Source organism: Methylibium rhizosphaerae, from assembly GCF_006386545.1.
GTDB lineage: Bacteria > Pseudomonadota > Gammaproteobacteria > Burkholderiales > Burkholderiaceae_C > Pseudorivibacter > Pseudorivibacter rhizosphaerae.
Map to the genome: position 1 here is coordinate 1 of NZ_SWAR01000009.1, position 57,399 is coordinate 57,399.

Annotated in this window: 48 protein-coding genes (1 of these 48 only partly in view); 21 read left to right on the forward strand and 27 right to left on the reverse strand. The window is 69.1% G+C overall.

Annotation, left to right across the window (positions count from 1 at the left end; translation table 11 throughout):
- Positions 1–246 precede the first annotated feature (246 nt).
- From E8D38_RS08855 to E8D38_RS08885, 7 genes are all read right to left on the reverse strand, one after another.
- A complete protein-coding gene (locus E8D38_RS08855; RefSeq protein ID WP_140628052.1) occupies positions 247–1,368 on the reverse strand; it encodes an HD-GYP domain-containing protein in 1,122 nt (373 codons plus the stop codon).
- Positions 1,369–1,530: 162 nt separating this feature from the next.
- Entirely contained in the window at positions 1,531–2,274 is a 744-nt protein-coding gene (locus E8D38_RS08860) for a lysophospholipid acyltransferase family protein (RefSeq protein WP_140628054.1), read from the reverse strand.
- Positions 2,271–3,578: a dihydroorotase gene (locus E8D38_RS08865; protein ID WP_140628056.1), complete on the reverse strand. Its 1,308-nt coding sequence runs from the start codon at positions 3,576–3,578 to the stop codon at positions 2,271–2,273. The genes E8D38_RS08860 and E8D38_RS08865 overlap by 4 nt, the downstream gene beginning before the upstream one ends.
- A gap of 2 nt (positions 3,579–3,580) precedes the next feature.
- Entirely contained in the window at positions 3,581–4,543 is a 963-nt protein-coding gene (locus tag E8D38_RS08870) for an aspartate carbamoyltransferase catalytic subunit (RefSeq protein ID WP_140628058.1), read from the reverse strand.
- 16 nt (positions 4,544–4,559) lie between these two features.
- On the reverse strand, positions 4,560–5,054 hold the full coding sequence (gene pyrR / locus E8D38_RS08875; protein ID WP_140628061.1) for a bifunctional pyr operon transcriptional regulator/uracil phosphoribosyltransferase PyrR: 495 nt from the start codon (positions 5,052–5,054) through the stop codon (positions 4,560–4,562).
- Entirely contained in the window at positions 5,051–5,464 is a 414-nt protein-coding gene (gene ruvX, locus E8D38_RS08880; RefSeq protein ID WP_140628064.1) for a Holliday junction resolvase RuvX, read from the reverse strand. Before ruvX ends, pyrR begins: the two co-directional genes overlap by 4 nt.
- A complete protein-coding gene (locus E8D38_RS08885) occupies positions 5,461–6,072 on the reverse strand; it encodes a YqgE/AlgH family protein (RefSeq protein WP_140628067.1) in 612 nt (203 codons plus the stop codon). Before E8D38_RS08885 ends, ruvX begins: the two co-directional genes overlap by 4 nt.
- Positions 6,073–6,127: 55 nt before the next feature.
- Here E8D38_RS08885 and E8D38_RS08890 point away from each other — a divergent pair, with 55 nt between their 5' ends.
- The gene (locus E8D38_RS08890) at positions 6,128–7,612 is read left to right on the forward strand and encodes a cryptochrome/photolyase family protein (RefSeq protein ID WP_140628070.1); all 1,485 of its coding nucleotides are present in this window, start codon (positions 6,128–6,130) and stop codon (positions 7,610–7,612) included.
- 22 nt (positions 7,613–7,634) lie between these two features.
- On the opposite strand, the gene E8D38_RS08895 is transcribed toward E8D38_RS08890, so the two are convergent.
- From E8D38_RS08895 to E8D38_RS08945, 11 genes are all read right to left on the reverse strand, one after another.
- A complete protein-coding gene (locus E8D38_RS08895) occupies positions 7,635–10,784 on the reverse strand; it encodes an efflux RND transporter permease subunit (protein ID WP_140628073.1) in 3,150 nt (1,049 codons plus the stop codon).
- Positions 10,785–10,817: 33 nt separating this feature from the next.
- Positions 10,818–12,026 carry an efflux RND transporter periplasmic adaptor subunit gene (locus tag E8D38_RS08900; protein WP_140628076.1) on the reverse strand — a complete coding sequence of 403 codons (1,209 nt, stop codon included), beginning with the start codon at positions 12,024–12,026 and terminating at the stop codon, positions 10,818–10,820.
- An 11-nt stretch (positions 12,027–12,037) separates the two neighbouring features.
- On the reverse strand, positions 12,038–13,546 hold the full coding sequence (locus E8D38_RS08905) for an efflux transporter outer membrane subunit (RefSeq protein ID WP_140628078.1): 1,509 nt from the start codon (positions 13,544–13,546) through the stop codon (positions 12,038–12,040).
- A gap of 66 nt (positions 13,547–13,612) precedes the next feature.
- Positions 13,613–14,323 carry a CerR family C-terminal domain-containing protein gene (locus E8D38_RS08910; protein ID WP_140628081.1) on the reverse strand — a complete coding sequence of 237 codons (711 nt, stop codon included), beginning with the start codon at positions 14,321–14,323 and terminating at the stop codon, positions 13,613–13,615.
- Between the two features lie 137 nt (positions 14,324–14,460).
- On the reverse strand, positions 14,461–15,510 hold the full coding sequence (locus E8D38_RS08915) for a GGDEF domain-containing protein (protein WP_140628084.1): 1,050 nt from the start codon (positions 15,508–15,510) through the stop codon (positions 14,461–14,463).
- Positions 15,511–15,545: 35 nt separating this feature from the next.
- Positions 15,546–21,923 carry an Hpt domain-containing protein gene (locus E8D38_RS08920; protein WP_140628087.1) on the reverse strand — a complete coding sequence of 2,126 codons (6,378 nt, stop codon included), beginning with the start codon at positions 21,921–21,923 and terminating at the stop codon, positions 15,546–15,548.
- Positions 21,924–22,002: 79 nt separating this feature from the next.
- The gene (locus tag E8D38_RS08925; protein ID WP_140628090.1) at positions 22,003–24,315 is read right to left on the reverse strand and encodes a methyl-accepting chemotaxis protein; all 2,313 of its coding nucleotides are present in this window, start codon (positions 24,313–24,315) and stop codon (positions 22,003–22,005) included.
- Positions 24,316–24,374: 59 nt separating this feature from the next.
- The gene (locus tag E8D38_RS08930; RefSeq protein WP_140628092.1) at positions 24,375–24,902 is read right to left on the reverse strand and encodes a chemotaxis protein CheW; all 528 of its coding nucleotides are present in this window, start codon (positions 24,900–24,902) and stop codon (positions 24,375–24,377) included.
- Positions 24,903–24,930: 28 nt separating this feature from the next.
- Positions 24,931–25,296 (reverse strand): response regulator, encoded by a 366-nt coding sequence (locus tag E8D38_RS08935; RefSeq protein WP_140628095.1) that lies wholly within the window; start codon positions 25,294–25,296, stop codon positions 24,931–24,933.
- Positions 25,297–25,403: 107 nt separating this feature from the next.
- The gene (locus tag E8D38_RS08940) at positions 25,404–25,805 is read right to left on the reverse strand and encodes a response regulator (RefSeq protein WP_140628098.1); all 402 of its coding nucleotides are present in this window, start codon (positions 25,803–25,805) and stop codon (positions 25,404–25,406) included.
- Positions 25,806–25,868: 63 nt separating this feature from the next.
- A complete protein-coding gene (locus tag E8D38_RS08945; RefSeq protein ID WP_084382701.1) occupies positions 25,869–26,021 on the reverse strand; it encodes a rubredoxin in 153 nt (50 codons plus the stop codon).
- 176 nt (positions 26,022–26,197) lie between these two features.
- Between E8D38_RS08945 and thiD the strand changes: the two genes are divergently transcribed.
- Positions 26,198–27,142, forward strand: a complete 945-nt coding sequence (thiD, locus tag E8D38_RS08950; RefSeq protein WP_246099411.1) for a bifunctional hydroxymethylpyrimidine kinase/phosphomethylpyrimidine kinase — start codon at positions 26,198–26,200, stop codon at positions 27,140–27,142.
- Positions 27,143–27,155: 13 nt separating this feature from the next.
- The gene (gene hemL, locus E8D38_RS08955) at positions 27,156–28,442 is read left to right on the forward strand and encodes a glutamate-1-semialdehyde 2,1-aminomutase (protein ID WP_140628101.1); all 1,287 of its coding nucleotides are present in this window, start codon (positions 27,156–27,158) and stop codon (positions 28,440–28,442) included.
- Between the two features lie 24 nt (positions 28,443–28,466).
- On the opposite strand, the gene E8D38_RS08960 is transcribed toward hemL, so the two are convergent.
- On the reverse strand, positions 28,467–30,527 hold the full coding sequence (locus E8D38_RS08960) for a M3 family metallopeptidase (RefSeq protein ID WP_140628105.1): 2,061 nt from the start codon (positions 30,525–30,527) through the stop codon (positions 28,467–28,469).
- Between the two features lie 114 nt (positions 30,528–30,641).
- On the opposite strand from E8D38_RS08960, the gene mpl reads away from it, so the two are divergent.
- From mpl to E8D38_RS09050, 18 genes are all read left to right on the forward strand, one after another.
- Positions 30,642–32,000 (forward strand): UDP-N-acetylmuramate:L-alanyl-gamma-D-glutamyl-meso-diaminopimelate ligase, encoded by a 1,359-nt coding sequence (gene mpl, locus E8D38_RS08965; protein WP_140628108.1) that lies wholly within the window; start codon positions 30,642–30,644, stop codon positions 31,998–32,000.
- Positions 32,001–32,006: 6 nt separating this feature from the next.
- On the forward strand, positions 32,007–32,360 hold the full coding sequence (locus E8D38_RS08970; RefSeq protein ID WP_140628111.1) for a YbaN family protein: 354 nt from the start codon (positions 32,007–32,009) through the stop codon (positions 32,358–32,360).
- Positions 32,357–32,962 carry a YqiA/YcfP family alpha/beta fold hydrolase gene (locus tag E8D38_RS08975; protein WP_140628114.1) on the forward strand — a complete coding sequence of 202 codons (606 nt, stop codon included), beginning with the start codon at positions 32,357–32,359 and terminating at the stop codon, positions 32,960–32,962. Before E8D38_RS08970 ends, E8D38_RS08975 begins: the two co-directional genes overlap by 4 nt.
- Positions 32,963–32,972: 10 nt before the next feature.
- Positions 32,973–33,668, forward strand: coding sequence for a riboflavin synthase subunit alpha (locus E8D38_RS08980; RefSeq protein WP_140628119.1), 696 nt, complete (start codon positions 32,973–32,975; stop codon positions 33,666–33,668).
- A 66-nt stretch (positions 33,669–33,734) separates the two neighbouring features.
- Entirely contained in the window at positions 33,735–35,135 is a 1,401-nt protein-coding gene (locus E8D38_RS08985; RefSeq protein WP_140628122.1) for a class II fumarate hydratase, read from the forward strand.
- A gap of 29 nt (positions 35,136–35,164) precedes the next feature.
- On the forward strand, positions 35,165–37,234 hold the full coding sequence (locus tag E8D38_RS08990) for a ribonuclease catalytic domain-containing protein (protein WP_140628124.1): 2,070 nt from the start codon (positions 35,165–35,167) through the stop codon (positions 37,232–37,234).
- A 27-nt stretch (positions 37,235–37,261) separates the two neighbouring features.
- Positions 37,262–38,119 (forward strand): energy transducer TonB, encoded by an 858-nt coding sequence (locus tag E8D38_RS08995; protein WP_140628127.1) that lies wholly within the window; start codon positions 37,262–37,264, stop codon positions 38,117–38,119.
- Between the two features lie 25 nt (positions 38,120–38,144).
- Entirely contained in the window at positions 38,145–38,984 is an 840-nt protein-coding gene (aroE, locus tag E8D38_RS09000; RefSeq protein WP_140628130.1) for a shikimate dehydrogenase, read from the forward strand.
- Complete coding sequence (locus tag E8D38_RS09005; RefSeq protein ID WP_181179004.1) at positions 38,981–39,790, forward strand: transglycosylase domain-containing protein; 810 nt, start codon at positions 38,981–38,983, stop codon at positions 39,788–39,790. Before aroE ends, E8D38_RS09005 begins: the two co-directional genes overlap by 4 nt.
- Positions 39,791–39,800: 10 nt before the next feature.
- Positions 39,801–40,418 (forward strand): hypothetical protein, encoded by a 618-nt coding sequence (locus tag E8D38_RS09010; protein WP_140628134.1) that lies wholly within the window; start codon positions 39,801–39,803, stop codon positions 40,416–40,418.
- Positions 40,418–40,999 (forward strand): TlpA family protein disulfide reductase, encoded by a 582-nt coding sequence (locus E8D38_RS09015; RefSeq protein WP_140628138.1) that lies wholly within the window; start codon positions 40,418–40,420, stop codon positions 40,997–40,999. The genes E8D38_RS09010 and E8D38_RS09015 overlap by 1 nt, the downstream gene beginning before the upstream one ends.
- 115 nt (positions 41,000–41,114) lie before the next feature.
- Complete coding sequence (gene aroQ, locus E8D38_RS09020) at positions 41,115–41,561, forward strand: type II 3-dehydroquinate dehydratase (protein ID WP_140628141.1); 447 nt, start codon at positions 41,115–41,117, stop codon at positions 41,559–41,561.
- A gap of 88 nt (positions 41,562–41,649) precedes the next feature.
- The gene (gene accB, locus E8D38_RS09025; protein WP_140628144.1) at positions 41,650–42,123 is read left to right on the forward strand and encodes an acetyl-CoA carboxylase biotin carboxyl carrier protein; all 474 of its coding nucleotides are present in this window, start codon (positions 41,650–41,652) and stop codon (positions 42,121–42,123) included.
- Positions 42,124–42,134: 11 nt separating this feature from the next.
- Entirely contained in the window at positions 42,135–43,484 is a 1,350-nt protein-coding gene (accC, locus tag E8D38_RS09030) for an acetyl-CoA carboxylase biotin carboxylase subunit (protein WP_140628147.1), read from the forward strand.
- A gap of 17 nt (positions 43,485–43,501) precedes the next feature.
- Complete coding sequence (gene prmA / locus E8D38_RS09035) at positions 43,502–44,413, forward strand: 50S ribosomal protein L11 methyltransferase (protein WP_140628150.1); 912 nt, start codon at positions 43,502–43,504, stop codon at positions 44,411–44,413.
- Complete coding sequence (locus E8D38_RS09040; RefSeq protein WP_140628452.1) at positions 44,410–45,468, forward strand: zinc-ribbon and DUF3426 domain-containing protein; 1,059 nt, start codon at positions 44,410–44,412, stop codon at positions 45,466–45,468. The genes prmA and E8D38_RS09040 overlap by 4 nt, the downstream gene beginning before the upstream one ends.
- A 21-nt stretch (positions 45,469–45,489) precedes the next feature.
- Positions 45,490–46,398, forward strand: coding sequence for a carbohydrate kinase family protein (locus tag E8D38_RS09045; protein ID WP_140628153.1), 909 nt, complete (start codon positions 45,490–45,492; stop codon positions 46,396–46,398).
- Positions 46,399–46,552: 154 nt separating this feature from the next.
- A complete protein-coding gene (locus tag E8D38_RS09050; RefSeq protein WP_140628158.1) occupies positions 46,553–46,867 on the forward strand; it encodes a hypothetical protein in 315 nt (104 codons plus the stop codon).
- Between the two features lie 27 nt (positions 46,868–46,894).
- Here E8D38_RS09050 and E8D38_RS09055 read toward each other — a convergent pair whose 3' ends face one another.
- The 8 genes from E8D38_RS09055 to E8D38_RS09090 all read right to left on the reverse strand — a co-directional run.
- Positions 46,895–47,371 (reverse strand): hypothetical protein, encoded by a 477-nt coding sequence (locus E8D38_RS09055; protein WP_140628161.1) that lies wholly within the window; start codon positions 47,369–47,371, stop codon positions 46,895–46,897.
- A 97-nt stretch (positions 47,372–47,468) separates the two neighbouring features.
- Entirely contained in the window at positions 47,469–47,789 is a 321-nt protein-coding gene (locus E8D38_RS09060; RefSeq protein WP_140628165.1) for a DUF167 domain-containing protein, read from the reverse strand.
- Positions 47,790–47,870: 81 nt separating this feature from the next.
- A complete protein-coding gene (locus tag E8D38_RS09065) occupies positions 47,871–48,338 on the reverse strand; it encodes a histone H1-like DNA-binding protein (protein ID WP_140628169.1) in 468 nt (155 codons plus the stop codon).
- A gap of 207 nt (positions 48,339–48,545) precedes the next feature.
- On the reverse strand, positions 48,546–49,724 hold the full coding sequence (locus E8D38_RS09070; protein WP_140628172.1) for a ribonucleotide-diphosphate reductase subunit beta: 1,179 nt from the start codon (positions 49,722–49,724) through the stop codon (positions 48,546–48,548).
- Between the two features lie 224 nt (positions 49,725–49,948).
- Entirely contained in the window at positions 49,949–52,882 is a 2,934-nt protein-coding gene (locus E8D38_RS09075; protein WP_140628175.1) for a ribonucleoside-diphosphate reductase subunit alpha, read from the reverse strand.
- A gap of 454 nt (positions 52,883–53,336) precedes the next feature.
- Positions 53,337–53,930, reverse strand: coding sequence for a 1,6-anhydro-N-acetylmuramyl-L-alanine amidase AmpD (ampD, locus tag E8D38_RS09080; protein ID WP_140628178.1), 594 nt, complete (start codon positions 53,928–53,930; stop codon positions 53,337–53,339).
- On the reverse strand, positions 53,927–55,555 hold the full coding sequence (locus tag E8D38_RS09085; protein WP_140628181.1) for a sigma-54-dependent transcriptional regulator: 1,629 nt from the start codon (positions 55,553–55,555) through the stop codon (positions 53,927–53,929). Before E8D38_RS09085 ends, ampD begins: the two co-directional genes overlap by 4 nt.
- A protein-coding gene (locus E8D38_RS09090) for a two-component system sensor histidine kinase NtrB (protein ID WP_140628184.1) crosses the window boundary here: on the reverse strand, positions 55,552–57,399 show its 3' portion. Its footprint extends 90 nt past the window's final position; 1,848 of the gene's 1,938 nt are visible here — the last part of the coding sequence; its start codon lies off the right edge, out of view; it ends in the stop codon at positions 55,552–55,554. Before E8D38_RS09090 ends, E8D38_RS09085 begins: the two co-directional genes overlap by 4 nt.

Sequence of the window (57,399 nt, forward strand, 5' to 3'; positions counted from 1 at the left end):
CTTGCCTTGGAGGACTGCCTGAGTCGACTTCATTTCCGAACCTCCTTTGCACAGAGAACAGGAAATTCCCGTTGTAGACCAACGCGGCTGACGCGGGTGGTCCTCCATAGGATCTCGGGGGAGCGTCCGGCGTACCCGCCGGACGAGGGGCCGACATCCCACGGGCCGCCGCGCCGGGCCGCCCCAAGCAAGGCCCGCCTCCCCTCGGGGGAGCGTCCGGCGTACCCGCCGGACGAGGGGCCAACATCACTCCGGCAGGCCATAGAGCCGCTCGGGCGGCATTCTCAGCACCAGCGACTTGTCGTTGATCGCGCCGGTGATGGCGAACTCGGGCCGCGACGTGTCCCGCTGCACCGTGTTCACCGTGGGCATGCCGTCGCGGTTGGTGATGCTGGCTGCCAGCGGCGTGCGCGCGTCGGCGCCCCGGCGCACCACCACCGCGCACTCGCCCGACTTCAGCTTCACGAAGTCGCCCGGCGGATAGATCCCGAGCTCCTTGATGAGCGCCGAGGCGACCCGGCTGCCCTGCCCTTGGGCAAACAGCTCGCGGGCCGCCTGCTGCGTGGGCAGGGCCGCGCGCAGCGCTCGCGGGCTGATCTTGGCCATGAACACGTCGGCATGGCCGAGCGCCACCGCCATCTCGTCGAGCTCGGTCAGCCCTTGCGGGTAGCCGCTGCCGTCAAGGCGCTCGTGGTGCTGCTCCACCGCCAGCAGGACGGCCGCGTCGGTCACGCCGGCGGCCCGCAGCATCGCGGCGCTCCTGTGCGGGTGCTCGCGAAGCACGGCCTTCTGCGGCTCGGTGGGCGGCACGCCTTGCGCGCACAGCCGGCCCTGCAGGTCGAGCACCGACACGTTCATCACCAGCGCCGCCTGGATGAGCGCATGCACACGCTGCGCGGGCCAGCCGATGCGCCGCGTCATCAGCAGGCAGATGGTCGCGGTGTGGATCGCGTGGGTGAGGCCGTAGAGCGGGAAGCGCTTCTGGTCCTGGCGCACCGCGAGGTAGATCGCGATGTCGGCATCGCGGTCCACCAGCTTCGCCAGATCGAGCGCCAGCTGGTCGAGGTCGCCGGTGAAGTCGGCTTCCTGGCCGATGTGGCGCAGCAGCTTGTCGAGCCGCCACAGCAGCCGCTCCCATTGGCCGAACAGGTTGGGCGCACGAGCGGCAGCCTCTTCCGCCGCCCGCCTGGCCGCCCTCACCTCTTCGATGTCGACATACACGCCGCGGTCGAGCAGGGCTTCGAGCTGCTGCTGGCCATGCAGCACGAAACCCTTGGCCAACAGCAGCTGGCCCGAGGCGTCACGGATGTTCCAGGGCAAAGGCTCGTCGACCCGAACCTGGTTCTGGACCAGCTTCAGCAACTGCATGGCGCTCCTTGAACGGTGCCATCGGGTTGCCCCCTCTTGAGCGGCCGGGTGCCCCTTGCTCGCAAGGGGCCGGGGCTCTTGTGCTGTGGGCCAGACTACTGCAAGGCGTCTACCGTGTGGCGCCTATTTCGCCGGCACTTGCGCCAGCGCATGCGGCATATTTCACGCGGCAGCGGCCAGCGAGGCGGCGATCTGCACCTGCAGCTGCTCGGCCAGGGCCCGCCGCTCGGTGCCCACGGCGATGGGCAGCGCCGGCAGCAGCGTCACATGGACCTGCAGGCCGTCGGCGCACACCACCCACCACAGCGACTGCAGCAGCGAGGTGTCGCCCACATAGGCCACCGCCGGGCTGAAGGCATGGCGAGGGTCGGCAAAGCGCAGCACCACAGGCTGCACCGGGGTGCCGGTGGCTATGGCAGCCTGCAGCAGGTTGGCGTGGAAGGGCAGCAGGCGCGGACCTTCGCCGGTGGTGCCCTCCGGGAAGACGGCCAGCGTGTCGCCCTGCTGCAGGGCCTCGGCCATCACGTGCACCACCCGCAGCGCGTCGCGCCGTCGCTCGCGCTCGAGGTAGAGCGTGCCGGCGGCGTCGACCAGCGTACGCAGCAGCGGCCAGTGCCGCACCTGGGCCTTCGAGATGAATCGCGTCTGCGGACACAGCGCATGGATCGCGACGATGTCGAGCCAGGACACGTGGTTGGCCGCCAGCAGCACCGGCCCCGGCTGCGCCTGCCCACGGGTGTGCAGGCTCGCGCCCAGCACGGCCAGCAGCTTGCCGGCCCACCATTGCACCCGCTGGCGGCGTGCGGCCAGGTCGAGCCCGCCGAAGCTCGACCACACGATGGCCAGCCCGTGCGCGATGTGCAGCAGCACCCGCACCAGGCGCCACAGCGCCCGCAGCGTCTTCACAGGGCCTCGTGCGCCACGTGTCCGGCCACCATGGTGAGCTTCACGCGGCCCGGCAGCTCGAAGCCGCTGGCCTCGAAGGCGAACGGCGTGTGCTTGCCCTGGCTGAGCAGTGCACCCGGGCGCACCGCCCAATGGGCCTCGGCATCGAACACGCAGACGTCGGCCACGCCGCCTTCGATCAGGCGGCCGGCGCTCGAAGCCAGCGAGCCCAGCGACTCGCCCAGCACCCGCACCGGTTCGCTGGTGATGCGCGCCAGCGCCGCCGGCAGCGCGAGGCCGCTGTCGGTGCCCCACTTGAGCGTGAGGCTCAACAGCAGCTCCAGGCCGGTGGCGCCCGGCGTGGCCTCGGCGAACGGCAGGTTCTTCTCGTCTTCGTCCACCGGCATGTGGTCGGACACCAGGGCGTCGATGGTGCCGTCGGCCAGTCCGGCGCGCAGCGCGTCGCGGTCGCGCTGCTGGCGCAGCGGCGGCGTGAGGCGCATGGCCGCGTTGAAGTAGCCGATGTCCACGTCGGTCAGGTGCAGGGAGTTGATGCTCACGTCGGCCGAGACCGGCAGCCCCTCGGCCTTGGCAGCGCGCACCAGCGCCACGCCGGCGGCGCTGGACAGGCGGCACAGGTGCACCCTCGCGCCGGTGGTGCGCACGAGCTCGAAGATGGTGTGCAGCGCGATCGTCTCGGCGGTGACCGGCACGCCCGACAGGCCCAGGCGCGTGGCGATCGCCCCGCTGGCCGCCACGCCCTTGCCCAGCCACGGGTCCTGCGGCCGCAGCCACACCGTGTAGCCGAAGGTGGCTGCGTACTGCAGCGCGCGGGTGAGCACCAGGGTATCGGCGATGGCCACCTCGGCCTGCGAGAAGCCGACGCAGCCGGCCTCGGTGAGCTCGGCCATCTCGGTGAGCACTTCGCCGGCCAGGTTGCGGGTGAGCGCGCCCAGCGGGAACAGGCGGCACAGGCTCAGCTTGCGCGCGCGGAACTTGAGCATCTCGACCAGGCCCGGCTCGTCGAGGGCCGGGTCGGTGTCGGGCGGGCAGACCAGGCTGGTCACGCCGCCGGCGGCGGCCGCGTTGAGCTCGCTTTCGAGCATGCCTTCGTGTTCATGGCCCGGCTCGCGCAGGCGCGCGGCGAGGTCCACCAGGCCGGGAGCGACGACGAGGCCCGAGGCATCGATGGTGCGGTTGGGCTGGAAGTCGGCCGGGACCTTGCCCACCGCGACGATGCGGCCGGCGGCGATGGCGAGGTCGCCGGTCTGGTCGCGGCCGGAGGCCGGGTCGACGATGCGTCCGTTGCTGATCAGGATCTTCATTCTTATGCCTCGTTGCCCGCGATGATCGACATCACCGCCATGCGCACCGCGATGCCGAAGGTGACCTGCGGCAGGATCACGCTCTGCGAGCCGTCGGCCACCGCCGAGTCGATCTCGACGCCGCGGTTGATCGGCCCCGGGTGCATGACGATCGCATCGGGCTTGGCCAGCGCGAGCTTCTCTTGGGTGAGGCCGAAGTTCTTGAAGAACTCGCCGGCGCTGGGCAGCATGGCGCCGCTCATGCGTTCGTTCTGCAGGCGCAGCATGATGATCACGTCGGCGCCGGCGATGCCCTCTTCCAGGCTGTGGCACACGCGCACGCCCATGTCCTTCAGGTCGCCGGGCACCAGCGTGCGCGGCCCCACCGCGCGCACCTCGGGCACGCCCAGCGTGGTGAGCGCATGGATGTCGGAGCGCGCCACGCGCGAATGCACGATGTCGCCGACGATCGCCACCGTGAGGTTGGTGAAGTCGCGCTTGTAGTGGCGGATCGTGTACATGTCGAGCAGGCCCTGCGTCGGGTGCGCATGGCGGCCGTCGCCGGCATTCACCACATGCACGTGCGGCGCGCAGTGCTGCGCAATCAGGTAGGGCGCGCCCGACTCGCTGTGCCGCACCACGAACATGTCGGCATGCATGGCCGACAGGTTGGCGATGGTGTCGAGCAGGCTCTCGCCCTTGGCGGTGGACGAGCGTGCGATGTCGAGGTTGATGACGTCGGCCGACAGGCGCTTGGCAGCGATCTCGAAGGTGGTGCGGGTGCGGGTGCTGTTCTCGAAGAACAGGTTGAACACGCTCTTGCCGCGAAGCAGCGGCACCTTCTTCACCTCGCGGTCGTTCACCGACAGGAAGGTCTCGGCGGTGTCGAGGATGTGGTGGATCACCGCGCGCGGCAGGCCCTCGATGGACAGCAGGTGGATCAGCTCGCCGTGGGCATTGAGCTGGGGGTTGCGTTTGTGCAGCATCGCTCGCTGTCTCTCGCTATTCGATGTTGAAGCTGAACCGGCCGTCGGCATCGCGTGCCAGCGAAAGCCGCTCGCCTTGCGGCAGCGTGATGCGGGCGGCGGAATACGACGGCTGGATGGGAAGCTGGCGCCCGCCGCGGTCGACCAGCACCGCCAACGTGACGCTGGCCGGGCGGCCGAAGTCGTAGAGCTCGTTGATGACCGCGCGCACCGTGCGGCCGGTGTAGAGCACGTCATCGACGAGCAGGATGTGCCGGCCCTCCACCTCGAACGGCAGGTGGGTGGCGTCTGCCGAGGCAGACAGGCCGCGCGAGCCGAAGTCGTCACGGTGCAGGGTGCTCGAGATGACGCCATGTTCGCCGGCCAGGCCCAGGTCGCGCTGCAGCCGCTCGGCCAGCCAGGCACCGCCCGACCAGATGCCGACCAGCACGCCGCCCGGCTTGATGAGCGGGCGCACGCCGGCGGCCAGGTCGGCGTACAGCGCTTCGGCATCGAGGTGCAAGGTACTCATGAGTGCTCCCGGAAATACTGCTCGAGGATCAGCGCGGCGGCCGCGGCATCTGCATCGCGTGCGCCGGCACTGTGGGCCTCGGTGGTGGTGTAGCGCTCGTCCACCTCGTGCACCGGCAGGCGGAAGCGGCCGTGCAGCTGGCGGGCGAAGCGCCGCGCGCGGCGGGTATTGTCGTGCTCCGCGCCGTCGGGGTGGAAAGGCACGCCCACCACCAGCGCGGCCGGCTGCCACTCGGCAATGAGCCGGGCGCAGGCCTCGAAGCGGGCGTCGCCGGCGGCGGCGATGGTCTTCAGCGGCTGGGCCTGGCGCAGCAGCGTGTTGCCGGTGGCCACGCCGACCCGCCTGGTGCCGAAATCGAAAGCAAGGAGGGTTTGGGGGGGTGAGGCTGGCGCAGGAGCAGAAAAGCTCATGCGTGCCCGGCCCCGGACGACAGCATCGCCGGGTCGATGCCCAGCAGCGACAGCGCCCGCTCGTAGCGCTTCTCGATCGGCGTGTCGAAGATGATCGAAGGCTCGGCGTTCACGGTGAGCCAGCCGTTGCGGCCGATCTCTTCCTCGAGCTGGCCGGCGCTCCAGCCGGAATAGCCCAGCGTGACCAGCACCTTGCGGGGGCCGGCCCCGTTGGACAGCGCCTCGAGCACGTCCTTGCTGGTGGTCATCTCGAGGCCGCCGGGGATGCTGAGGGTGGAGTTGTAGTGGGCGCCCTCTTCGCCGCCCAGCGGCTCGTGCAGCACGAAGCCGCGTTCGGTCTGCACCGGCCCGCCGAAGTACACCGGGGCATTGGCCAGGTCTTCCCGGTCGAGGGTGAGGTCCACCTTCTCGAACAGGTTGCGCAGCTTGATGTCGATCGGCTTGTTGATCACCAGCCCCAGCGCACCGCGTTCGGTGTGCTCGCACATGTACACCACCGAACCTGCGAAGTTGTCGTCGCCCATGCCGGGCATGGCGATGAGGAACTGGTTCGTCAGGTTGATGGTGGTGCCGGGGGCGGAGGGAGCGGTGGGCTCGGGGGACGACATGGCGCGAATTTTAGGGCCGTTGACAGCCTCCGGCCGTGCACGACACTCCGGGCTCATGGAAAAAAGCCTGGACAGCGCGCTGGTCTGGTTTCGGCGTGACCTGCGGGTGCACGACCATGCCGCGCTGTACCACGCGCTCAGGGCGGCCCGGCGGGTGTGGTGCGCCTTCGTGTTCGACACCCCCCTGCTCGATGCCCTGCCGCGGGCCGACCGCCGGGTGGAGTTCATCCGCGACAGCGTGGCCGAGCTCGACGGCGCCCTGCGCGCGCTCGCGGCGCTGCAGGGCACGCAGGGCGCCGGGCTGATCGTGCGGCACGGGCCGGCCGCCGAGGAGATCACCCGGCTGGCGCGCGAACTGCAGGTGCAGGCGGTGTATGCCAACCACGACTACGAACCGGCGGCACGGGCACGCGACGCGCGCGTGCGGGGCCTGCTGGCCGATGCGGGTGTGGTGCTGCACACCTCGAAGGACCAGGTCGTCTTCGAGGGCGACGAGCTGCGCACCGGGGCGGCCCAGCCCTATGGCGTGTACACGCCCTACAAGAACGCCTGGATGAAGAAGCTCGAGCCGTTCTACCTGGGCGCCTACCCGGTGGAGCGCCATGCGACCGCGCTGGCGCCGCTGCCGCCCGGCCTGCGGCACGAGGTGCCCAGCCTGCAGGCGCTGCGCTTCGAGCCGACCAACCTGGCCGCGCTGAAGATCCCCACCGGCGCTTCAGGCGCTGCCGCGCTGCTCGACGACTTCCTGCAGCGGGTGGACCGCTATCACGAGACGCGCGACTTTCCCTCGGTGAAGGGACCGAGCTACCTGGGCGTTCACCTGCGCTTCGGCACGGTGTCGATCCGCGAGGTGGCCCGGCTGGCCTGGGAACGCATGCGCGGCGGCTCGCGCGGCGCCGAGACCTGGCTGTCCGAATTCATCTGGCGCGACTTCTTCTTCCAGGTGCTCTTGTTCCACCCGCACGTGGTGGACAAGGCCTTCCGGCGCGAATACGACCGCATCAAATGGGAGCACGGCAAACATGCCGAAGACGACTTCGCCGCCTGGTGCGAGGGCCGCACCGGCTACCCGCTGGTGGACGCGGCGATGGCGCAGCTCAACCAGACCGGCTACATGCACAACCGGCTGCGCATGGTGGCCGCGAGCTTCCTGGTGAAGGACCTCGGCATCGACTGGCGGTGGGGCGAGCGCTACTTCGCCGAGAAGCTGAACGACTTCGACCTCGCCGCCAACAACGGCAACTGGCAGTGGGCTGCCTCCACCGGCTGCGACGCGCAGCCCTGGTTCCGGATCTTCAACCCGGTGACGCAGAGCCGGAAGTTCGACCCCGAAGGCCGGTTCATCCGGCGCTACCTGCCGCAGCTCGCCAGGCTGCCCGACGACGCCCTCCACGCACCCTGGCTGGCGCGGCCCGCGGACCTCGAGGCGGCGGGCGTGGTGCTGGGGCGCGACTACCCGAAGCCGCGGGTCCAGCATGACGCGGCCCGCGAGAAGACCCTGGCCCGCTATGCCGTGGTCAAGGAGCGGGCCGCGAAGTAGCGGCCCGCGCCGGCCGTGCCGCTCAGTGGGTTTCGCGCACCGGCTGCGATGCCGCCGTCGAAGCGCCGCCCGGAGCGTGCGGGTGGTGGGAATGGTGGTGATGCAGGCGGCCGAAGGTGTTGCGCTTGAGCCAGCTCACCACGTCGTCCACGTAGGTGAACACCACCGGGATCACCAGCAGGCTCAGGAAGGTCGACGTGATCAGGCCGCCGATCACCACGATCGCCATCGGCGCGCGAAAGCTCGGGTCCACCCCCAGCCCGATCGCGATCGGCAGCATGCCCGCGCCCATGGCCACCGTCGTCATGACGATCGGCCGGGCCCGCTTGCTGCAGGCGTCGAGCAGGGCATCCCAGCGCGTCAGGCCGCGGTCGCGGCGCGCCACGATCGCGTATTCGACCAGCAGGATGGAGTTCTTGGTGGCCACGCCCATCAGCATGATCAGGCCGATCATCGAAGGCATCGACACCGCGGTGTTGGTGATGAACAGCGCCAGGAACGCACCCGGGATCGACAGCACCAGCGCCGCGAGGATCGTCACCGGCTGCACGAAGTCGTGGAACAGCAGCACCAGCACGATGTAGATGCACAGCACGCCGGTCAGCATGGCCAGGCCGAAGCTCGAGAACAGTTCGGCCATCGCCTCGGCGTCGCCCACGGTGGTCTGCGTCACGCCGGGCGGCAGGTTCTTCAGGCTGGGCAGCGCCAGCGCCTGCGCCTCCACCGCGCCCAGCGGCTGCTGGTTCAGTTCGATCTCGAAGTTGATGTTGCGCAGGCGGTCGTAGCGGTCGATCTGCGCCGGGCCGCTGTCGATGGCGAGGCTGGCCACGTTGCCCAGCATCACCGGGCCGTGCGCGCCGGGGATCGGCAGCCGCGACAGCAGGTCGAGGTCCTGCCTCGCGTCGGCCTTGAGCTTCACCACCACCGGCACCTGGCGCTGCGAAAGGTTCAGCTTGGCCAGGCTCTGGTCGTAGTCGCCGGCGGTGGCGATGCGCAGCGTGTCGGCAATGGCCGCCGAGGTCACGCCCAGGTCGGCCGCCTTGGCGAAGTCGGGCCGCACGATCAGCTCCGGCCGGGTGAGGCTCGAGGTGGAGGTGACGTTGCCGATGCCGGGAATCGTGCGCAGCTCGCGGCCCACCTGCAGCGCATGCTGCGCCAGCGCCTCGCCGTCCTCCCCGGCCAGCACCAGCACGTACTTCTCGCTGGAGCCGCCGAAGCCCACCTTCAGACGGGCACCCGGCAGCACGTCGAGCGCGGTGCGCAGCTGCGTCTCGATGTCCTGCTTCGACACGCCCGGTCGGTCCTGCCGCGGCGTGAGGTTGAGGGTCAGCGTGGCCTTGCGGGCCTCGGCCGCGCCCGCCAGCGCGAACGGGTCACCGCCCGCGTTGCCGCCGCCCACCGCGGTGTAGATCAGCTTGACGTGCTCGTTGCGCTGCACGATCTCGCGCGCCTGCTCGGCGGCCGCCAGCGTCTGCTTGAAGGTGCTGCCCGGCGGCAGCTCGATGTTCACCTGCGTCTGCGACAGGTCGTCCGGCGGGATGAAGCCACTGGGCAGCAGGCCCATCGCCACCGGGGCGAACGACACCACCACGAACACCACCGTGGCCACCATCGTGAGCACCCGGTGCTTCAGGCACCACTGCGCCCAGTGCAGGTAGAGCTGCATGACGCGGCCGTCCTTCTGCTCGTGGTTGTCGGGCTTGAGCAGGTAGGCGGCCATCATCGGCGTCAGCATGCGCGCCACCACCAGCGAGGCGAACACCGCCAGCGAGGCGGTCCAGCCGAACTGCACGAAGAACTTGCCCGGCACGCCGGCCATGAAGGCGGTCGGCAGGAACACGGCAACGAGCGTGAAGGTCGTCGCGATCACCGCCAGGCCGATTTCGTCGGCCGCCTCCATCGCCGCCTGGTACGGCGTCTTGCCCATGCGCAGGTGGCGCATGATGTTCTCGATCTCGACGATGGCGTCGTCGACCAGGATGCCCACCACCAGCGACAGGCTCAGCAGCGTGACGACGTTGATGGTGAAGCCGAGCAGGTACATGCCGGCGAAGGCCGGGATGATGGACAGGGGCAGCGCGGTGGCCGCCACGAAGGTGGCCCGCCAGTTGCGCAGGAACAGCCACACCACCACCACCGCGAGGAAGGCGCCCTCGTACAGCAGCTTCATCGAGCCTTCGTAGTTCTCGACCACCGGGTCGACGAAGTTGAAGGCCTCGGTGATGGTGATCTCGGGGTGCGCGGCCTTGAGCTTCTCGAGCTGTGCGCGCACGCCCTCGGCCACGTCGACCTCGCCGGCGCCGCGGCTGCGGGTGATCTCGAAGCCGACCACCGGCTTGCCGTTGAGCAGCGCGGCGGAGCGCTGCTCGGCCACGGTGTCCTGCACGGTGGCCACCTGGTCGAGGCGGATGCGCCGGCCGTCGGACAGCGTGATCTCCATGCGCGCCAGCTCGTCGGCCGACTGCACCGTGGCGATGGTGCGAACCGACTGCTCGGTGCCGCCCACGTCGGCGCGGCCGCCCGAGGCTTCCTGCTGGACCTGGCGCAGCTGCCGCGAGATGTCGGCGGCGCTGGCGTTGAGCGCGAGCAGCCGGGCCGGGTCGACCTCGACACGCACCTCGCGGCTCACGCCGCCCACACGACCGACCGCGCCCACGCCCTTCACGCTCAGCATCGCCTTGGCGATGTTGTTGTCGACGAACCAGGACAGCGCCTCGTCGTCCATGCGCTCGGACGCCACCGTGTAGGTGAGGATGGGCATGCCCGACAGGTCCATCTTGGAGATGATCGGGTCGCGCAGGTCGCCGGGCAGGTCGGAGCGCACGCGCGACACCGCGTCGCGCACGTCGTCCACCGCTTCCTGCGTGGGCTTCTCGAGCCGGAATTCGGCCGTCACCGTGGCCGTGCCGTCCTGCACCTTGGTGTAGATGTGCTTGATGCCCTGGAGCGTGGCGACCGAGTTCTCGATCTTGCGCGCCACCTCGGTCTCGAGCTGCGCCGGCGATGCGCCCGGCAGCGACGCGGTGACGGTGACGGTGGGCAGGTCGATGTCGGGGAAGTTCTGGATCTTCATCGAGCTGAACGAGTACAGCCCGACCAGCGTGAGCAGGATGAAGAACAGCAGCGAGGGAATGGGGTTGCGGATCGACGCCGCCGAGACGTTGAATTGCATGGCGTGGCCTCTGGTTCGCTCGGGTGCGGTGCGTCAGCGCGTGGTGGTGGCCGAAGCCGGCTGGCCCTGCGCGACCGCGGAGGCGCCTGCCGACACGACGCGCACGAAGTCGCCGTCGGCCAGGAAGCCGGCGCCGGAAGCCACCACCGGCTCGCCGGGCTTCAGGCCACCCAGCACCTCGATGCGGTCGCCGACGCGGCGGCCGGTGGTGATCTTGGCCTGTGTGACGCGCGAGTCGGGTCCCACCCGCAGCGCGTAGCTGAAGCCGTCGCGCAGCAGCACGGCCGCCTGCGGCAGCGTCATGGCCTTCGAGCGGCCGAGCTCGAACTCGCCGCGGGCGAACATGCCGGCACGCGCTTCGCCGCCGCCGGCCGGCGGCAGGTCCACGTAGACGATGCCGTTGCGCGTCTGCGGGTCGATGGTGGGCGCCACCATGCGCACCTTGCCGGCGAGCCGGGAGCCGTCGGCCTGCAGCAGGTGGGCCGGCATTCCCGGCTTGATGCGCGACAGCTCCGACGCGGTGACTTCGGCACGCCATTCGAGCCGGCCGCCGCGGATCAGGCGGAACAGCTCCGCCCCCGGCTGCGCCACCGACCCCACCGTGGCCGCGCGGGCGGAAATGACGCCGTCGTCGGGCGCCAGCACCCGGGTCTGCGACAGCCGCAGCTCCTCGGTCTTGAGCCGGGCCACCTGGGCCTGCACGCGGGCCTTGGCGGTCTGCTCGGCAGTGAGGTACTGGTTGATCTGCTGCGCGCTGATGGCGCCGGTGGTCTGCAGCTGGCGGGCCCTTTCGGCATTCGCCTCGGCCTCGGCCTGCATGGCCTGCGCTTCGGCGAGCGCGGCGCGGGTCTGCGCCAGGTCGGCCTGCACCGTATCGCTCGACATGCGGGCCAGCACCTGGCCGCGCCTGACACGGTCGCCCACGTTGACCAGCACTTCAGTGAGGCGCAGCCCGCCGATCTCGGCACCCACCGCCGCCTCCTGCCAGGCGGCGACGTTGCCGTTGGCCTGCAGCGTCTGCGCCCATTCGGCCGGCGTGGCGGTGGTGGTGGTCACGCTCAGGGCCGGCTTGACGGCCGATGCGGCCGGCGCCGCGGCGGCGGCCTTGTCGGCGTTCGCGCCGGCGGCCCTGTCGTCGGTCTTGCCGTTCGACGAGGTGACCCACACCGCGATCCCGCCCAGGGCCAGCACGGCCACCACGGCCGCGGGTTTCACTGCTTGCTTGTTGTTGAAGAGTCGCATCGGGTGTGTCCTCACCTGTTCGTGTTCGGATTCGGGTTGCCTTGGGTGTCGGCCGGAGCCAGCGCGGCGGTGGTGGCCGTGCCGGCCGCATCGCGGGACCAGCCCCCGCCCATGGCCTTGTAGAGGGCGAGCCAGGCGGCCACGCGCTCGCGTTGCACCTGCAGCAGGCCGGCGCGGGCCGCCAGGGCGCTGCGCCGCGCCTGCTCCAGGTCGAGCAGGCTGCCGGTGCCCACGCGCCATTGCGTTTCCGCGGCTGCCAGGAATTCGGCGTACCCCTGGGCGGCACGCTCGGCATCGGCCTCGCGCTTTTCGGCAGCGTCGAGCCGCACCAGCGATTCCTCGACCTCGCGCACCGCGGCCAGCGCGCGCTCGCGGTAGGCGGCCACGGCTTCGTCGTAGCGGGCTTCGGCAGCATCGACCGCGGCGCGGCGGCGGCCGGCGTCGAACAGCGGCGCCAGCAGGCTCGGCCCGATGGACCAGGTGTTGCCGCTCACCGTGTCCCCCGCCACCCGCACGCCGGCCCGGCCGATGGAGCCGGCGAGGCTCAGGCGCGGGAAGCGGTCGGCCCGGGCCGCGCCCACGTCGGACGAGGCGGCGGCGATCTCGCGTTCGCTGGCGGCCAGGTCGGGCCGCTGCGACAGCAACTCGGCCGGCACGCTGGCCACCGACAAGGCGCCGGGTCTGGGCAGCAGGGCGCGGCGCGCCGCAAGCTGCTCGCGCAGCCCCGCCTCCGGCAACGCGGTCAGCTGCACCAGCTGCTTCACCGCCACGTCGCAGTCGGCGCGCTGGGCCACCACCCGGTTGGCCGCTTCGGCCGCGCTCGCATTGGCCAGGGCCAGGTTGGCCGGCGCGTCGAAGCCGGCCTTCACCTTCTGCTGGGTGAGGCCGGCTGTATTGGCCAGAGAAGCGGCGTCCTGCTCATAGACGGCCAGCACGGCCTCGCAGGTGCGCAGGCCCACATAGGCGTTGGCCACTTCGGCGGCCAGGCTCACCCGGGCGTTGTGCCACTGGGCCAGGCTGCCGGCGGCACGCGCTTCGGCCGCTGCCACGCCGTGGCGCACGCTGCCGAAGAGATCGATCTCCCAGAGCGCGTCGAGGCTCACGCTGCCGCTGGTCTGCACCCCAGGCGATGGCGGCAGCTCGGTGCTGCTGCGGCTGACGCCGGCCCGGGCGTCGAGACTGGGCCAGCGGGCCGCGCCGCTGGCCTGCGCGGCTGCTCGGGCCTGGCGGATGCGGGCGGTCGCCTGCGCGAGCGTGGGGTTCTGGCGCTGCGCGGTGTCGATCAGCCGGGTCAGCAGCGGGTCGTCGAACTGCGACCACCAGTCGGCCATCCGGGCGGCCTGGCCGCCGTGGGGCAGCGGCGCCTGCCAGCCGGCAGGCAGCACGTCGGCGGGTGGCTCGCTTGGCGGAGTGGCACACCCCACGAGCAGCGCCGCCAGGCCCACGGGGAGCAGCCAGCGCGGCGCACCTCGGGCGATCGGCGACGAAACGATGGGCTCTGGGGTCGGTTGTGCAGCCATGGGAAGTCCGGTGGATGGGGGGTGCGAAGGCGCGCGCGAATGTATGAGGCGGTTGTTAAGCGCGGGTTAGCGCGAAGGGGGTGGCAGCGGGGGGACCTGACGGCGCTCGGCCTCGTAGCGGACCAGCGCGCAGGCATAGCCCACCAGCGCATCGAGCGCGCGGTCGAGCGCATCGGGACCTTCGAGCAGCCCGGGCGCCAGCACCTCCATCCATTCGCGCGACATGCAGTAGTCGTTGACGAAGGCCGTCACCGCAAAGGCCAGGCGGTGCAGGTCGTCGTCGGGCTCGGCCACGCCCACATGCCGGGCCAGCAGCGCCACCAGGTCGCGGTAGTGAGGCAGCACGTTGGCCTCGATCACGTCCTTCAGCATCGAGGTCGGCTCGACCATCTCTCGCAGGTGGATCCGCATGAGCCACTGCATGTCGCCGCCTTCGACCAGCGGGGTCAGGAAGGCGCCCAGCAGCCGCCGCATCGACTGCTCGATCGGCGCATCGGCATCCTCGGGCTGCGAGAAGGCGCCGGTGATGCGGGCGATGGGTTCGAGCAGCACGGCGCGGTAGAGCGCGGCCTTGTCGCCGAAGTAGTAGTGGATCGCGGCGACGTTCGCGCCGGCCGCCTGGCAGATCTCACGGGTGGACGCGCGCGCGAATCCCTTCTCCGCGAAGATGCGGGTCGCCTCCCAGAGCAAGCGCTCACGCGCCTGCAGCGACTTGCTGTCCTGGGGGTCGATGGCAGGGGCAGGGGCAGCCGAAGGCTGGTCAGGCAGGGCACTCACGGCAGCGGGGATGGTTTCGGTGGTGGACGAGGCAGGCGGCGCAGTGTATCCGCAGCCTCAAGCAAGCGCTTGATTCACACCCTTGCGCAACAAGGGGCTTGCCGCCGGCCCTGCCGGGCGCGCCATGTCACCGGGGATCAGAAGAGCTCGACGTCGCCGATCTTGGTGGCGTCCTTCAGGACGCCGCGGCGCACCAGCTCGGCATGGCCGCAGACCTGGTTGCGGCCATGCTGCTTGGCGTAGTAGACCGCCTGGTCGGCGCGTTCGAAGGCGCCGCTCGGGGTGTCGCCCGGCAGCACCGCGGTGTAGCCCACGCTGGCCGTCACCTGCCCCACCTGCGGGAACTGGTAGGCCTCCATGTTGGCGCGCATGCGCTCGAAGGCCTGGTGGGCGTCGGACTCGCCGGCACAACGCAGCAGCACGACGAATTCTTCGCCGCCGAAACGGTAGAGCCGGTCCTGGAAGCGGAAGGTGCTGCGCAGGATGCGCGCCACCAGCAGCAGCACTTCGTCGCCGATGAGGTGGCCGAAGCGGTCGTTGACGCTCTTGAAGTGGTCGATGTCGACCACGCCCAGCCAGTACTGCGTGAGCGGCGCGTCGTGGCGCCGGTCGTCATCGCCGGCGGCGGCGCCTTGAGCGAGCGGGTGGGCCGCCGTGTGGGTGGTCTTGAGGAAGGCCTCGTCGAAGGTCTTGCGGTTGAGCAGGCCGGTCAGCGTGTCGCGCTCGGAATAGTCGAGCAGGCCGTGGAAGTTGCGGTAGATGCGCAGGATGCTCGAGACGGTGCGCTGCGACGCAGGCGACATCGGCCCGCCCGACAGCACCTCGATGACCCCCGCGTCGGCCCCTTCGGCCAGCATCGGGAAGATGGTGAGCGCCTCGCCGCGCGGCGTCTGCGAACGCAGCACCTGCTCGCTCTCGAGCGCTTCGACCCGCAAGGGAAAGGCCTGCTTGGCAGGCAGGCCGTCGAAGTCGATCCAGGGCGGGTCCGAGGCGGCCGTCACCTGCCCCGAGGCCAGGCGGGCACGCAGGAACCAGCGCTGCGTGCTCTGGCTGTCGCCCACCAGCTTGTGGATGGCCACCGAGCTGGGATGGAGCAGGTCCATCAGCGCGTGCGCCAGCGTGACGTCCAGCAGATCCCGGTCGCGGAAGCCGGTCAGTGCTGCGAGGTGATCTATGGCCTTCGTCATCGTCCGCTGGAGCGCGCGCTCATTGGCGCGCCATGTTAGGCGGTTGCGGCCTCACTGGTGTAACGGCCGATCAGCGCCAGCAGCTCTTCTTCGCTGTACGGCTTGCCGAGGTAGTGGTTCACGCCCAGCTCGGCAGCGTAGTCGCGATGCTTCTGCGCGATGCGCGAGGTGATCATGATCACCGGCAGGTCGGCCAGCTTGCGGTCGCTGCGGATGTTGCGCACCAGGTCGAAACCGTCCATGCGCGGCATCTCGATGTCCGACAGCACGATGGCCGGCCGCTCCTCGGCCAGGCGCTCCAGCGCCTCGAGGCCGTCCTTGGCCAGCGTGACGCGATAGCCTTCGCGCGCCAGCAGGCGCTGCGTGACGCGGCGCACCGTGAGCGAATCGTCGACCACCAGCACCAGCGGCACCGCCGGCGCCGCGTTGACCTGCACCTCGGGCTCGGCGGCCAGTTCTTCCACCGGCGCATGCAGCGCCGCGGTCGTGTAGGCCCGCGCGGTTTCGCCGTACACCGTGGCCAGGGCCACCGGGTTGTAGATCAGCGACACGGCACCGGAGGCCAGCAGCGTCATGCCCGCCAAGCCCGGCAGGCGCGACAGCTGCGGCCCGAGGTTCTTCACCACCACTTCCTGGTTGCCCAGCACTTCGTCGACGTGCATCGCGATGCGCTGCTGCGCCGACTTGATGACCACCACCGGCATCGAGCGACCGGCGGTCTGCCCGCGCGGGCTGATCTGCAGCAGGGACCCCAGCCAGAAGAACGGCAGGGTGTGGTCGCCATAGTGGTAGCCGCCGCGGGTGTAAGCCGCGTCGATCTCGGCGGCCGTGGCACGGCGCACGATCTCAATGAGGTTGGACGGCACGGCCACGATCGCGTCGCCGCAGCGCAGCATCACCACCTGCGTCACCGCTGTGGTCAGCGGCAGCACGAGCTTGAAGCTGGTGCCCTGGTCCGGCGCGGTGGCGGTCTCGATGCGACCGCCCATCGCGTTGATCTCGGAACGCACCACGTCCATGCCGATGCCCCGGCCAGCCAGCTCGGTCACGCTGTCGGCGGTGGAGAAGCCCGGAGTGAAGATCAGGTTGGCGAGTTCGGCGTCGGTGTGCTGCGAACCGGGCGCCAGGAGGCCCATGGCCTCGCCCTTCTGGCGGATGCGTGCCAGGTTGAGGCCGGCGCCGTCGTCGCGGAATTCGACGCTGACTTCGTTGCCTTCCTGGTGCAGCACCACGTAGATGGAGCCGGTGGCTTCCTTGCCCTTGGCCTGGCGGGCTTCAGGCGTTTCGATGCCGTGGCTCACGCAGTTGCGCAGCAGGTGCTCGAAGGCACCGGTCATGCGCTCCAGCACGCCGCGGTCGACTTCGATCGAGCCGCCCACGATGTCCAGGCGCACTTGCTTGCCGGTTTCCTTGGCGGCCAGCCGCACCACGCGGTACAGACGGTCGGACAGGCTTTCGAACTCGACCATGCGCGTACGCAGCAGGTCGTCCTGCAGGTCGCGCGTGAGGCGCGCCTGCGCGGCGAGTTCGTCTTCTGCCGTTTCCAGCGTGCGCTGGAGCGTGCGCTGCACCGTGGCCACGTCGTTCACCGACTCGGCCATCATGCGGGTCAGTTCCTGGAAGCGCGTGAAGCGGTCGAACTCGAGCGGGTCGAACTGCTGCGACATCTGCTTGGCGGCTTCCAGTCGCGAGCTCATCTGCGTCTCGGCCTGCAGCTCGATGTCGCGCAGCTGCTGGCGCAGGCGCTCCAGGTTGTCGGTCAGGTCGCCGAGCGTGCCCTTGATGTTGCCGACCTCCGACTCCAGGCGCGCACGGGTGATGCTCACCTCGCCGGCCTGGTTGACCAGACGGTCGAGCAGCTGGGCACGCACCCGCACCGCGTGGGTGGACGATGCCACCGCCCGCTCGCTGCGAGCCGCCAGGCGGGTGGTCGGCGCATCGCTGATGAAACGCGACCAGTCGATCTCGACGGACGGCGCTGCCGGCTGGCTTGGGGCCGGCGCCGGCGCCTGCACGTCGATGGCTTCGGGCAGCAAGGGCTCCAGCGCCGGCGGCGTAGGCAGCGGCAGCTCCAGGGCGACGGGCAGCGGCGGCAATTCCGGCGGCAGCTCGGCCACCGGCTCGCGCACCGCCGGCGCGGCTGGCACCGGCTCGGCCTGCACCGGTACCGGCACCGACGGACGCGGCTCCTCGTCCAGGTCGCCATGCAGGGACTGCGCGGCTTCGACCGCTGCGGCAGCGGCCTCTTCGTAGGCCTGGGCATCACGCGAACGCAGCGCCTCGAACACCGTAGCGAGGCCGTCCACGCGGGACTGGAGGGCTTCGACGTCGTCGGGCGTGACCTCCTCGCGGGCGAGCAGGTGCTCGATGGCGGTTTCGAGGCGGTGGGCCATTTCGCCCAGGCGCATCGCGCCGGCCAGGCGTGCACCGCCCTTGAGGGTGTGCAGCGTGCGCATGCAGGCGGTGGCCCCGCCCATGTCGGCCGGGCGGCGCTGCCAGTCGCGCATCTGCGACGCGAGCTGCGGCAGCAGGTCCTCGGCCTCTTCCTCGAAGATCGGGAACAGGTCGGCGTCGACCGCGTCCACCGCGTCGATTTCGTCGTCGTAGTCGGTGCCGTGGCCGCGCACCGGCGTGGAATGCACCACGTCCTGCGGCTTGAGCGGCGCCAGCTCCTTGAGCTCGGCCTGGCCCAGTTCGGCAAAGTTGGTCTGCTCGGCGACCGGCGCGGGTTCGGGCTCGGGTGCCGCCTGCGGCACGGCGGCCACTGGTGCTGCGACCGGCTCGGGCTCGGGCTCGGGCTCGGGCTGCGGCACCGCCAACGGCTCCGGCGCCACGTCGAGCGACAGCGGCTCCAGCACTTCGTCGGGCGCCATGTCGAGCGGCACGACCTCCGACACCGGCTGCTGGAGCTCGGCGGCGGCACTCTGGGCCTCGAGACGGCGACCGGCGTCCACCTCGTGTTCGGCCAGGCGCTGCAGCAGCTCCGGCGGCGGCGCCTTCAGGAAGCCAGCCGCGAACTGGTGCAGCAGGCGGCGCACTTCATCGGCCGAGTCGACGAACAGGCTCGCCTCCTGCGGCGTGCCGTGGCCGATGGCCTGCGAGCGCATCAGGGCATGCTCGAGCTGGCGCGCCAGGTGCGACAGGTCGGCGAAGCCCACGGTCGCCGAGCTGCCGGCCAGCGAGTGCGCCATGGCGATGGCCATCTCGCCCACCGGACGGTGCAGCTCGAGCGCCCATTCGGCCAGCTCGGTGGAGAGCCGGCGCGAACGCTCGTCGGCTTCGTTGAGATAGATGTTGAACAGCGGGATGCTGATGCGCAGCGGGCCGACGATCTTGACCTGGTCGTTGACCGGCTCGGCTTCGGCCTCGGGCGCCACCTCGAGCGCGTCGTTCGAGGCCACCGCCTCCGGGCTTGCCACCGGGGCGAGGTCGATCGGCTCCAGCGGCAGGTCCGCGTGCGGCGCGGCTGCACCGAAATCTGCGTCCAGCGGCAGCTCGAGATCGGTGATCTCGAGCGTTTCGATGGTCTCGGGCGCCTCGATGGTTTCGGACTCGGCGGGTGTCTCGATGCGTACGGGCTGGGTGACCTCGGGGTTCCACTGGGGTGCGGCCACCGGCTGGGCCGGCGCAGCCGCAGGCGCGCTGTCGAAGCTGGAGAGGTCGAGGGTGAAGTCGATGACCGGCATGGCCGGCTCGGCCGGCACCACCGGCGCAGCTTCGGCCGGCAGGTCGAACGAGAAGTCCTCGACAGGAGCCGGCGCGGGCGCCTGTACAGGCACCTGCGCGGGTGCAACCACCGGCGCAGCGACGGCCGGCGCGGCCATCGCCGGCGCAGCCCCTGCGCCCACAGACTGCAGGCGCCCCTCGAGGCGCAGCGTGTCGGCGGCGGTGCGCACCGGCGCGGCGGCGTGGCCACCGCTGCGGCGGGCCGCAATCTCCTCGACCCAGGCGCCCAGGTAGCCCAGCACGTCGCGGGTGAGGGCCAGCAGTTCGTCGCTGGCGGGCTTCTGTTCGGCCAGCCAGGCGTTGTAGAGCTGTTCGCACGACCAGGCGGCTTCACCGAACTCGTTCAGCCCGACCATGCGCGAGCTGCCCTTGAGCGTGTGGAAGGCACGGCGCACGACGGTGATCTGCCCGGCGTCGCCGGGGTTGCGCTCGAGGTCGGCGACCGCGTTGTTCGCATCGACCATCACCTCGCGAGCTTCCTCGAGGAAGATCTCGCGCATCTCGTCGTCTTCTTCGAGGCCGGTGGGGGCCGGCGCCGCCGGCGGCGTGGCAGCCAGCGGCGGCACGGCCGGGGCGGCACTCAGCGGCACGGCCGGTGCTGGCATCTCCAGCATGTCGAGCCCGATCGGCTCGGACGCGCTGACGACGAAGTCGGCCATGGCCTGCACGACCTGCTCGCGAGCCAGCGACACGGTGGCCGGGCCGGCGCCGGCCTGCTCGGCCTGCTGCAGCGCGGCCTGCGCATGCGACACGGTGGCGGCCAGCTCGGGCTGGTCGGCAACGAGCACTTCCTGCGACAGGCGATCGAGCTCGCCGGAGACGGTTTCGAGGGGCACGTCGTCGTTCATGGCGGCAATCGCCAGGGACTGTGCCTGCTCGATCAGCCGCGGCGCGCTCGGCGCTTCGGCGATGACCTCGGGCGCAGCCGCCTGCACCGCCTGGCTGCGGCCCATCACCGGGTACAGCGTGCCGCTGGCGGCGTCGAATGCAAACAGCGACTTCGCCATCTGCGGCTGCACGCTGAGCATGTCGATGAGGAAGCTCAGCGCGCTCAGGTTGCCCGCCAGGCGGTCGAAGGTGCCGGCCGCTGCAGCCTTGGCGGGATCGACCTCGGTGATGATCAGCGCGTCGACGTCGTCGCGCATGCGCAGCACCGCTTGCGATGCCTGCGTCATGTCGAGCACCGACAGCACGCCCCGCATCGCCTGCATCTGGTTGGGCACCGGGATGAGCACGGTGCGGTCCGCCGGATTGCGGAAGAACTGGTCGATCAGCTTTTCGCTTTCGGACAGCGTCGCCCGCAGTTCCTGCACCACGCTGCCCATGGTCTGGCGGTCGGAGACGCGGCGGTAGAGCTCCTCCATCCACGGCTCGAGCGGCTCGGGCGTCCCGCCCGCGTTCACCGCCTCGATGCGCTCGGCCAGGCGCGACACGCGCTTGGCCTGGTCGGCATGGTCGAAGTCGCCGTCTTCGAGCGAGGCTTCGAGATAGAGCACGCTGGTGGCCACTTCCATGGCCAGCGACGGAGCCGGGCTGGCATTGGCCTGCACCGCCTGGCCGATGGCCTTCTGCAGCGCGTCGGCCAGGGACTCACCGGCGGGGTACAGGCGCTTGAGCGAGTCGCCCACCAGCGAGAACTGCTCGTTGAGGCCCGGCAGGCGATGCAGCTCGCCGCCGGCCACGGCCGACCAGGAATCCTTGGCCGTCGAGACGCGCTTGCGCGCCTGGGCGATCCAGGCGGGGTCGAAGCGGCCGAGCATCGGCTCGCGATAGTCGACCGGTGCCTGGCGGTCGAGGTCGTAGGCGCGGCGCACCGCAGCCAGACGCGGCGACGCGGTGGCGCCCTTGGGCATGGCCTGGGCGCAGAAGAACAGCAGGTCCTGCGCGAGGCGCTCGGAGACTTCGGCTTCGCCGCGCTCGAGGGCGCGCAGCTGCGCGAGCAGCCGCGAGGTGACACGCTTGCTGAAGACGTCGGCCTCGAAGAGACCCTTCGACTGCGCCTCGAAGAAGGCGGCGGCGAGACGCCACAGCGTGGCGCCCTGGCCGTCGGCTGCGCCGTTGGCCAGCCCGGCGCACATGTCGCTCATTTGCGCGGCCGACTGCGCCGACGTGCTGCGCATCAGCGTGAGCAGCTGCGATTCAAAACTGGACACCGCCGCGCCGCGCGCGGCAATGGGCGGCGTGGCGTCGCCGGGCACGTCGTGCCAGCTCCAGTCCACCGACCACAGGTCGGCCGGATGCACACGCTCGGCCCCGGCGATCTCCTGCACCGCACGGTACTGCGGGAACAGCGCGACGGACGAAACCTGCTTGCCGGCCAGCAGCCGGCTCACGTAGTCGAGCAGCGCGAACGAGGCGCGCTCGATGGCCTCGACGGCGCCCAGGTCGAGCTTGTGCGGCTTGCTGATGAAACGCTGCACCGCGGCTTCGGAGCCGCGCAGCAGCGCCGCGCCGGCGGGCAGGCCGACCAGCTCGAGGGCGCCCACGCCCTGGTGGATCTGCTGGCGCGCCGTGCGCAGGATGGCCGGGTCCACCGCGTCGACGTCGGAGCTGGCGGCGGCTTCGGCTTCCTTCAGGCAGCGGCGCAGCGCCTTGTGGGCGGCGTCGAGCGACTTGCGCAGTTCCTCGTGCACCCAGGCCAGGGAACTCAAGTCGTCGATCATCTGTGGGTCGCGCTGGGTATCCATCCCATCCCTTGTCTCAAATGTTCAGCACTCTCTTGGCAGTGCGCCGCCCGAGGGCGGCGCAACAGGAGATTCCGCTTGATCAGCCGATCTTGAATCGGGCCACCGACTGCTTCAACTCCTCGGCGGTCTTGGACAGCTCTCGAACCAGCTGAGCGGTCGATCGCGTGCCCTCACCGGTCTGTTCGGTCACTGCGAAGATGTGCTGGATGTTGGCTGCCACCACGTTGGCCGATTCGGCTTCGCGGGAGGCTTGCGACGAAATGCTGGTAATCAGTTCAGCGAGCTGGCGCGACACGCGGTCGATCTCGCCCAGCGCGGTACCTGCGTTGTCGGACAGCTTGGCGCCTTCGACCACACCCTGCGTCGAGCGCTCCATGGCGGCCACGGCGTCGGCGGTGTCGGTCTGAATGGTCTTCACCAGCGCCGCGATCTGGCGCGTGGCGTCGGCGGAGCGTTCGGCCAGTCGCTGCACTTCTTCCGCAACCACCGAGAAGCCGCGACCGGCTTCACCGGCGGAGGCGGCCTGGATGGCTGCGTTCAGGGCCAGCACGTTCGTCTGCTCGGTAATGTCGGAAATCAGTTCGGTGATTTCACCGATCTCCTGCGACGACTCGCCCAGCCGCTTGATCCGCTTGGAGGTTTCCTGGATCTGCTCGCGCAGCGTGTTCATGCCGCCGATGGTGTTCTGCACCGCCTGCAGGCCGGATTCGGCAGCCTGCAGCGACTGGCGCGCCACCTGGGCCGACTGCTGGGCTTGCGCGGACACGTCGTTGATTCGGCCGGCCATCTGGAGCACCGATTCGCCGGTTTCGCGGATCTCGCGCAGCTGCTCGTCGGAAGCGGCCAGCAGTTCGGTCGACGTGGCTTCCACCTGCTGCGTCGTTTCGGTCACGCGGGACACAGTGCCCTGCACCTGCGACACCAGCGTGCGCAGCTCTTCCACGGTGTAGTTCACCGAGTCGGCGATGGCGCCCGTGATGTCCTCGGTCACCGTGGCCTGTTGCGTCAAGTCGCCTTCAGCGACCGTCTGCAGTTCGTTCATCAACCGCAAAATGGCCGCCTGGTTGGCGTCGTTCACCCGCTTGGCTTCCTGCTCCTGGCGCTCGGCTTCCTGGCGCTGCGTTTCGGCGATGGCCGCACGCTGGCGCTGGTCTTGCAGGTAGGCCATCAGCAGGCCGCCGGCGCCGGCCAGGGCCAGCAGCAGCGACAACACGATCAGCACGATGTTCAGCAGCGAGATGCCGGCGCTGTCGGCCAGGCTTTCCTGCACCTGCTCGAGGCCTTTGCGCAGCGGCTCGCTGTCCGCAATGATCGCCGCCTGCGCTTCGCGGGCGGACACCAGGCCCTGCAGGTTGCCCAGAATGGCGCCGGCCTGGGTGCGGGTCTCTTCGTACAGCTTCATCAGCGCCTCGAGGCGCTCCTTGGTCTGCGGGTCCTTGGTGCCGGGCAGGCGCAGCTCGGGGTTGCCGTCGGACAGGCCCTGCGCGATTTCACGGAAGGAGTTCAAGTCCTTGCCCAGCAGGAACACGGCTTCGGGCGACACGCCTTCCATCGTCAGGAATTCGTTGGCCGACTTGCCGATGCGCTGCGTCAGCATCACGAGCTGGCCCACGGCCGAGAGTTCGGCCGGCGAGGCGTCCTGCTGCAGCTTGAGCGAGGACACGGTCTCGGCGATTTCGAGCAGGTCGGACGACTGGCGGTTGATGGCGCGAAGCGCCTGGCCCACCTGGGTCAGGATCTTCTGCTGGCCCAGCACGGTCTGGGCGTTCTTCTCGGCGCGGTCCACCAGGGGCAGCAGGGGCTCGAGCGTCTGCTGTGCTCCCGCAGGAGCCGGCTCGAGGTCGGCACCGCCGTCCTTCAGGCCACGCACGTTGTGCGCCAGCACCTCCATGCTTTCCTGCACTTCAGGGAAGGCCTGGGGGCTGCCGATCAGCGCCTGCGACACCGACTTCGCGAGCCGCTGCGACTGCATCAGCGCCTGACCGCTGGCGCCCACCTGGGCCGCGCCCTTGGTAGCGGCGTTGATCGAGAACACCGCCGAGGCCACCAGACCCAACACGCCCAGCACCAGCATCCCGCCCAGGATGCGCTGCTGCTGCCCGGTGGACATGTGGCCGATCAGCGGCAGCGGCGCACCAACCTCGCCGGCCTCCGCTGCCTGAATGCGGGTCTCGCTGAATTCGCCCGGCAGCTCCGAAGGCGCCGCCTCCGAGATGATGGACGAGTCCGCGCTCGCGGTCTGGATGGTGGTGGGCTCCATGGCGAGCGTGCCGCCCGGCCCCACGGAGATGTCGTTGTCAGCCGGATAGGCTTCGTCGAAGGGCAGGTCGTCCGATGCGTCGGGTTGCGACTTGGGCTTACCGAAACCCTTGATCTTGTTCAGAAAACTCATAGGCCCCTCTTTTCCTGCTTGCGCTTTTATCTCGCTGATCGATCGATACCGGTGGGCGATCAGCCCACGATCTTGAGGAAGGACTCGTCGCCGGCGAGAGCCGCCAGGCGAAGTTCCTGCCACACACGTCCACTGCTGTCGCGATAGCGACCGCCGACGAATCCAGGCTTGGGTCTGCCTTCGTCGGCGTCTTCTTCCAATTGCTCACGGCTGCGCAGGCCCGAGAGCTTGTCCACCAGCATCGCGCAGTTGATCTCGAGCACCGGGTTGAACGCGATCAGCCGCAGCTGCTCGCGCGCGAATTCATTGGCTGCCTGGCTCTTGAGCCCCAGGAAGCCGGCCAGGTCGACCACGCCGTGCAGGCCGCCGCGCAGGTTGGCCACGCCGAGGAACCAGCCGCTCGTGTGCGGCACGGGCACCAGGGCGCCGAACGGAAAGATCTCGCCGGCTTCGCCCAACGGCAGCAGAAAGCCCTGGCCACCGGACTCGACGGCGAGCCAGGTGGCCGTGTTCGCCTGCGTACGCGCGACCTTCAGGCGCTCGGCCAGACGGCTTTGCAGTTCACGCAGTGCTTCTCGTTTAGCCATTCACGCTGCTCGTTGGTGCTTCTTGTTCTTAGCCGAAGGCCTTGATCTTGGCCACCAGCTCGTCGGCATCGACGGGCTTCACGACATAGTCGCGCGCGCCCTGGCGCATGCCCCAGACCTTGTCGGTCTCCTGGTTCTTGCTGGTGCACATGATCACCGGGATGTCGCCGTAGTTCGGGTCGCGGGTGATCGCGCGGGTGAGCTGGAAGCCGTTGAGGCCGGGCATCACCACGTCCATCAGGATGAGGTCGGGCTTGTCTTCGGCCAGGCGGCGCATCGCCTCGTCGCCGTTTTCAGCCGTGCGCACCTGGTAGCCACGCTTGGTCAGGATTTCGGACAAATAGTGGAGCTCGGTCTTGGAGTCGTCCACCAGCAGGATTTTCTGAATCGGCATGGCTCGTTTTCCTCTGTCAACGGCGGCACTGTGCGGTACCGCCGGCTACTGCTACTACTGCTGCCGGGCGCCCCGGACCGTGTTGCGGACCACCCGCACCCACCGTCTCAGGCGGCCCGCTTGTGCTGCTCCACCGCCTGGAGCAGCTGGTCCTTCGTGAAGGGCTTGGTCAGGTAGTCCTCGGAGCCGACCATGCGGCCGCGCGCCTTGTCGAACAGACCGTCCTTCGACGACAGCATGATGACCGGCACGCGCGAGAACTTCGGGTTGCGCTTGATGATGGCGCAGGTCTGGTAGCCGTCGAGCCGGGGCATCAGGATGTCGCAGAAGATCAGATGCGGTTCGCAGTCATTGACTTTGGCCAGCGCATCGAAGCCGTCTTCGGCCAGCACGACCTCGTAGCCGCCCTGCTTGAGAAAGATCTCGGCGCTGCGCCGGATGGTGTTGCTGTCGTCTATCACAAGCACCTTGGTACCAGCCCCCTGGCCGGCCTGCCCTGCTTCGCTCACGGACGAACTCCTAACGACTTGTGACCCCGCGGAAGAGCGTCCGGGGGGGTTGTAGGCATGCGGCTAAATCTGCACCATCTCGAAGTCCTCCTTGCGGGCTCCGCACTCGGGACAGGTCCAGTTCATCGGCACGTCGGCCCACTTGGTGCCGGGCGCAATGCCATGTTCGGGGTCGCCTGCCGCCTCGTCATAGATCCAGCCGCAAATGAGGCACATCCAGGTCTGCGATTCGCTCACTTAGTCTTTTAGCTTCACTACAATGAATAACGATTGTAGCCACGCGAACTCTGAAAAATCCAAGACTTCGTAGGCACATACGCAACATACCTCACACTTTTCTAGAAGGTCGAACGCGGAAGTTCCGCAGCCCGGCCCACCCCCCAAAGCGCCTGATGACCACCGCCCCCATCGCCCCTTCCGACACCAACCCCGAGGTCCTGCAGGAGCCGCCCGCGCCCGCCTGCGTGATGAGCTTCAACGCCAGCGACCCGAGCGGCGCCGGCGGGCTGGCCGGCGACGTGACCACGATCGCCGCCATGGGCGCCCATGCGCTGCCGGTGGTGACCTCGATCGTGCTGCGCGACACCGCCGAGGTGTTCGAGGCCTCCGAGATCGAGCCCGACACCATCGTCGAGCAGGCCCGCAGCATCCTGGAAGACGTGACCATCTCGGCCTGGAAGGTCGGCTTCCTGGGCAGTGCCGAGGGGGTGAGCGCCGTGGCGGAGGTGTTGTCCGACTATGCCGATGTGCCGCTGGTCGCCTACCTGCCCAACCTTTCCTGGATGGACGAGGACCCGCTGGCCGGCTACCTCGACGCCTTCCGCGAGCTGGTGCTGCCGCAGACCGAGGTGCTGGTGGGCAACCACAAGACGCTCACCGACTTCCTGCTGCCCGAGTGGGAGGCCGAGCGTCCGCCGTCGGCGCGCGAGTTGGCCGTGGCGGCCAGCGAACATGGCGCCCGCTACGTGCTGGTCACCGGCGTGCAGCTTCCCGATCAGTTCATCGACAACGTGCTGGCGTCGGCGCAGGGCGCCATCACCGGCGAGAAGTTCGAGCGTTTCGAGACCAGCTTCGTGGGCGCCGGCGAAACGCTGTCGGCTGCGCTTGCGGCGCTCGTGGCCAGCGGCCAGGAGCTGCACGTGGCGGTCTCCGAGGCGCTGAGCTTCCTCGACCAGTCGCTCGACGCCGGCTTCCGGCCCGGCATGGGCAATGTGGTGCCCGACCGCTTCTTCTGGGCCCTGCCACCGGCCGAAGAAGGCGCGGAAGGCGAGGAACCGCAGGGCGGCCCCGGCGGCAGCGACCCCGACAAGCCGGCCCCCGGCCGCAGCATCCACTGACTTCCCTGCCCCGATGAGCGCAAACGCAAAGCTGTTCGAGCGTGCCCAGCACGTCATCCCGGGTGGCGTGAACTCGCCGGTGCGCGCCTTCCGCGCGGTCGGCGGCACGCCGCGGTTCATCACGCGGGCGCAGGGCGCCTACCTGTGGGATGCCGACGGCCGGCGCTACATCGACTACATCGGCTCCTGGGGCCCCATGATCCTGGGCCATGGCCATCCGGCCGTGCTCGAGGCGGTGCAGAAGGCGGCGACCGACGGCTTCTCCTTCGGCGCCCCCACCGAGCGCGAGATCGAGCTGGCCGAGGAGATCCTGAAGTTCGTGCCCAGCGCCGAGCAGGTGCGGCTGGTGAGCTCGGGCACCGAGGCCGCCATGAGTGCCATCCGCCTGGCACGCGGCGCCACCGGGCGGCCCCGGCTGATCAAGTTCGAGGGCTGCTACCACGGCCATGCCGACGCCCTGCTGGTGAAGGCCGGCTCAGGCCTGGCCACCTTCGGCCACCCCACCAGCGCCGGCGTGCCGCCCGAGGTGGTGCAGCACACGCTGGTGCTCGAGTACAACAACCTCGCCCAGCTCGAAGCGGCCTTCGCCGAGCACGGCAGCGAGCTGGCCTGCGTGATGATCGAACCGATCGCCGGCAACATGAACTTCGTGCGGGCCGCGGTGCCCTTCATGAAACGCCTGCGCGAGCTGTGCACGCAGCACGGCGCCCTGCTCGTGTTCGACGAGGTCATGACCGGCTTCCGTGTGGCGCTGGGCAGCGCACAGAGCCTGTATGCGCAGGCCATCCCCGGCTTCGCGCCGGACCTGAGCGTCTTCGGCAAGGTGATCGGCGGCGGCATGCCGCTGGCCGCCTTTGCCGGCCCGCGCGCAGTGATGCAGCAGCTGGCGCCGCTGGGTCCGGTCTACCAGGCCGGCACGCTGAGCGGCAACCCGGTGGCCACGGCCTGCGGGCTGGCCACCCTGAAGGAAATCCAGAAGCCCGGCTTCTTCGACGCCCTGGCGGCGCGCACCCGCTCACTCGTGGACGGCCTGCTGGGTGCGGCACAGGAGGCCGGCGTGCCGATGGCGGGCGACTGCGAAGGCGGCATGTTCGGCTTCTTCTTCGGCAACGAGCTGCCGCAGCACTACGGTGCCGTGATGGCCACCGACAAGGACCGCTTCAACCGCTTCTTCCACGCCATGCTCGACGGCGGCGTCTACCTGGCCCCTGCCCTCTATGAAGCCGGCTTCGTGAGCGCGGCCCATACGGCCGAGGACATCGCCGCTACCGTGGAGGCGGCCCGCGCGGCCTTGCGCTGAGCCGGGTTCACGCGGGCACGGCACTCAGGCCGGTTCGGCCACCAGCCCGCGATCCACCAGCATGGCCTGCACGTCGGCGTCGCGCCCGCGGAAGGCCCGATAGGCCGCCCCCGGCTCGACGCTGTTGCCCGCGCTGTAGATGTGGCGCTTCAGCCGCTCGGCAATGGCGGGGTGGAAGATGTCGCCGGCCTCGACGAAGGCGTTGAAGCCGTCGGCATCGAGCACCTCGGCCCACATGTAGACGTAGTAGCCGGCGGCATAGCTGTCGCTGGCGAACAGGTGGCGGAAGTGCGGCAGCCGGTGCATCAGGCCCACCACCTCGGGCACGCCCAGGCGCAAACGCTCCTCCCGCTCGAAGGCGGTGATGTCCAGCCCTTCCATCGAGGTCCTGCGATGCAGCGCCAGGTCGAGCAGGGCCGAGCCGACGTACTGCACCGTCTCGTAACCCTGGTTGAAATGGCGCGCCCGCTTCAGGCGCTCGATCAGCGCGTCGGGGATCGGCTCGCCGGTCTGCACGTGCGGTGCATGGCGCTTGAGCACCTCGGGCTCGAGCGCCCAGTGTTCGTAGATCTGCGACGGCAGCTCGACGAAGTCCTGCAGCACGTTGGTGCCCGACAGGCGCTCGTAGGTCACGCTGCTGAGCAGCCCGTGCAGGCCGTGGCCGAACTCGTGGAACAGCGTGCGCACGTCGTCGAACGACAGCAGCGTCGGCGTGCCCGGGGCGCCCTTGGCGAAGTTGTTGTTGTTCACGACGATGGGCAGCACCGCGGAGCCGTCGGCGGTGTTGCGCATCTGCTCGCGATACAGGCTCATCCAGGCGCCGCCGCGCTTGCTCGGCCGCGCGAAGTTGTCGCCGAGGAAGAGGCCGACCAGTGCATCGGTCCCGGCGTCGCGCACCTCCCAGGCCCGCACGTCGGGGTGGTAGAGCGCCAGGCCGCGCTGCTCGACGAAGCGCACGCCGAACAGGCGGCCGGCGCAGTCGAACATCGCATCGATCATGCGGTCGAGCTGCAGGTAAGGCTTCACCTCGTTGTCGTCGAGCTGGTAGCGGGCCACGCGCACCTGCTCCGCGTAGTGGCGCCAGTCCCAGGGCTGCAGCTCGATGGCGTCGCCCGCCGCGCGGGCCTGCGCTTCCAGCAGGGCACGCTCCTCGGCGGCGCGTTCCTTGGCCGGGCCCCACACGCGCTGCAGCAGGCCGGCCACGGCGTCGGGCGTACCGGCCATGCGGTCGCGCAGCGCGTAGTCGGCATAGCTGTCGAAGCCGTGCAGGCGCGCCTGCTCGAGGCGCAGCTTCATGATCTGCGCGGCCAGGGCCCGCGTGTCGCGCTCGGGCACGTGTTCGCCGCGCGAGGTCCAGGCACGCCACGCGGCCTCGCGCAGGTCGCGGCGCTTGCTGAAGGTGAGGAAAGGCGCAATCAGCGAACGCGAAAGGGTGACGACATGGCCGTCGACACCGCGCTGCGAGGCGGCTTCACGGGCGGCATTGCGCACCCAGTCGGGCAGCCCTTCGAGGTCGGCTTCACCGGAAAGCGGCAGGTGGTAGGCCGCCTCGTCGCCCAGCACGTGCTGGCTGAACCGGGTGTTGAGCTCGGCCAGCTGCTGCATCACCTCGGCGTATCGCGCCTTGGCGGCCGGCGCGAGCCGCGCACCGGCCATCACGAAGTCGAGGTGCAGCCGCTCCAGCAGGCGCTGCTGCTCGGCACCCAGCCCCAGGCTGGCGCGCCGTTCGTACAGCGCTTCGAGGCGCTCGAACAGCGCCGCGTTCAGGTACACCGCGCTGCGATGGGCCGCCAGCCTGGGCGCCATCTCGCGCTCGACCTCGCGCAGCTCGGGAGAGCTCTCGGAAGCGCACAGGTTGTGGAACACCGCTTCGATCCGGCGCAGCAGGCGGCCGCTGCGGTCCAGCGCGGCGGCGGTGTTGTCGAAGCTGGGCGGCTCGGCGGTACCGGCAATGCCGTCGATCTCGGCCAGGTGCTGCGCGAGGCCCTGGTCGAATGCGGGCGGGAAGTGGCCAGGCTGGATGCGGTCGAACGGGGGCAGGCCGTAGGGGGTATCCCAGTCCTGCAGCAGGGGATTGCTCGTCATGCGGGGCCTCATGAGCCGGTGATGCCCTGTAGGGCGGAGCCGGCATGGTAAGACGAGTTGGCAAACGCTGCGCGGGCCGCATCCTGCCCGCCCCAGGCTCCTAGAATCGCCCGAATGCACATTCACATCCTTGGCATCTGCGGCACCTTCATGGGGGGTGTGGCGGCACTGGCGCGCGAGGCCGGGCACCGCGTGACGGGCTGCGACGCGGGCGTGTATCCGCCGATGAGCGACCAGCTGCGCGCGCTCGACATCGAGCTGATCGAGGGCTACTCGGCCGACCAGCTCAAGCTGAAGCCCGACGTCTTCGTCGTCGGCAACGTGGTGTCGCGCGGCAATGCGCTGGTCGAAGCCATGCTCGACGCCGGCGCGGCCTACACCAGCGGCCCGCAGTGGCTGGCCGAACACGTGCTGCAAGGCCGCCACGTGCTGGCCGTCGCCGGCACGCACGGCAAGACCACCACCACGTCGATGCTGGCGTGGATCCTCGAACACGCCGGCCTCGACCCGGGCTTCCTGGTGGGCGGCGTGCCGCAGAACTTCGGCGTCTCGGCAAGGCTGGGCACGGGCGCACCCTTCGTCATCGAGGCCGACGAATACGACACCGCCTTCTTCGACAAGCGCAGCAAGTTCGTGCACTACCGGCCGCGCACCGCGGTGCTCAACAACCTCGAGTACGACCACGCGGACATCTTTGCCGACCTCGCGGCCATCGAGACCCAGTTCCACCACCTCGTGCGCACCGTGCCTGCCTCCGGCCGCCTGGTGGTGAATGCCCGCGAGGAGAGCCTGGACCGTGTGCTGCAGCGCGGCTGCTGGAGCGAAAACGTGCGCTTCGGCACGCGCGGCGACGCCCCCGGCTGGCGCGCCCGCGGCGAGCCGCATGCGTTCGACGTTCTCAAGTCCGGCGTGCATCTCGCGCGTGTGGAGTGGGAACTGCTGGGCGAACACAACCAGATGAATGCACTGGCCGCCATTGCCGCCGCCGACCATGTCGGCGTGCCTCCGGCAGTGGCCGCCAAGGCGCTGGGCGAGTTCCGCAACGTCAAGCGCCGGCTGGAGCTGCGCGGCGAGGCCCGCGGCGTGAAGGTCTACGACGACTTTGCTCACCACCCCACCGCCATCCGCACCACTGTCGACGGTCTGCGCCGCAAGGTCGGGCTCGAACGCATCCTGGCCGTGTTCGAGCCGCGCTCGAACACGATGAAGCTGGGCACCATGAAGGCGCAGCTCCCGTGGGCCCTGGAAGAGGCCGACCTCGCCTTCTGTCACAGCGGCGGCCTCACCTGGAACGCCGAGGACGCGCTGGCGCCGATGGGCGACAAGGCCATGGTGAGCGACAACATCGACGAACTCGTGCAGCGCGTGGTGCGCGCCAGCAAGCCGGGCGACCACATCCTGTGCATGAGCAACGGCGGCTTCGGCGGCATCCACCCCAAGCTCCTCGAGGCGCTGGCGGGCTCGCGCCGCTGAAGCTCGATGAAGAAGCAGGTCCTGCTGGCGATCGGCGTGCTCTCGGTGGCGGCCGGCGTGGTGGGCGCCTTCCTGCCGCTGCTGCCCACCGTGCCCTTCCTGCTGCTGGCGGCCTGGTGCTTTGCCCGCGCCAACCCGGCCTGGGAACGGCGGCTGCTGGAGCATCCGCGCTACGGCCCGCAGCTGCGGGCCTGGCGCGCCCGCGGTGTCATCTCGCGGCCGGCGAAATGGGCGGCGGCGCTTTCGCTGCTGTTCAGCGCCGGGGTGGGCCTGCTGCTGCTGCCGGGCGCCTGGCGCTGGGTGCCGGCCGGCGTTGCGGTGGCGGTGGGCAGCTGGATCCTCACGCGGCCAAGTACATGACCGCCCGCACCACCCACCTGCTGTACCTGCACGGCTTTCGCTCGTCGCCGCGCTCGACCAAGGCCCAGCGCATGGCCCGCGAAGTCGAGGCGCTGCGAAGCGCAGGTCGCGAGGTCGCCTGGTGGTGCCCGCAGCTGCCGCCGTCGCCGGCCGCGGCGATGCGCGAGGTGATGGCCGGCATGGCCGGCTGGCCGCGTGACACCACGGCCGTGATGGGCAGTTCGCTCGGCGGCTTCTATGCCACCGTGGTGGCCGAGGCGCTCGGCTGCCCGGCGGTGCTGATCAACCCCGCCATCGAGCCGGCCCGCGACCTGGCCGCCTACATCGGCGAGCAGACCACCTGGCACGACCCGGCCGAGCACTTCCATTTCCGGCCCGAATTCATCGACCAACTGCAAGCGCTGCGGCCGGCCGCCATCACCCGGCCGCAGCGCTACTTCGCCGTCATCGCCAAGGGCGACGAGGTGCTCGACTGGCACGAGATGACCGCGCGCTACGCAGGCTGCCGCATCAAGCTGCTCGAAGGCGGCGACCATGCGCTTTCCGACTTCGATTCCCACCTGCCCGAGGTGCTGGCATTCCTCGGGCTGAACCCTTCATAGCCCCACCACCATGTTCACAGGCATCGTCCAGGGCGTCGCCACCGTCGCGTCCATCACCGACCGCACCGGTCTGCGCAGCTTCAGGCTCGACTTTCCGCCCGGCTTCGCTGCCGAGCTGGCCATCGGCGCCAGCGTCGCCGTCGACGGCGTGTGCCTGACCGTCACGTCCCTGGAAGGTCCCGACGCCGCGCAGTTCGACGTGATGCAGCAAAGCCTTGCCCTCACCACGCTGGGCACGCTGCGCGAAGGCAGCCGCGTGAACGTCGAACGCGCCGCGAAGGACGGCGCCGAGATCGGCGGCCATCCGATTTCCGGCCACGTCGACTTCCAGGCCCGGCTGCTGTCGATCCGCCAGCCCGAGAACAACCATGTGCTGCGCATCGGCGTGCCGGCGCCGTGGATGCGCTATGTGTTCGCCAAGGGCTACATCGCCATCAACGGTGCCAGCCTCACCGTGGCCGAGGCCGACCGTCGCGCCGGCTGGTTCGAGGTCTGGCTCATTCCGGAAACGCTGCGCATGACCACCTTCGGCGACAAGGTCGAAGGCGATGCGCTCAACATGGAGATCGAGCGCGGCACGCAGGTGGTGGTCGACACCGTGCGCGACACCCTGGAAGAACGCCTGGGCCCGCTGCTGCCGGCACTCGAAGCGCTGCTGCGCGAGCGCGGCGTGGCCGTCGAGGAGCTGGCCGGCCCGAAAACCTGAGTCGGTGCAGGGCATGCCGGGCGGCTCATGATGTCGCGCATCCAGCCTCCAGGATGCGACAACACCATGGCCAACCCTCTTTCCTCCGACCCGAAGCACACCCGCATCGAGCGCGACAGCATGGGCGAGCTCGCCGTGCCGGCCGATGCGCTGTGGGGCGCGCAGACCCAGCGCGCCATCGACAACTTCCCGATCAGCGGCGAGCGCATGCCGCCGGCCTTCGTGCAGGCTCTGCTGCTGGTCAAGGCCGCGGCAGCCCGGGCCAACGTGCGCATCGGGGCACTGCCTGCGGAGGTGGGCGAGGCGATCGTTGGCGCCTGCCGTCAGCTGCGCGGCGACCCCGAGCTGATGCAGCACTTTCCGCTCGACGTGTTCCAGACCGGCTCGGGCACCAGCAGCAACATGAACGCCAACGAGGTGATCGCCACGCTGGCCACGCGCGCTCTCGGCACATCGGTGAGTCCGAACGACCACGTCAACTGCAGCCAGAGCAGCAATGACGTGATCCCCACCAGCATCCACGTGAGCGCGGCGCTGGTGCTGCACGGCGAGCTGCTGCCGGCCCTGGGGCACCTGGTCAACGTGCTCAAGCACAAGGCACCCGCGGTGCACGAGCATGTGAAGACCGGCCGCACCCACCTGATGGATGCGATGCCGGTGCGGCTGAGCCAGGTACTCGACGGCTGGGCGCAGCAGCTGCTGCAGGACATCCGGCAGCTGCACCACCTGATGCCGGACCTGCAGGCGTTGGCGCAAGGCGGCACCGCGGTGGGCACCGGCGTCAACGCGCCGCCGGGCTTCGCCGCCGCGTTCTGCGAGGCGCTGAACGAGGAGACCGGCCTCAGCTTCCGCCCGGGCGACAGCTATTTCGCGCTGATGGGTTCGCAAGACACCGCAGTCGCGCTGTCGGGCCAGCTCAAGACCACCGCGGTATCGCTGCTGAAGATCGCCAACGACCTGCGCTGGATGAATTCCGGCCCGCTGGCGGGCCTGCGGGAGATCGAGCTGCCGTCGCTGCAGCCCGGCTCGTCCATCATGCCCGGCAAGGTGAACCCGGTGATCCCGGAAGCGGTGGCGATGGTCGCCGCGCAGGTGATGGGCAACGACACCACCATCACCGTGGCCGGCGGCAGCGGCAACTTCGAGCTGAACGTGATGCTGCCGGTCGTCGCCCGCAACCTGCTCGAGAGCCTGGCGCTGCTGGCGCGGGCCAGCCGGCTGCTGGCCGACAAGGCCATCGCCGGCTTCAAGGTCAACGAGGACGCCCTCCAGCAGGCGCTCGCACGCAACCCCATCCTGGTGACCGCGCTGAACCCGCTGATCGGCTACCTCAAGGCGGCCGAGATCGCGAAGCAGGCGTATGCGCAAGGCCGTCCGATCATCGACGTGGCCGACGAGATGACGGACCTCGGGCGTGACAAGCTCCAGGCACTGCTGGACCCGCGCAAGCTGACCGGCGAGGGCTGAACCGGGGCATCGGTGAAAATGCGCCGGATATGTATGCCCTGTTCGAAGACGCCGGGAAGTTTCTCGCCGGCCGCGTGATGTCCGAAGCCGAGAGCTCGATGCAGGTCGAGCTCGATTCGGGCAAACGCGTGAAAGTGAAAGCCGCCAACGTGCTGCTGCGTTTCGCCAAGCCGGCGCCCAACGAGGTGCTGGCCCAGGGCCAGCAGCTGTCGCGCGAGATCGATCTCGAACTCATCTGGGAGGTTGCTCCCGACGAGGAATTCGGCTTCGAGGACATCGCGCGCGAATACTTCAGCGACAAGGCCGATGCGCCGCAGCAGGCGGCCGCGCTGTTCCGCCTGTTCGAGGCGCCGCACTACTTCCACCGGCGCGGCAAGGGCCGCTTCCGCAAGGCGCCGGAAGACGTGCTGAAGCAGGCGCTGGTGGCCATCGAGCGCAAGGCCCAGCAGGCGGCGCAGATCGAGTCCTGGGCGGTGGAGCTGGCCGCCGGCCGATGCCCGGCGCCGATCCGCGAGCAGCTCTACAAGCTGCTGTTCAAGCCCGACAAGAACGGCCCCGAATACAAGGCGGTGGTCGAGGCGGCCAAGCGCTCGCACAAGGCGCCGCTCGACCTGCTGAAGGATGCCGGCGCCATCGACTCGCCGTATCACTTCCACTGGAAGCGCTTCCTGTTCGAGTTCTTCCCCAAGGGCACGGGTTTCCCGGCGCTGGCCGCCCCGGCCGTCAAGGACGAGCTGCCGCGCGCGCCGGTGCAGGCGTTCTCGATCGACGACTCGGCCACCACCGAGATCGACGATGCGCTCTCGGTGCAGGGGTTGGGCAGCGGGTCGGTGGTGCTGGGCATCCACATCGCGGCTCCCGGCCTCGCCATTGCGCCGGGCTCGCCGCTCGACCAGGTGGCGCGCGCCCGCTGGTCCACGGTGTACATGCCGGGCTACAAGCTCACGATGCTGCCCGACGAGGTGGTGCAGGCCTACACGCTCCAGGAGGGCCGCGACTGTCCCGCGGTGTCGATCTACGTGACCTTCGACGAGGCCACGCTCGACGTCCGCCAAACCGAGACGAAGCTGGAGCTGGTACCCATTGCGGTGAACCTGCGGCACGACCAGCTCGACAGCGTGATCACCGAGGCGAGCCTCTCCGGCGCGGCGCCGGCCGACTACCCCTTCCCCGCCGAGCTGGCCTTCGCCTACCGGCTCGCCAGGCACCTGAAGGCGCAGCGCGAAGTGGCCCGCGGCAAGCCCGAGAACTTCAACCGGCCCGACTACAACTTCAAGCTCGACGGCAACGACGGCCGCGAGCCCGACGGCAGCGAGCGGGTCATCATCGGCCTGCGCCAGCGCGGGGCGCCGCTCGATCTCATCGTTTCCGAAGCAATGATCCTGGCCAACAGCAGCTGGGGCGCACTGCTGGCCGAAGCGGGTGTGCCGGGCATCTACCGCAGCCAGGCGAGCCTCGCCCCGGGCATCAAGGTGCGCATGGGCGTGAAGCCGGCGCCGCATGCCGGCATGGGCGTCAAGCAGTACACCTGGGCCACCTCGCCGCTGCGCCGCTACGTCGACCTGGTGAACCAGTGGCAGATCATTGCCGCCGCACGCCACGGCCGCACCGCCGCGCTGGTGGCGCCGTTCAAGCCCAAGGACGCGGAGCTGTTCTCGGTGATCTCCGGCTTCGACGCGGCCTACAGCGCCTACAACGGCTTCCAGAGCGGCATGGAGCGCTACTGGACGCTGCGCTACCTGGAGCAGAACGGGCTCACCGAGCTCGAGGCCGCGGTGCTGAAGGAAGGCCTGGTTCGCGCGGACGACCTGCCGCTCGTGTTCCGCGCGCTCGGCGCCGACGGCCTGCCGCGCGGCGCGCGCGTGCGCGTGCGCATCACCGGCACCGACCTGCTGACGCTGGACGTGCATGCCAGCGTGGTGGCACGCCTGGATGACGCCGGCACCACCGCCGACGACGCCAACGTCGAACCCGACGACAGCGAAGACGCCGAAGCCAGCGGCGATGCCGCCGGCCCGCTGTCGCTGGCCATCGACGTGGGCGACGCGGAGGGCGAGAACCCGCCCGCCAGCGGCGATACTGCGCCCACCGCCTCCTGATCCTGAGTTCGCTGCGACACCTCTTCCATGTCCTGGTTCAAGAAGCTCACGACCCTGCAGCTCGCGCTGCTGTTTTCGGTGGCCGTGCACGCGGTGCTGCTGACCGTGCGGTTCGTCGATCCCGAAGGCTTCAACCGGGTGTTCCAGGACACGCCGCTGGAGGTGATCCTGGTCAACGCGAGTTCGAGCGAACCGCCGGCCAAGGCGCAGGCCATCGCGCAACGCAACCTGCTGGGCGGCGGCGACGCCGAAAAAGGCCGGGCCACCTCGCCGCTGCCGCCTTCGGCGCTCACCGAACTGGGCGACTCGATGGACGAGGCGCGCAAGCAGATCGAGCAGCTGCAGGAAGCCCAGAACCAGCTGCTGGCCCAGGTGCGCCGCGAGCTCGCGATGCTGCCGCCCCCCGACCCGAAGCGCGACCAGGGCACGCCGGAGGCCCGCGCACTGACCGAGAAGCGCCGCCAGCTGCTGGAGCTGCTGGCCGAGATCGAGAAGCGCATCAACGAGGAAAACGCCCGCCCGCGCAAGCGTTTCGTCGGGCCGAGCACGCGCGAGGCGGTGTCGGCCATCTACTACGACCAGCTGCGCCGCATGATCGAGGAGCGCGGCACCCGCAACTTCCCTGAATACAAGGGCAAGAAGCTCTATGGCGAGCTCACCATGGTGATCACCGTGGACGCCGCCGGCCGCGTGATCGAGACCGAGATCGTGCAGTCGTCGAAGAACAGCGTGCTCGACCGCCAGGCGATCGCCATTGCCAAGGCCGCTGCGCCTTTCGGCAACTTCACCCTCGACATGCGCAAGCAGTTCGACCAGCTGGTGGTGGTGTCGCGCTTCCGGTTCACCCGCGAAGAGGGCATGCAGGCGCAGATGCTCGACCGCTGACCTACCGCCCGCACACCAGACTCCCATGACCGACCGCTACGTCGTCGCCGGCAATCCCGTCGAGCACAGCCGCTCTCCTTTCATCCACGCGATGTTCGCCAGGCAGACCGGCGAGCCGGTCGAGTACGGCCGGCTGCTGTGCCCGATGGACGGCTTCGAAGCGAGCGTGCGCCGCTTCGCCGCGGAAGGCGGCAAGGGCTGCAACGTCACCGTGCCGTTCAAGTTCGTCGCCCACGACCTGGCCGCCCGGCGCTCGCCCCGGGCCGCCCTGGCGCAGGCGGCCAACGTGCTGCGCTTCGACAGCGGCGGCTGGTTCGGCGACAACACCGACGGCATCGGCCTCGTGAACGACCTGACCCGCAACGCCGGCGTCACGCTGGCCGGCGCACGGGTGCTGCTGCTGGGCGCCGGCGGCGCGGCAGCCGGGGTGCTCGGGCCGCTGCTCGAGGCGCGCCCGGCCGAGCTGGTGGTGGCCAACCGGTCGGCCGACAAGGCGCAGGCGCTGGTGGAGCGCCATGCGGCACATGCCCGCGCGCACGGCGCACGCCTGGTTGCCGCTCCGCTCGACGCCTGCGGCAGCGGTTTCGACGTGGTGCTCAACGGCACCGCCGCGAGCCTTGCCAATGCCGGCGTGCCGGTGGCGGCGACCGTGCTGCGCCCCGGTGCGCTGGCGCTGGACATGATGTACGGCCCGGCCGCACGAGGTTTCCTGGACTGGGCCGCCCGGCACGGCGCCACCGGCCGCGACGGCCTGGGCATGCTGGTCGAGCAGGCGGCCGAGGCCTTCTGGGTGTGGCGCGGCCTGCGGCCGGACACCGCCCCCGTGCTGGCCGCCTTGCGCGGCGAACTCTCCCGCGCGGCATGAAGGCGCTGTTCGGCCACCTGCTGCGCCTTGTCGCCCTGCTGGTGATCGCCGGCGCGTCGCTGCAGGTCTACTTCCTGGCACGGGTGGCACTGATGCTCGTGGTCGACCCGCAGTCCACCACCTTCCAGCGCTCCGAGATCTACCGCCTGGCCGTCGAACAGCATCGGGTGTTGTGGGCGCAGGAGTGGCGGCCTTATGCGCAGATCTCCGACCACCTGAAGCGCGCCGTCATCGCCTCCGAGGACGCCGGTTTCACCGAGCACAGCGGGGTGGAGTGGGAGGCCATCGAGAAGGCCTGGGAGAAGAACCAGCGCGCCGAGGCCCGCGCCGACCGCATCAACGAGCAGATCGAAAAACGCCAGCAGCGTGCCGCGGAGCGCGCGCAGGCTCGCGGCCGCACGCCACCCGAGCCGCCCGCCGCGAAGCTGGCCGCGGCCAGGATCGTCGGCGGTTCCACGATCACTCAGCAGCTCGCCAAGAACCTGTTCCTCTCGGGCGAGCGCAGCTTTGCCCGCAAGGGGCAGGAATTCCTCATCACCTTCATGCTCGAAGCCCTGCTCGACAAGCAGCGCATCCTGGAGATCTACCTGAACAACGTCGAATGGGGCGAAGGCCTGTTCGGCGCGCAGGCCGCGGCGAGGTACTACTTCCGCATCGATGCCGACCGGCTGGGCGCCTACCCGGCGGCGAGGCTGGCGGTCATGCTGCCCGCACCCAAGCGCTTCGAGAAGCGCCCCGGCTCGGCCTATGTGATGGGGCGCGCGGGCACGGTGGTCGCCCGCATGGGTGCAGTGGAACTTCCCTGAGGGCGACCCGATGGGCACCGACAACACACTGAGCGCCGAACTGGCCGCCGCGGCCGCCCGGCTGGTCGTCGAAGAAGGCATGGAATACGGCCCGGCCAAGCGCAAGGCCCTCAAGCTCCTGGGCGGCCAGCGCGGCCTGCACGGGGCGACGCTGCCCGACAACGACGCGGTCGAAGACGAGGTCCGCGCCTACATCGCGCTGTTCTGCGCCGACACGCAGCCCACCGAGCTGGCCGAACTCCGGCGCGTGGCGCTTTCCTGGATGGAGCGGCTGGCCGAGTTCCGCCCGCACCTTGCCGGCGCGGTCTGGCGCGGCACCGCCACCCGCCTTTCCGGCGTGCACCTGCAGCTGTATTGCGACGACTCGAAGTCGGCCGAGATCGCCCTGCTCAACCGCGGGGTGCGCTACGAGGTCGCCAGCGCACCCGGCCCCCGCGGGCGGGACGTCGACGTGCTGGTGGTCACCACGCCCAGCCGCGAACTGGGCGAACACGTCCAGGTGCGCATGACCGTGCTCGACCATGATGACCTGCGCGGCGCCCTGAAACCCGACGCCCGCGGACGCACGGAACGCGGCGACATCGAGGCGGTGCGCCGCCTGCTGCGCCAGGACTCGGAGAACGCCTGATGGACGACCTCCCCGAACAGCCCGTCCAACCCGCCCAACCCGCCGTGCCCGCGCGCGCGGCCTTCGGCCGCCGCCTGGCCCTGGCCGCCGTGGGCCTGGCCGCGGTTGCCGGGGGTGCCTGGTGGTCATGGCGGCGGCGCGAGCCGCAGCTGGCGCCGGACGAGGCGGCGGCCTTGTGGAACCAGAGCCTCGAGACCCCCGCGGGTGCACCGCTGGCCTTTGCCAGCCTGCGAGGCAAGCCGCTGGTGCTCAACTTCTGGGCCACCTGGTGCGCTCCTTGCGTGCGCGAGATGCCGCAGTTCGACCGGTTCTTCCGGGAGTCCACGGCGGACGGCTGGCAGGTCGTGGGGGTCGCGATCGACAATGCCGGCGCGGTCAACAGCTTCCTGGCCAAGCATCCGGTGACCTATCCTGTGGTGCTGGCCGGCCTGGGCGGCACCGAGTTGTCGCGCATCCTGGGCAATACTGCCGGCGCCCTGCCCTTCACGGTGGTGTTCGACGCAAAGGGCAGCATCGTGCGACGCAAGCTGGGCGAAACCAGCTTCGAAGAGTTGCGGGATTGGGCCGATTCAGCCGGCTAGTCGTCGCAAATTGAGCCGATCTGTAAGGCCAGCTCGATTTTGTGTCCATTTGCGCGTAAAGTTCAGGGTTCCCGCAACTTCTCACGCGCATCTTTTCGTCAACGCCGCAGCCGTCATGCAGATCCTCGTTCTCCACGGTCCCAACCTCAACCTGCTCGGCACCCGCGAGCCGCAGGTTTATGGCTCGACCACTCTGGAGCAGATCAACGCAGAACTGACCCAGATCGCCCATGATCGCGGCGTGAAACTGGAAAGCTTTCAAAGCAACCATGAGGGCGCGCTGATCGACCGCGTGCATGCCGCGCGCACCGACGGCACGGCCTTCATCATCATCAACCCGGGCGCCTTCACCCACACCAGCGTCGCCCTGCGCGACGCCTTCGCCGGGGTGGCGCTGCCTTTCGTGGAGGTGCACCTGTCGAACGTGCACCGCCGCGAGCCCTTCCGCCATCACTCCTACTTTTCCGACATCGCCGAAGGCGTGATCGTGGGACTGGGGGCGGCGGGATATCGACTGGCGCTCGAGTTCGTCCTCGACCGCGTGGCAAAGCCCGTTCGCTGAACGGCGGGCCCGTACAGGTTTCACACATCGGCCGGCGCGCAAACAGCAGCCCCGGTCCACAACAACGACAGAGTTGGAGAGAGCATCCATGGATCTTCGCAAGCTGAAGACGCTGATCGACCTTGTGTCCGAATCGAACGTCTCCGAACTGGAAATCACCGAAGCCGACGGCAAGGTCCGCATCGTCAAGTCGAGCCCCGTGGCTGCCGTGGCCACGGTGGCGCCGGTGATGGCTCAGCCGGTGGCGGCGGCGCCCGCCGTGGCGGCTGCCGCGCCCGCGGCTGGCGCGACGGCCGCGGCAGCTGCGCCCGCAGCTCCAGTCGAGACCGGGCACATCGTCAAGTCGCCGATGGTCGGTACCTTCTACCGCTCCTCCAGCCCCGGCGCCAAGTCGTTCGTGGACGTCGGTTCGGAGGTCAAGGAAGGCGAGCCGATCTGCATCATCGAGGCGATGAAGATCATGAACGAGATCGAAGCCGACAAGGCCGGCAAGATCACCAAGATCCTGGTCGAGAACGGCCAGGCCGTCGAATACGGTCAGCCCCTGTTTGTCATCGAGTAAGGAAGCGCTCGATGTTCAAGAAGATCCTGATCGCCAATCGAGGCGAGATCGCCCTGCGGATCCAGCGAGCCTGCCGCGAGATCGGCGTGAAGTCGGTGGTGGTCTATTCCGAGGCCGACCGCGACGCCAAGTACGTGAAGCTGGCGGACGAGGCGGTGTGCATCGGCCCGGCGCCGTCGGCCCAGAGCTACCTCAACATGCCGGCCATCATCTCGACGGCCGAGGTGACCGACGCCGAGGCCATCCACCCCGGCTACGGCTTCCTGTCGGAAAACGCCGACTTCGCCGAGCGGGTGGAGCAAAGCGGGTTCACCTTCATCGGCCCGACGCCAGAGTCGATCCGGCTGATGGGCGACAAGGTGTCGGCCAAGAACGCCATGATCAAGGCTGGCGTGCCCTGCGTGCCCGGCTCCGAAGGTGCGCTGCCCGAAGACCCGAAGGAGATCACCAAGATCGCCCGTTCGGTGGGCTACCCGGTGATCATCAAGGCGGCCGGCGGCGGCGGCGGCCGCGGCATGCGCGTAGTGCACACCGAGGCTGCGCTGATCCACGCGGTGCAGACCACCCGGGCCGAAGCCGGAGCCGCCTTCGGCAACCCGGCGGTCTACATGGAGAAGTTCCTCGAGAACCCGCGCCACGTCGAGATCCAGATCCTGGCCGACCAGCACCGCAACGCGGTGTGGCTGGGCGAACGCGACTGCTCGATGCAGCGCCGCCACCAGAAGATCATCGAGGAAGCGCCGGCACCCGGCATCCCGCGCCGGCTGATCGAGCGGGTGGGCGAGCGCTGCGCGGCGGCCTGCAAGAAGATCGGCTACCGCGGCGCCGGCACCTTCGAGTTTCTCTACGAGAACGGCGAGTTCTACTTCATCGAGATGAACACGCGCGTGCAGGTGGAGCACCCGGTCACCGAGATGGTCACCGGCATCGACATCGTGCAGATGCAGCTGCGCGTGGCCGCCGGCGAGAAGCTGCCGTTCACGCAGCGCCAGATCGAGATGCGCGGCCATGCCATCGAGTGCCGCATCAATGCCGAAGACCCCTACAAGTTCACGCCCTCGCCCGGCCGCATCACGATGTGGCACGCGCCGGGAGGCCCCGGGGTGCGCGTCGATTCGCATGCCTACACCAACTACTTCGTGCCGCCCAACTACGACTCGATGATCGGCAAGATCATCGTGCACGGCGACACGCGGGAGCAGGCGCTGGCGCGCATGAGCACGGCGCTCAGCGAGACGCTCGTCGAAGGCATCCAGACCAACATCCCGCTGCACCGCGAGCTGATGGTGGACGCCAAGTTCGTCGAAGGCGGCACGAGCATCCACTATCTCGAAGGCTGGATGAGCCAGCACAAGCGATGACGCGCTGAGCACCTGCCATGGTCGAACTGCTGTTGCTGGCCGGTGAAGACCTGGTCGAGTCCGTTTCCGATGCGCTGATGGAGCTCGACGCGCTGTCTGTGTCGGTGGAAGACGCCGATGCCGACACGCCGGCCGAGCGTGCGCTGTTCGGCGAGCCCGGCCTGCCGGCGCCGCGCGGCGGCTGGCAGCGCTCGACGCTGCGTGCCCTGTTCGCCGATGCCGAGGCGGCCACCGAAGCCGCCACGCTGCTGCTGGCGCAGGACTGGGCGCACGACGTGCATGTCCAAAGCCTCGAGACCGTGCCCGACGAGGACTGGGTGCGCCTCACCCAGTCGCAGTTCGCGCCGGTGCAGATCACGCCCGCGTTCTGGATCGTGCCGTCGTGGCATGAGCCGCCGTCCGGTGCGCAGCAGGTGATCCGGCTCGACCCGGGCCTCGCCTTCGGCACCGGCACGCACCCCACCACCCGCATGTGCCTGCGCTGGATCGCGCAGCATGCGCCGCAGCTCGCGCCGCAATGGACCCGCGTGCTCGACTACGGTTGCGGCTCGGGCATCCTCGCCATCGGCGCGGCCCTGCACGGCGCGCGGCAGATCGATGCGGTGGACATCGACCCTGCGGCGGTCAGCTCCACCGAAGCCAACGCAAAGGCCAACGGCGTGCAGCTTGCGGCCGGCCTGCCCGATGCCGCGCAAGGCAGCTACCCGCTGGTGCTGGCCAACATCCTGGCCACGCCGCTCAAGCTGCTGGCGCCGCTGCTGGCCGGCCATGTCGCGCCGGGGGGGCACCTGGTGCTGGCCGGCATCCTGGAGCGCCAGGCCGACGAGCTGAAGGCGGCCTACGCCCCCTGGCTCGCGCTGGAGGTAAGCGACAGCGAAGACGGCTGGATCCTGATGACGGCACGGCGTGCCGCACCATCGGCCTCATGAGCCTGGCCACCCGTTGCACCGCCTGCGGCACGATCTTCCGTGTCGTGCAGGACCAGCTGAAAGTGTCTGAAGGCTGGGTGCGATGCGGCCGTTGCCAGGAAGTGTTCAACGCGCTCGAGGGCCTGTTCGACCTGGAGCGCGAGCCGCCGCCACAGCGGCCTGCACCGCGCGCGCCGGTGGAACCCGAGGCGCCGGCGCTGGTGCGCCCTTCGGCGCCCGACGACTGGGACTCGACCCAGAGCCAGCGCAGCGCCGACCCGGTCGAGGATGAACCCGAGCTGCCGGCCACCAACGAGTCCGACGTGCTCGACTCGCGCTTCCTTCGGCGCGAGCTTGGCCTGCGGGCCGGCCCGCCCGAAGACGACGAAGAACCGGCAGCCGCCTTCGACTTCGCCGACGCGCAGTTCCCCGACGAGCTGATGCATGCGGCCACCCGGCCCGGCAATGCGTTGGAGCCGCTGCCTGCGCAGCCGCCTCGCATCCGGCCGAACAAGCTGCGCACGCGCACCCGCAAGCCGGGCGCCAAGCCCGAACCGGTGGCGCCGCAGTTCGTGCGGCATGCCGAGCGGGCCGAGCGCTGGCGCAGCCCCGCGGTGCGCGGCCTGCTGGTGGGGCTGGTGCTGGCGCTGTTGCTCACGCTGGCGGCCCAGGGCGCCTACCAGTGGCGCGACCTGGTGGCCGCGGAGTTCCCGCAGGCCCGCCCGTATCTCGCCCAGGTGTGCGAGCACACCGGCTGCCGCCTGCAGGCGCCACGCCGCATCGACGACCTGGTGGTCGAGAGCAGCACGCTGGTCAAGGCCAATGGCGGCAGCGAGGCCTACCGGCTCACCGTGGTGCTGCGCAACCGCAGCCACCTGCCCATCCTGCTGCCGGCCGTGGACCTGAGCATGACCGACGCCAGCGGCCTGCTCGTGGCCCGCCGTGCGTTGTCGCCAGTCGACTTCCGCGCGCCGCAGACCGAACTTGCCGCAGGGGCCGAGTCGACGCTGCAGATGCTGCTGACCACCGGCGGCCAGCGCGTGGCCGGCTTCACGGTCGAGATCTTCTACCCCTGATTTCCTCTTCTCGGAGCACTCATGCCGGCCTTGATCTGCGGGTCCCTCGCCTTCGACACCATCACCACCTTCCCGGGCCGCTTCGCGCAGCAGATCCTGCCCGAGCAGATCCACATCCTCAACGTGTCGTTCCTGGTGCCCACGCTCAAGCGCGAGTTCGGCGGCTGTGCCGGCAACATCGCCTACACGCTCAAGGCGCTGGGCGGCGAACCGGCGGTGATGGCCACGCTGGGTGCCGACGGCGGCCCGTACCTGGAGCGGCTGACGGGGCTGGGCGTGGACACCGAGTTCGTGCGCACGATCGCGGGCACCTACACCGCACAGGCCTTCTGCATCACCGACCAGGACAACAACCAGCTGTGGGCCTTCCATCCGGGCGCGATGCAGCAGGCGCACGAAACCGCGGTGCCGAGCGGCCGCAGCGACCTGAAGGTCGGCATCATCGCGCCCGATGGCCGCGATGCGATGCTGCAGCATGCACACCAGCTGGCCGAAGCGGGCATCCCGTTCGTGTTCGACCCGGGCCAGGGCCTGCCGATGTTCGACGGCGCAGAGCTGCGGCAATTCGTTGACCAGGCCAGCTGGGTGGCGGTCAATGACTACGAGGCCCGCATGCTGTGCGAACGCACCGGGCTGAGCCTGGAGGCCTTGTCGCGTTCGCACCTGCAGGGTGTGGTGGTGACGCTGGGCGCCGAAGGCTGCGACATCTGGGTGCAGGGCCAGGCGACCCGGGTGCCCGGCGTCAGCGCGAGTGCAGTGGTGGACCCCACCGGTTGCGGTGACGCCTTCCGCGGTGCCCTGCTGTATGGCCTGGAACGCGGCTGGCCGCTCGTGCGCTGCGCCGAGCTGGGCAACCGCGTCGGGGCATTGAAGATCGCATCGCACGGCCCACAGAACCATCGCATCGACCACGCGGCGCTCGGCCTCTGAGCCCGCGGGGAAACCCGAACTGTTGCATCCACGTCAAACGGCGCGCGCATAGCGCGCATTGCGTTCGAAGCGCGACGAAGTTCACTGCGCAGTTCGCACCGCGGCGCTATCGTCCCGTCACTTGTATCAAGCGGCCGTCCGTCGAGCAGTCCCGATGAACCTCACCAGCTGGCTCCTGCTGATGGCCGCTTGCGTGTCAATGAGCGGGCTCACCTGGTGGGCGACCGCCTGGTGGTACAGGCGCAAGCTCGCCGAGATGCAGCGCAAGCTCGAGAAGACGCGCAAGGTGGCGTCGGTGCACACCCTGCAGGCGCGCCACCGGATCTCCAAGCTGCAGCGCGAGCTCGCGGCCTGCCAGAGCGAGATCGCCGCCCACCAGAAGATCCACGAGGCTTGGAAGTCCCTCCAGACGCAGCCAGGTGCACTGAGCCCGCCGTCAGCCGGGTTCGCCGACACGCAGCCGCTGTAGGCGCAGCCCCGCGAGTGCCGCCGCGGATCAGCGCTGCTCGTGTCCCATGAGCTGGCCTTCGGTCAGCGTGTCGAGCTGGAAGCGACCGCTCTTGTCCACCAGCCAGATGTCGGTGTACTTGACGCTGCCGCCCAGTTGCTGCGGCACCGGCAACGGCGACGCGTCACGCAGCATCTTGCGCACCGCGGCCACCACCTCCGGCGCATGGGTGGGCACACGCACGAAGTTCACGTCCACCACCCGCCCCTCGGCGTCGACTTCCGTTTCCACCACGACGACCGCATGGATCAGCGGCGGCAGCTTGCCGCGGTAGATGCGGTGCGAGTAGGCGTCGTAGAGGTGCCGTGCCGCATCGGTGCGGTAGGCCTTGCTGTCGCCGGCATGCGAAAGCTTCACGCCCGCTGCCGGGATTGGCGTGGCTGCGTAGATGCCCTGCGCATGGGCTGCTGCGGCGGCACACAGCATGAAGACGGCCGCGGCAAACGAGGCGGTGAGCTGTGCCATGACGAAACTCCTTCAATGGCTGAAGGAAGTGTGATCCGCCGGCACCCCGCCGTGACTTGAATCTGCGTGAAGGACTTCTCGGGCCGATGTTCGTGCTCTATGCCGGCTCGGCCGACACCCCGTGCAACCAGCGCCGCACGTCGGCCAGGCTGGCGGGCAGCCACACCTGCTTGCGGCGTGAGGTCGCGCCGCGCTTGAGCACCACCTGCTGGCGCGGCAGGTGCAACTGCTCTGCAAGCCAGCGCAGCAGGCAATCGTTGGCTTGGCCTTCGACCGGGGCAGCGGCCAGCCGCAGCTTGAGCGCATCACCGTGGAGCCCGCAGGCCTCGGTCCGCTTCGCGCCAGGGACGACGTGGACGTCGAGCAGCGTGCCGGTGCCGTCTGCACGTGCGCAGGGCCAGTCGGATTCAGACGCCATGGCAATGGGTCGTGGTGGTGTTGGAGCGCCAAACAAAAAGCCCGGCCGAAGCCGGGCTTGCTGATCGCCGGAAGACCGACCTCAGGGCTTGTTGCCCGTCGGGAACGGCCAAGCTGCTTGCGGGCTCAGCGTCGTCTTGGCAGCCGGGGCTGCGGCAGGCTTCGCAGGGGCAGCAGCAGGGGCAGCAGCGGCCGCTTTGGCCGCAGGCTTCTTCGCAGCAGCCTTTTTCGCAGGCTTCTTGGCAGCAGGCTTCTTCGCAGCCTTCTTGGCAGCGGCCTTCTTCGCAGGAGCCTTCTTGGCAGCGGCCTTCTTGGCCGGCGCCTTCTTGACTGCGGCCTTCTTGGCAGCAGGCTTCTTGGCAGCGGCCTTCTTCGCCGGCGCCTTCTTGGCGGCGACCTTCTTGGCCGGCGCCTTCTTGGCGGCGACCTTCTTGGCCGGGGCCTTCTTCGCTGCGGCCTTCTTCGCCGGAGCCTTCTTGGCGGCAGCCTTCTTGGCGGCCGGCTTCTTTGCAGCGGCCTTCTTGGCCGGAGCTTTCTTCGCAGTTGCCATCACGATTCTCCTTGATCAAGTTGCAAAGAACACTGCGCTGTTCGATTCAGCGCAGCGATTCACCACCCGTGTTTGCCTTGGAGAGGCGCCCCGGTACGGTGAATGGGGTTGCAAGCCAGTTCGCGCATTTCTTTTGCTGCGTCGATCTGGCTCACCGATCTTGATCCATCAACATGACCTGATCTCCGAGTCTCGTGCCCGGAAACGTCAGTCCCACGAAAGCGCGCCACCGGACTGGTACTCGATGACACGCGTCTCGAAGAAGTTGCGTTCCTTCTTCAGGTCGATCATTTCGCTCATCCATGGGAACGGGTTTTCCTCGTTCGGGAAGAGCTCCTCCAGGCCGATCTGCGTTGCGCGCCGGTTCGCGATGTAACGCAGGTAGCCCTTGAACATCGAGGCGTTGAGCCCCAGCACGCCGCGGGGCATGGTGTCTTCCGCATAGCGGTACTCCAGCTCCACGGCCTTCTGGAACAGCGCCTTGATCTCTGCCTTGAACTCCGCGGTCCACAGGTGCGGGTTCTCGAGCTTGATCTGGTTGATGAGGTCGATGCCGAAATTGCAGTGCATCGATTCGTCGCGCAGGATGTACTGGTACTGCTCGGCAGCGCCGGTCATCTTGTTCTGGCGGCCCAGCGCGAGGATCTGCGTGAAGCCGACATAGAAGAACAGCCCTTCCATCAGGCAGGCGAAGACGATCAGCGACTTGAGCAGCTTCTGGTCGTTCTCGGGCGTGCCGGTGTGGAAGTTGAGATCCATGATCTGGTCGATGAACGGAATGAGGAACTCGTCCTTGTCCCGGATCGACTGCACTTCGTGGTAGCTGTTGAAGATCTCGCTTTCATCGAGACCCAGCGACTCCACGATGTACTGGTAGGCGTGCGTGTGGATCGCCTCTTCGAAGGCCTGGCGCAGCAGGAACTGGCGGCACTCGGGCGCCGTGATGTGGCGGTAGGTGCCCAGCACGATGTTGTTGGCAGCCAGCGAATCGGCGGTCACGAAGAAGCCGAGGTTGCGCTTGATGATGCGGCGCTCGTCGTCGGAGAGGCCGTTGGGATCCTTCCAGGTCGCGATGTCACGCGACATGTTGATCTCCTGCGGCATCCAGTGGTTGGCACAGGTGGCGAGGTACTTCTCCCAGGCCCACTTGTACTTGAACGGCACCAGCTGATTCACATCGGTCTGGCCGTTGATGATGCGCTTGTCGGCAACGTTGACGCGGCGCTCGCTCGTCGAGTGGATCGACTGCGCGGCAGCCGTCGAGGCAGCAGCCGCAGATTGAAGAGGCGAGGAGGTCACGGCCCGCGCATCGCTTTGAGGCGAGAGTGGCGCGGTGCTGTTGGGGGCTAGCGATGTGGAACGAGCGTTGTCTTCCCAGACCAACATAAGGTGAACTTCCTATAACGGCGAATTATCGGAGTGTTGTGTTCAAACACCAAGCACTTCTTGACATCGCGAGGCGAAAGCTGTTGCGGCATCGCATCGCAATGCGGGGTCGAAACGTGATGTGAGCGGTGATGTCGAGCGCGCGCGCACTGCGCAACGCGCCTCGATGATTCGCAGCGACGACATGCATGAGTGGTGCATCACGCATGTCGTTGCCGCTGTGCTCACTGGCAGGCTTCGCAGGTCGGGTCGTCGATGGCGCAGAACTTCACGTCGGTGGCCGGCTCGCTGGTGGCAGCGACCGCTGCCATCTGCGCCTGCGCTGCAGCAGCGGCCGTTTCCATGGCCGACACGCCGCCCGCACCGCCCTGCGTGGGCACCGCATTCAGCTGACCCGACTTCACGGTGGACTTCTCGGCGTGCGTGGCGCCGATGGTGCGCAGGTAATAGGTGGTCTTCAGGCCGCGCAGCCAGGCGAGCTTGTAGGTCTCGTCGAGCTTCTTGCCCGAGGCGCCCGCCATGTAGATGTTCAGGCTCTGCGCCTGGTCGATCCACTTCTGGCGGCGCGACGCCGCCTCCACCAGCCATTGCGGCTCCACCTCGAAGGCGGTGGCGTACAGCTGCTTGAGGTTCTCGGGCACGCGGTCGATGCGGCGCAGCGAACCGTCGAAGTGCTTGAGGTCCATCACCATCACGTCGTCCCACAGGCCGAGCTTCTTCAGGTCGCGCACGAGGTACTCGTTGATGATGGTGAACTCGCCCGACAGGTTGGACTTCACCGACAGGTTGCCGAAGCAGGGTTCGATCGATGCATCGACGCCGATGATGTTGGAGATGGTCGCCGTCGGCGCGATGGCCACGCAGTTGGAGTTGCGCATGCCGTGCTGGCCGATGCGGGCGCGCAGCGCGTCCCAGTCCATCGTCGCGGAGGTGTCCACCTCGACATAGCCGCCGCGCTGCTCGGCCAGCAGCTTGAGTGTGTCCAGCGGCAGGATGCCGCGGTCCCACAGCGAACCGCGGTAGCTGGAGTAGCGGCCACGCTCCTCGGCCAGCTCGGTGGACGCCCAGTAGGCGTAGTAGCACACCGCCTCCATGGACCGGTCGGCGAACTCCACCGCGGCCTGCGACGCGTACGGAATGTGCAGCTGGTACAGGCTGTCCTGGAAGGCCATCACGCCCAGGCCCACCGGGCGGTGGCGCAGGTTGGAGTCGCGCGCCTTCTTGACCGCGTAGTAGTTGATGTCGATGACGTTGTCGAGCATGCGCATCGCCGTGGCCACCGTCTTCTTCAGCTTGGCATGGTCGATCTCCTTGCCTTCAGCGCCGTCCTTCAGGTGCTGGGCCAGGTTGACCGAGCCGAGGTTGCACACGGCGATCTCGCCGTCGTTGGTGTTCAGCGTGATCTCGGTGCACAGGTTGGACGAATGCACCACGCCGACGTGCTGCTGCGGCGAGCGCACGTTGCAGGCGTCCTTGAAGGTGATCCAGGGATGGCCGGTCTCGAACAGCATCGAGAGCATCTTGCGCCACAGGTCGACGGCGCGCACCTTCTTGAACAGCTTGAGCTCGCCGCGCGCGACCTTCTCTTCATAGCGGGTGTAGGCCTCTTCGAAGTCCTTGCCGAACTTGTCGTGCAGGTCCGGGCAGGTGGACGGCGAGAACAGCGTCCACTCTGCGTTTTCCATGACCCGGCGCATGAACAGGTCGGGAATCCAGTTCGCCGTGTTCATGTCGTGGGTGCGGCGGCGGTCGTCGCCGGTGTTCTTGCGCAGTTCCAGGAATTCCTCGACGTCGAGGTGCCAGCTTTCCAGGTAGGCACACACAGCGCCCTTGCGCTTGCCGCCCTGGTTGACCGCCACGGCCGTGTCGTTCACCACCTTCAGGAAGGGCACGACGCCCTGGCTTTCGCCGTTGGTGCCCTTGATGTGCGAGCCGAGGGCGCGCACGCGGGTCCAGTCGTTGCCCAGGCCGCCGGCGAACTTGGACAGCAGCGCGTTTTCCTTGATGGCCTCGTAGATGCCGTCGAGGTCGTCGGGCACCGTGGTCAGGTAGCAGCTGGAAAGCTGCGAACGCTGCGTGCCGGAGTTGAACAGCGTCGGCGTGCTCGACATGAAGTCGAAGCTCGACAGCACTTCGTAGAACTCGATGGCGCGTGCTTCACGGTCGATCTCGTTGAGCGCCAGCCCCATGGCCACGCGCATGAAGAACGCCTGCGGCAGCTCGATGCGGGTCTTGCGCACGTGCAGGAAGTAGCGGTCGTACAGCGTCTGCAGGCCCAGGTAGTCGAACTTGAAGTCGCGCTCGGGCTTGAGCGCCGCGCCCAGCCGGGCCAGGTCGTACTGCAGCAGCTTCTCGTCCAGCAGCTCGGCTTCCACGCCCTTCTTGATGAAGCCGGGGAAGTACTCGGCATAGCGCGTGCCCATCTCGGCCTGGGTCACTTCCTCGCCGAGGGTTTCCTTGCGGATGGTGTGCAGCAGCAGGCGCGCGGTGACGCGCGTGTAGCTCGGGTCCTTCTCGATCAGCGTGCGGGCGGCCAGGATGGCGGCCTTGAACACCTCGTCGAGCGGCACGCCGTCATAGAGGTTGCGCTGCGTCTCGGCAAGGATGGGCGCGGCCTGCACCTCGGCGCCCAGCCCTTCGCACGCGGACTCGATCAGCGCATGCAGCTTGGCCATGTCGAGCGCCACGCGCTGGCCGCGGTCGGTCACCATCAGCGTGGGGTGCGCCGGCGCCTGCTGCGCCTCGCCCTGCTTGGCGCGCTCCTGCGCACGGCGCTCGCGGTACAGCACGTAGGCGCGCGCCACTTCATGGTGGCCGCCGCGCATCAGGCCGAGCTCGACCTGGTCCTGCACGTCTTCGATGTGGAAGGTGCCGCCGCCCGGGCGCGAGCGCATCAATGCGCGCACCACCGACTCGGTGAGGCCGTCCACGGTTTCACGCACGCTGGCCGATGCGGCGCCTTGCGTGCCGTGCACGGCCAGGAAGGCCTTCATCAACGCCACGGCGATCTTGCTCGGTTCGAAAGCCACAACCGCGCCGTTGCGTCGAATGATCTGGTAGCCCGCATAGGCGGAACCACTGCCGATGCCCTGCCCTGCGGGCACGCTGGTCGACGAAGGGACGGCTGGAATCTGGGCGCTGGGTGTGACTGCTTGCATGAGTTGTTCCTTCTGGTGCCTGGGTACTCTGACTGCTGCGTTATCTTGATCGCCACGCAATGACCGTGCCGCAAGCGCCGGCAAACGTGCGGCGCTTCGGTCGGTCAGTCGGGCGGGTGTCCTGGGTCCTGCGCTTTCCCCATGTCGCGCGGCGCGTGACGGGCGGCCCTCGATGCACTTGTGCGAGTCATCGAAATCAACGGGCCGGGGGCAGGCTTTTCAGGGCCGAGAGGATACCACGACGGGACACTATATCTAGCGCACCCCGCCCCTTCAAGCACTACGTATAGCGTGTTTACGCTAGGCCTCGAAGCGACCGATCGTGATGCGCCGCACACATCGGCGCAACGCTGCGCCATTGCTTCGCGCGAGGCCCTCGACCCGCACCAGGCCTTGCTTGCAGCGCGATTCGCTGCGCCCGGCTGCATGAATGCTGAGATGCGCGACGCGCGCCTCAGGCGGCGTTCAACACGCCCGCGGGAAAGCACCGATCCGGCCACCCCAAACTTGTTGCGAGCAGACGCCAGTCGAAGGCGCTGCCGGGGTCGCGCTTGCGCGAGGGCGCCACATGTTCGTGGCCAACCACCTGCGCGATCGGACAGCGCATCGCCAGTTCGCGCAGCAGCGTTGCCAGCACTTCGTACTGCACCGGCTCGAACGGATGGTCCTCGAGCCCTTCGAGCTCGATGCCCACGGAGTAGTCGTTGCACTCGTCGCGCCCGCCCCAGCTCGAGCGCCCGGCATGCCAGGCGCGGTCGTCGACCGACACGAACTGCAGCAATTCGCCGTCCCGGCGAATCAGGAAGTGCGCCGACACGGTGGCCCCGCGGATCTGCTCGAAGTACGGGTGCGCAGACCAGTCGAGCCGGTTGGTGAACAGCCGCTCGATCTCGTCACCGCCGTACTGGCCGGGCGGCAGGCTGATCGAGTGCACGATGGCCAGCGTGGGCGGCGCGCCATCGGCCGGGCGCGGCCCGAAGTTGGGTGAGTCGATGCGCCGGGCCGCGGCCCACCAGCCGCCGGACCACGCCGAGGCGGCTGCGGTCATGCAGGGTCTGGTGCGTCGCCGGGCTCGCTCGGCTCACCGATCGTGAGCCCCTGATCGGCCACCTGGATGCCCAGGCGCGCCATGCGATAGCGCATCTGCCGCAACGACAGGCCGAGGCTCGCGCCCGCCGCGGTGCGGTTGAAGCGATGGCGCTCCAGGGCACGCACGAGGATGTCACGCTCGACACCGTCGAGATAGGCCGCGAGGTCGCTGGGCAGTGCGTCGCTGGCACGCCGCGCCGGCGGCGGCGGGGGACTGTCTGGCGGCGGCGGCAGGTGCAGCGGCTCCAGCGCAGCAGGTTGCGTGAGCAGGGTATCGAAGTCCTGCGGACCGCTGTCACCGAAGCTCGCGTCGGGCAGCCCGAGGTCGGCCACGGTGATGATCTCGCCCCCTGACAAGGCAACCGCGCGGTGCAGCAGGTTCTCGAGCTCGCGCACGTTGCCGGGGAACGGATAGCGCATGAGGTGCATCAGCGCATCGCGGCTGAGCTGCGGGGGCGGGCTCACGCCGGCGTCGGAGGCGATGCGCGTCAGCACCCGGTCGCAGATCGCCATCAGGTCCTCGAGACGCTCGCGCAGGGGCGGGGTGCGGATCTGGATGACGTTTAGCCGGTAGTAGAGGTCTTGCCGGAAACGCCCGTTCTGCACTTCGGCCGCCAGGTCCTTGTGCGTGGCACTCACGATGCGCACGTCCACCGGAACCTCGCTCACCGCACCCACCGGCCGCACCGCGCGCTCCTGGATCGAACGCAGCAGCTTCGATTGCATCGACAGCGGCAGGTCGCCGATCTCGTCGAGGAACAGCGTGCCGCCGCGTGCTGCCTGGAAGAAGCCCTCGCGGTCTTCGGCAGCGCCGGTGAAGGCCCCCTTGCGATAGCCGAAGAACTCGGCTTCGAGCAGCTGCTCGGGAATCGCACCGCAGTTCACCGCGATGAAAGGCTGCGCCGCCCGGGCACTCACTTCATGAATCGCTCGCGCCACCAGCTCCTTGCCGGTGCCGGATTCGCCGTGAACGAGCACAGGCGCCATGCTGCGCGCCACCTTCTCGACCAGCGAACGAACATGCTGCATCGCCTGCGAACTGCCGGCCATGCGGTTCAGCGCGGGGCTGCCCGAGGGCGCGGCCGCGATTGGCGCGGGCGGCGGGGCTGCAACGGGCAGGCGTGCCGCCTTGGCGGTGGCCGCCGAGGCAGGAGCTGCCGCGTTCTCGGATGGCAGGTTGGCCGGCTGCACGGTGGGCCCGGGCGACATCACCCGGCCGAGCGCCGAGGCCACCACGGTGCGGAACTGCTTCAGGTCGACCGGCTTGGTGAGGTAGTCGTAGGCACCGGCCTTCAGCGCCTCGACCGCGTTTTCGGCCGAGCCATAGGCGGTGATGACCACCGCCTTCTCGCGGCGACCGGCCTCTTCGAGGCGATGCAGCAGGTCGAGCCCGGTGCCGTCGGGCAGGCGCATGTCGGTGATGACGGCGCTGTAGGTGCGGTCCTTCAGATGCAGCCAGGCGTCTTCCACCGTGCCGGCGGTTTCGACGTCGTATCCCTCGCGCAGCAGCGTCAGCTCGTACAGCGTGCGCAGGTCGGGCTCGTCGTCGACGACCAGCAGGCTGAAATGGGCAGGGGTGCTCATATTTGAAGGCGGGCTTCAGGCGGGTCCAGCAGCGGTTCGCGCTTGAGGGTGATGAAAAATTCGTTGCGGTGACGCTCGGTCGCGGGCCGCTGACGGTAATCGATGCTAGCGCCGTAGCGTTCGCAAAGTTCGCGGCAAATATACAAGCCCAACCCGGTGCCGCGGCTTCGTGTCGAGAAGAAAGGCTCGAACAGATAGCGCTCGACGTCCGGGGCGATGGGCGGCCCGTCGCTCAGCACCGAAAGCTCGAGCTGGTCGGTGTCGCGATGCAACGCAAGGCGAACCCATGCCGCACCGGTGGCCTTGGTGCCGTGGCGATGGGCGTTGTCCAGGAGGTTCACGAGCACGCGGCGCAGATGGTCCTCGTCGAAACGCACGCCGACCGATTCGTCCGGCAGGCTCACCTTGAGCGGACTGCGCTCACCGAGCGGCAGCTGGGCCGTGCGAGCCCACTCGCTGCAAACCGCGGCAACCAGCGTGCCCAGTTCGAGCACGCCGGCTTCGGGCGCAGTGCCGGGCGCTACCTCCATCACATCGTCGACGATGCGTTTCAGGCGCTGCACGTTGTCGGCCACCATCTGGGTGAGCTGCCGCTGGCCGGGCGTGGTGGCGTCTTCCGAAAGCAGGGCGTTGGCCTGCGAGATCGCTGCCAGCGGATTGCGGATCTCATGCGCGATGCCGGCTGACACCCGCCCCATGGCGGCAAGCTTCTCCTGGCGCACGCGCGCCTCGGCGGTGCGCACGTCTTCCAGGAACAGCACGCAGAACTCCTCGGGCGCCCGCGGGTCGCGCCGCCGCGTGAAGCGAACGCGCAGGCGCAGCTGGCGTGTGCCTCCGCTGATGTAGCTCAGCAGGACATCGCGCCCCGCCTCGGGCCAGATGCTTTCTGCAAAGGCTTTTTCCACTGCCTTCACCAGCGGTTCCCAGGCCGCCACACCGCGCAGCTGGAAGGGAGCCTGCCGTGTCATGCCGTCTTCGGCCAGCAGCAGGCGCGCCGCCGGGTTGGCCGCCCGCACGCGGCCACGGCGATCCACGACAAGCACGCCCTCCTGCATCTCCTCGATCACCAGGCGGTTCAGCTGGGCCTGCTGACGCGCGAGCTCCAGGCTGCCTCGCGCGGTGAGCTCTTCGCGGGCGAGCCGGCCGGCGAGTTCTCCAGCCAGGATCGTGATGACGAAGAAGCCGATCCCGGCGAGGCCTGCCTGGGTGATGAGCAGCGAAGGCACACCACCGGCCTGCACGTTGAGCCAGGCGGTACCGAGCAGGATGATCGCGACCAGTGCGGCCGTGGCCAGCGCTGCAATGCGCGAGGTCAGCACCCCGGCCATGAGCACCGGCAGCACCAGCAGCGCCACGTAGTTGAGGCTGGACGCTGAGGCGAGCGCATGCAGCGCCGAGAACGCGAGCACGTCCACGCCGATGGTCAGCAACCACTGCCCGCGGCTCAGCCGGGCGACCGGCTGGCCGGAGGCGCTTGCCATGTTCAGCCCGGGCAGGAGCCAGATGCTGACAGCCACCGCCGCATAGGCGACGCACATGCCCAGCACCAGCGTGGGCGGCTTGCCAGAGAAGAAGCTGGCCACCACCTGCGCCCCGAGCAGGGCCATGCCGAGCGCCGCACGCGCACCCAGGAAGGCCCGGTAGATGCGCTGGAAGGACGGACGCGTCGTGCTGACCAGCCGGCGCGCCTGGCGCGAGATGAAACGCGAGTCGAGCGGCGACTGTCCCTGCAGGTCGCTCCAGTCGCCGTCGTAGCGCGACTCGTCGTCATGGAGTGCGTCGGCGTCGGCCGGGTCCAGCCGGGTGTCGTCTCCCACACCGAGGGCGCCGAACCACGACTCCTC

Coding starts and splice junctions, on each gene's coding strand:
- thiD (WP_246099411.1), top strand. CDS start 26,198: ATGACCACCGCCCCCATCGCCCCTTCCGACACCAACCCCGAGGTCCTG.
- E8D38_RS08870 (WP_140628058.1), bottom strand. CDS start 4,543: ATGCTGCACAAACGCAACCCCCAGCTCAATGCCCACGGCGAGCTGATC.
- E8D38_RS09085 (WP_140628181.1), bottom strand. CDS start 55,555: ATGAGCACCCCTGCCCATTTCAGCCTGCTGGTCGTCGACGACGAGCCC.
- accC (WP_140628147.1), top strand. CDS start 42,135: ATGTTCAAGAAGATCCTGATCGCCAATCGAGGCGAGATCGCCCTGCGG.
- E8D38_RS08890 (WP_140628070.1), top strand. CDS start 6,128: ATGGAAAAAAGCCTGGACAGCGCGCTGGTCTGGTTTCGGCGTGACCTG.
- E8D38_RS09075 (WP_140628175.1), bottom strand. CDS start 52,882: ATGCAAGCAGTCACACCCAGCGCCCAGATTCCAGCCGTCCCTTCGTCG.
- mpl (WP_140628108.1), top strand. CDS start 30,642: ATGCACATTCACATCCTTGGCATCTGCGGCACCTTCATGGGGGGTGTG.
- E8D38_RS08900 (WP_140628076.1), bottom strand. CDS start 12,026: ATGCGACTCTTCAACAACAAGCAAGCAGTGAAACCCGCGGCCGTGGTG.
- E8D38_RS08885 (WP_140628067.1), bottom strand. CDS start 6,072: ATGTCGTCCCCCGAGCCCACCGCTCCCTCCGCCCCCGGCACCACCATC.
- E8D38_RS08970 (WP_140628111.1), top strand. CDS start 32,007: ATGAAGAAGCAGGTCCTGCTGGCGATCGGCGTGCTCTCGGTGGCGGCC.
- E8D38_RS08995 (WP_140628127.1), top strand. CDS start 37,262: ATGTCCTGGTTCAAGAAGCTCACGACCCTGCAGCTCGCGCTGCTGTTT.
- E8D38_RS08855 (WP_140628052.1), bottom strand. CDS start 1,368: ATGCAGTTGCTGAAGCTGGTCCAGAACCAGGTTCGGGTCGACGAGCCT.
- E8D38_RS08865 (WP_140628056.1), bottom strand. CDS start 3,578: ATGAAGATCCTGATCAGCAACGGACGCATCGTCGACCCGGCCTCCGGC.
- E8D38_RS08960 (WP_140628105.1), bottom strand. CDS start 30,527: ATGACGAGCAATCCCCTGCTGCAGGACTGGGATACCCCCTACGGCCTG.
- ruvX (WP_140628064.1), bottom strand. CDS start 5,464: ATGAGCTTTTCTGCTCCTGCGCCAGCCTCACCCCCCCAAACCCTCCTT.
- pyrR (WP_140628061.1), bottom strand. CDS start 5,054: ATGAGTACCTTGCACCTCGATGCCGAAGCGCTGTACGCCGACCTGGCC.
- aroE (WP_140628130.1), top strand. CDS start 38,145: ATGACCGACCGCTACGTCGTCGCCGGCAATCCCGTCGAGCACAGCCGC.
- E8D38_RS09065 (WP_140628169.1), bottom strand. CDS start 48,338: ATGGCAACTGCGAAGAAAGCTCCGGCCAAGAAGGCCGCTGCAAAGAAG.
- ampD (WP_140628178.1), bottom strand. CDS start 53,930: ATGACCGCAGCCGCCTCGGCGTGGTCCGGCGGCTGGTGGGCCGCGGCC.
- E8D38_RS08925 (WP_140628090.1), bottom strand. CDS start 24,315: ATGAGTTTTCTGAACAAGATCAAGGGTTTCGGTAAGCCCAAGTCGCAA.
- E8D38_RS08985 (WP_140628122.1), top strand. CDS start 33,735: ATGGCCAACCCTCTTTCCTCCGACCCGAAGCACACCCGCATCGAGCGC.
- E8D38_RS08945 (WP_084382701.1), bottom strand. CDS start 26,021: ATGTGCCTCATTTGCGGCTGGATCTATGACGAGGCGGCAGGCGACCCC.
- E8D38_RS08975 (WP_140628114.1), top strand. CDS start 32,357: ATGACCGCCCGCACCACCCACCTGCTGTACCTGCACGGCTTTCGCTCG.
- E8D38_RS09040 (WP_140628452.1), top strand. CDS start 44,410: ATGAGCCTGGCCACCCGTTGCACCGCCTGCGGCACGATCTTCCGTGTC.
- E8D38_RS08930 (WP_140628092.1), bottom strand. CDS start 24,902: ATGGCTAAACGAGAAGCACTGCGTGAACTGCAAAGCCGTCTGGCCGAG.
- E8D38_RS09005 (WP_181179004.1), top strand. CDS start 38,981: ATGAAGGCGCTGTTCGGCCACCTGCTGCGCCTTGTCGCCCTGCTGGTG.
- prmA (WP_140628150.1), top strand. CDS start 43,502: ATGGTCGAACTGCTGTTGCTGGCCGGTGAAGACCTGGTCGAGTCCGTT.
- E8D38_RS08915 (WP_140628084.1), bottom strand. CDS start 15,510: ATGACGAAGGCCATAGATCACCTCGCAGCACTGACCGGCTTCCGCGAC.
- E8D38_RS08980 (WP_140628119.1), top strand. CDS start 32,973: ATGTTCACAGGCATCGTCCAGGGCGTCGCCACCGTCGCGTCCATCACC.
- E8D38_RS09045 (WP_140628153.1), top strand. CDS start 45,490: ATGCCGGCCTTGATCTGCGGGTCCCTCGCCTTCGACACCATCACCACC.
- E8D38_RS08905 (WP_140628078.1), bottom strand. CDS start 13,546: ATGGCTGCACAACCGACCCCAGAGCCCATCGTTTCGTCGCCGATCGCC.
- E8D38_RS09060 (WP_140628165.1), bottom strand. CDS start 47,789: ATGGCGTCTGAATCCGACTGGCCCTGCGCACGTGCAGACGGCACCGGC.
- E8D38_RS08895 (WP_140628073.1), bottom strand. CDS start 10,784: ATGCAATTCAACGTCTCGGCGGCGTCGATCCGCAACCCCATTCCCTCG.
- hemL (WP_140628101.1), top strand. CDS start 27,156: ATGAGCGCAAACGCAAAGCTGTTCGAGCGTGCCCAGCACGTCATCCCG.
- E8D38_RS09070 (WP_140628172.1), bottom strand. CDS start 49,724: ATGTTGGTCTGGGAAGACAACGCTCGTTCCACATCGCTAGCCCCCAAC.
- E8D38_RS08935 (WP_140628095.1), bottom strand. CDS start 25,296: ATGCCGATTCAGAAAATCCTGCTGGTGGACGACTCCAAGACCGAGCTC.
- E8D38_RS09050 (WP_140628158.1), top strand. CDS start 46,553: ATGAACCTCACCAGCTGGCTCCTGCTGATGGCCGCTTGCGTGTCAATG.
- E8D38_RS08990 (WP_140628124.1), top strand. CDS start 35,165: ATGTATGCCCTGTTCGAAGACGCCGGGAAGTTTCTCGCCGGCCGCGTG.
- accB (WP_140628144.1), top strand. CDS start 41,650: ATGGATCTTCGCAAGCTGAAGACGCTGATCGACCTTGTGTCCGAATCG.
- E8D38_RS08920 (WP_140628087.1), bottom strand. CDS start 21,923: ATGGATACCCAGCGCGACCCACAGATGATCGACGACTTGAGTTCCCTG.
- aroQ (WP_140628141.1), top strand. CDS start 41,115: ATGCAGATCCTCGTTCTCCACGGTCCCAACCTCAACCTGCTCGGCACC.
- E8D38_RS09015 (WP_140628138.1), top strand. CDS start 40,418: ATGGACGACCTCCCCGAACAGCCCGTCCAACCCGCCCAACCCGCCGTG.
- E8D38_RS09010 (WP_140628134.1), top strand. CDS start 39,801: ATGGGCACCGACAACACACTGAGCGCCGAACTGGCCGCCGCGGCCGCC.
- E8D38_RS09055 (WP_140628161.1), bottom strand. CDS start 47,371: ATGGCACAGCTCACCGCCTCGTTTGCCGCGGCCGTCTTCATGCTGTGT.